Annotated in this window: 55 protein-coding genes (1 of these 55 only partly in view); 32 read left to right on the top strand and 23 right to left on the bottom strand. The window is 62.2% G+C overall.

What is annotated here, in order from left to right; all coding sequences use genetic code 11:
- Positions 1-230: the start of an ABC transporter substrate-binding protein gene (locus PQU95_RS14740; protein WP_272752708.1), read on the bottom strand. 1,495 nt of this gene lie to the left of the window's left edge; the window shows 230 of its 1,725 coding nt (coding positions 1-230); the start codon lies at positions 228-230; the stop codon falls past the left edge of the window.
- Positions 231-374: 144 nt separating this feature from the next.
- Positions 375-1,268 carry a LysR family transcriptional regulator gene (locus tag PQU95_RS14735; protein ID WP_272752706.1) on the bottom strand — a complete coding sequence of 298 codons (894 nt, stop codon included), beginning with the start codon at positions 1,266-1,268 and terminating at the stop codon, positions 375-377.
- A 102-nt stretch (positions 1,269-1,370) separates the two neighbouring features.
- Here PQU95_RS14735 and PQU95_RS14730 point away from each other — a divergent pair, with 102 nt between their 5' ends.
- Positions 1,371-2,144, top strand: coding sequence for a DODA-type extradiol aromatic ring-opening family dioxygenase (locus tag PQU95_RS14730; RefSeq protein ID WP_272752704.1), 774 nt, complete (start codon positions 1,371-1,373; stop codon positions 2,142-2,144).
- Between the two features lie 440 nt (positions 2,145-2,584).
- Positions 2,585-2,956 (top strand): hypothetical protein, encoded by a 372-nt coding sequence (locus tag PQU95_RS14725; RefSeq protein ID WP_272752703.1) that lies wholly within the window; start codon positions 2,585-2,587, stop codon positions 2,954-2,956.
- 274 nt (positions 2,957-3,230) lie between these two features.
- Here PQU95_RS14725 and ettA read toward each other — a convergent pair whose 3' ends face one another.
- The 3 genes from ettA to murJ form a co-directional block, all read right to left on the bottom strand.
- Complete coding sequence (gene ettA, locus PQU95_RS14720) at positions 3,231-4,898, bottom strand: energy-dependent translational throttle protein EttA (RefSeq protein ID WP_147695633.1); 1,668 nt, start codon at positions 4,896-4,898, stop codon at positions 3,231-3,233.
- A gap of 167 nt (positions 4,899-5,065) precedes the next feature.
- Positions 5,066-5,905 carry an NADPH-dependent 7-cyano-7-deazaguanine reductase QueF gene (gene queF / locus PQU95_RS14715; RefSeq protein WP_272752702.1) on the bottom strand — a complete coding sequence of 280 codons (840 nt, stop codon included), beginning with the start codon at positions 5,903-5,905 and terminating at the stop codon, positions 5,066-5,068.
- A gap of 81 nt (positions 5,906-5,986) precedes the next feature.
- Positions 5,987-7,528, bottom strand: a complete 1,542-nt coding sequence (gene murJ / locus PQU95_RS14710; protein WP_272752701.1) for a murein biosynthesis integral membrane protein MurJ — start codon at positions 7,526-7,528, stop codon at positions 5,987-5,989.
- Between the two features lie 130 nt (positions 7,529-7,658).
- On the opposite strand from murJ, the gene rpsT reads away from it, so the two are divergent.
- Entirely contained in the window at positions 7,659-7,925 is a 267-nt protein-coding gene (rpsT, locus tag PQU95_RS14705) for a 30S ribosomal protein S20 (protein WP_272752700.1), read from the top strand.
- A gap of 119 nt (positions 7,926-8,044) precedes the next feature.
- Entirely contained in the window at positions 8,045-9,079 is a 1,035-nt protein-coding gene (locus PQU95_RS14700) for a phospholipase A (protein WP_272752699.1), read from the top strand.
- A gap of 73 nt (positions 9,080-9,152) precedes the next feature.
- Here the strand turns inward: PQU95_RS14700 and PQU95_RS14695 are convergent, their stop codons facing one another.
- From PQU95_RS14695 to fabI, 3 genes are all read right to left on the bottom strand, one after another.
- Complete coding sequence (locus PQU95_RS14695) at positions 9,153-10,319, bottom strand: acetate/propionate family kinase (RefSeq protein WP_272752698.1); 1,167 nt, start codon at positions 10,317-10,319, stop codon at positions 9,153-9,155.
- A 17-nt stretch (positions 10,320-10,336) separates the two neighbouring features.
- Positions 10,337-11,278 (bottom strand): phosphate acetyltransferase, encoded by a 942-nt coding sequence (locus PQU95_RS14690; RefSeq protein ID WP_272752697.1) that lies wholly within the window; start codon positions 11,276-11,278, stop codon positions 10,337-10,339.
- Positions 11,279-11,360: 82 nt separating this feature from the next.
- Complete coding sequence (gene fabI / locus PQU95_RS14685) at positions 11,361-12,137, bottom strand: enoyl-ACP reductase FabI (RefSeq protein WP_272752696.1); 777 nt, start codon at positions 12,135-12,137, stop codon at positions 11,361-11,363.
- Positions 12,138-12,385: 248 nt separating this feature from the next.
- On the opposite strand from fabI, the gene PQU95_RS14680 reads away from it, so the two are divergent.
- From PQU95_RS14680 to PQU95_RS14665, 4 genes are all read left to right on the top strand, one after another.
- Positions 12,386-12,622, top strand: coding sequence for an FmdB family zinc ribbon protein (locus PQU95_RS14680; RefSeq protein ID WP_272752695.1), 237 nt, complete (start codon positions 12,386-12,388; stop codon positions 12,620-12,622).
- A gap of 6 nt (positions 12,623-12,628) precedes the next feature.
- Positions 12,629-13,282, top strand: coding sequence for a DUF502 domain-containing protein (locus PQU95_RS14675; RefSeq protein ID WP_272752694.1), 654 nt, complete (start codon positions 12,629-12,631; stop codon positions 13,280-13,282).
- An 80-nt stretch (positions 13,283-13,362) separates the two neighbouring features.
- Positions 13,363-15,156: an aspartate--tRNA ligase gene (gene aspS / locus PQU95_RS14670; protein ID WP_272752693.1), complete on the top strand. Its 1,794-nt coding sequence runs from the start codon at positions 13,363-13,365 to the stop codon at positions 15,154-15,156.
- A 245-nt stretch (positions 15,157-15,401) separates the two neighbouring features.
- On the top strand, positions 15,402-16,016 hold the full coding sequence (locus PQU95_RS14665) for a peroxiredoxin (RefSeq protein WP_026107811.1): 615 nt from the start codon (positions 15,402-15,404) through the stop codon (positions 16,014-16,016).
- Between the two features lie 459 nt (positions 16,017-16,475).
- On the opposite strand, the gene PQU95_RS14660 is transcribed toward PQU95_RS14665, so the two are convergent.
- Positions 16,476-17,693 (bottom strand): MFS transporter, encoded by a 1,218-nt coding sequence (locus PQU95_RS14660; RefSeq protein WP_272752692.1) that lies wholly within the window; start codon positions 17,691-17,693, stop codon positions 16,476-16,478.
- 143 nt (positions 17,694-17,836) lie between these two features.
- Positions 17,837-18,442, bottom strand: a complete 606-nt coding sequence (locus PQU95_RS14655) for an arylesterase (protein ID WP_272752691.1) — start codon at positions 18,440-18,442, stop codon at positions 17,837-17,839.
- Between PQU95_RS14655 and PQU95_RS14650 the strand changes: the two genes are divergently transcribed.
- From PQU95_RS14650 to PQU95_RS14605, 10 genes are all read left to right on the top strand, one after another.
- Positions 18,441-19,136, top strand: a complete 696-nt coding sequence (locus PQU95_RS14650; protein ID WP_272752690.1) for an ABC transporter ATP-binding protein — start codon at positions 18,441-18,443, stop codon at positions 19,134-19,136. The two genes, PQU95_RS14655 and PQU95_RS14650, sit on opposite strands and share 2 nt — an antisense overlap.
- Positions 19,133-21,610, top strand: coding sequence for an ABC transporter permease (locus PQU95_RS14645; RefSeq protein ID WP_272752689.1), 2,478 nt, complete (start codon positions 19,133-19,135; stop codon positions 21,608-21,610). The genes PQU95_RS14650 and PQU95_RS14645 overlap by 4 nt, the downstream gene beginning before the upstream one ends.
- 9 nt (positions 21,611-21,619) lie before the next feature.
- Positions 21,620-22,174 (top strand): DUF2946 family protein, encoded by a 555-nt coding sequence (locus tag PQU95_RS14640; RefSeq protein WP_272752688.1) that lies wholly within the window; start codon positions 21,620-21,622, stop codon positions 22,172-22,174.
- Positions 22,175-22,235: 61 nt separating this feature from the next.
- Positions 22,236-23,234 (top strand): endolytic transglycosylase MltG, encoded by a 999-nt coding sequence (mltG, locus tag PQU95_RS14635; RefSeq protein WP_272752687.1) that lies wholly within the window; start codon positions 22,236-22,238, stop codon positions 23,232-23,234.
- Complete coding sequence (gene tmk / locus PQU95_RS14630; RefSeq protein ID WP_272752686.1) at positions 23,234-23,857, top strand: dTMP kinase; 624 nt, start codon at positions 23,234-23,236, stop codon at positions 23,855-23,857. Before mltG ends, tmk begins: the two co-directional genes overlap by 1 nt.
- Positions 23,857-24,861, top strand: coding sequence for a DNA polymerase III subunit delta' (gene holB, locus PQU95_RS14625; RefSeq protein ID WP_272752685.1), 1,005 nt, complete (start codon positions 23,857-23,859; stop codon positions 24,859-24,861). The genes tmk and holB overlap by 1 nt, the downstream gene beginning before the upstream one ends.
- Before the next feature lie 25 nt (positions 24,862-24,886).
- Positions 24,887-25,264: a PilZ domain-containing protein gene (locus PQU95_RS14620; protein ID WP_272752684.1), complete on the top strand. Its 378-nt coding sequence runs from the start codon at positions 24,887-24,889 to the stop codon at positions 25,262-25,264.
- Positions 25,265-25,324: 60 nt separating this feature from the next.
- Positions 25,325-26,104 (top strand): TatD family hydrolase, encoded by a 780-nt coding sequence (locus tag PQU95_RS14615; protein ID WP_272752683.1) that lies wholly within the window; start codon positions 25,325-25,327, stop codon positions 26,102-26,104.
- A 9-nt stretch (positions 26,105-26,113) separates the two neighbouring features.
- On the top strand, positions 26,114-26,884 hold the full coding sequence (locus PQU95_RS14610) for an MBL fold metallo-hydrolase (protein ID WP_272752682.1): 771 nt from the start codon (positions 26,114-26,116) through the stop codon (positions 26,882-26,884).
- Positions 26,885-26,926: 42 nt separating this feature from the next.
- On the top strand, positions 26,927-27,304 hold the full coding sequence (locus PQU95_RS14605; protein ID WP_272752681.1) for a hypothetical protein: 378 nt from the start codon (positions 26,927-26,929) through the stop codon (positions 27,302-27,304).
- Between the two features lie 87 nt (positions 27,305-27,391).
- On the opposite strand, the gene PQU95_RS14600 is transcribed toward PQU95_RS14605, so the two are convergent.
- Both PQU95_RS14600 and argP read right to left on the bottom strand, forming a co-directional pair.
- Positions 27,392-27,640 (bottom strand): hypothetical protein, encoded by a 249-nt coding sequence (locus tag PQU95_RS14600; protein ID WP_272752680.1) that lies wholly within the window; start codon positions 27,638-27,640, stop codon positions 27,392-27,394.
- Positions 27,641-27,713: 73 nt separating this feature from the next.
- Positions 27,714-28,613 carry an HTH-type transcriptional regulator ArgP gene (gene argP, locus PQU95_RS14595; protein WP_272752679.1) on the bottom strand — a complete coding sequence of 300 codons (900 nt, stop codon included), beginning with the start codon at positions 28,611-28,613 and terminating at the stop codon, positions 27,714-27,716.
- Between the two features lie 119 nt (positions 28,614-28,732).
- On the opposite strand from argP, the gene PQU95_RS14590 reads away from it, so the two are divergent.
- Entirely contained in the window at positions 28,733-29,341 is a 609-nt protein-coding gene (locus PQU95_RS14590; protein WP_272752677.1) for a LysE/ArgO family amino acid transporter, read from the top strand.
- 106 nt (positions 29,342-29,447) lie between these two features.
- On the opposite strand, the gene PQU95_RS14585 is transcribed toward PQU95_RS14590, so the two are convergent.
- From PQU95_RS14585 to aceB, 8 genes are all read right to left on the bottom strand, one after another.
- Positions 29,448-29,765: a chorismate mutase gene (locus PQU95_RS14585; protein WP_272752676.1), complete on the bottom strand. Its 318-nt coding sequence runs from the start codon at positions 29,763-29,765 to the stop codon at positions 29,448-29,450.
- Positions 29,766-29,833: 68 nt separating this feature from the next.
- The gene (gene trpS / locus PQU95_RS14580) at positions 29,834-30,859 is read right to left on the bottom strand and encodes a tryptophan--tRNA ligase (protein WP_272752675.1); all 1,026 of its coding nucleotides are present in this window, start codon (positions 30,857-30,859) and stop codon (positions 29,834-29,836) included.
- Between the two features lie 300 nt (positions 30,860-31,159).
- Positions 31,160-31,771 carry a glutathione S-transferase gene (locus PQU95_RS14575; RefSeq protein WP_272752673.1) on the bottom strand — a complete coding sequence of 204 codons (612 nt, stop codon included), beginning with the start codon at positions 31,769-31,771 and terminating at the stop codon, positions 31,160-31,162.
- 94 nt (positions 31,772-31,865) lie between these two features.
- A complete protein-coding gene (locus PQU95_RS14570) occupies positions 31,866-32,555 on the bottom strand; it encodes an SIMPL domain-containing protein (RefSeq protein ID WP_272752672.1) in 690 nt (229 codons plus the stop codon).
- Positions 32,556-32,731: 176 nt separating this feature from the next.
- Complete coding sequence (locus PQU95_RS14565; RefSeq protein ID WP_227301424.1) at positions 32,732-33,526, bottom strand: ABC transporter ATP-binding protein; 795 nt, start codon at positions 33,524-33,526, stop codon at positions 32,732-32,734.
- A complete protein-coding gene (locus tag PQU95_RS14560; protein WP_272752670.1) occupies positions 33,526-34,425 on the bottom strand; it encodes an ABC transporter permease in 900 nt (299 codons plus the stop codon). The genes PQU95_RS14565 and PQU95_RS14560 overlap by 1 nt, the downstream gene beginning before the upstream one ends.
- Positions 34,426-34,514: 89 nt before the next feature.
- Positions 34,515-35,483 carry an ABC transporter substrate-binding protein gene (locus PQU95_RS14555; protein ID WP_272752669.1) on the bottom strand — a complete coding sequence of 323 codons (969 nt, stop codon included), beginning with the start codon at positions 35,481-35,483 and terminating at the stop codon, positions 34,515-34,517.
- Between the two features lie 228 nt (positions 35,484-35,711).
- Entirely contained in the window at positions 35,712-37,307 is a 1,596-nt protein-coding gene (gene aceB, locus PQU95_RS14550) for a malate synthase A (protein ID WP_272752668.1), read from the bottom strand.
- A gap of 542 nt (positions 37,308-37,849) precedes the next feature.
- On the opposite strand from aceB, the gene bcaP reads away from it, so the two are divergent.
- Complete coding sequence (bcaP, locus tag PQU95_RS14545) at positions 37,850-39,244, top strand: branched-chain amino acid transporter BcaP (RefSeq protein ID WP_272752667.1); 1,395 nt, start codon at positions 37,850-37,852, stop codon at positions 39,242-39,244.
- A gap of 196 nt (positions 39,245-39,440) precedes the next feature.
- On the opposite strand, the gene aceA is transcribed toward bcaP, so the two are convergent.
- Both aceA and PQU95_RS14535 read right to left on the bottom strand, forming a co-directional pair.
- The gene (gene aceA, locus PQU95_RS14540) at positions 39,441-40,739 is read right to left on the bottom strand and encodes an isocitrate lyase (protein ID WP_272752666.1); all 1,299 of its coding nucleotides are present in this window, start codon (positions 40,737-40,739) and stop codon (positions 39,441-39,443) included.
- Between the two features lie 188 nt (positions 40,740-40,927).
- Complete coding sequence (locus PQU95_RS14535; protein ID WP_272752665.1) at positions 40,928-41,104, bottom strand: hypothetical protein; 177 nt, start codon at positions 41,102-41,104, stop codon at positions 40,928-40,930.
- Between the two features lie 53 nt (positions 41,105-41,157).
- On the opposite strand from PQU95_RS14535, the gene grpE reads away from it, so the two are divergent.
- From grpE to hemB, 6 genes are all read left to right on the top strand, one after another.
- Positions 41,158-41,688: a nucleotide exchange factor GrpE gene (gene grpE, locus PQU95_RS14530; RefSeq protein WP_272752664.1), complete on the top strand. Its 531-nt coding sequence runs from the start codon at positions 41,158-41,160 to the stop codon at positions 41,686-41,688.
- A 126-nt stretch (positions 41,689-41,814) separates the two neighbouring features.
- A complete protein-coding gene (gene dnaK / locus PQU95_RS14525) occupies positions 41,815-43,725 on the top strand; it encodes a molecular chaperone DnaK (protein WP_147682822.1) in 1,911 nt (636 codons plus the stop codon).
- A 98-nt stretch (positions 43,726-43,823) separates the two neighbouring features.
- Complete coding sequence (gene dnaJ / locus PQU95_RS14520) at positions 43,824-44,945, top strand: molecular chaperone DnaJ (protein ID WP_017508095.1); 1,122 nt, start codon at positions 43,824-43,826, stop codon at positions 44,943-44,945.
- Positions 44,946-45,209: 264 nt separating this feature from the next.
- Positions 45,210-46,700 (top strand): alanine/glycine:cation symporter family protein, encoded by a 1,491-nt coding sequence (locus tag PQU95_RS14515; protein ID WP_272752663.1) that lies wholly within the window; start codon positions 45,210-45,212, stop codon positions 46,698-46,700.
- A 69-nt stretch (positions 46,701-46,769) separates the two neighbouring features.
- Complete coding sequence (locus tag PQU95_RS14510) at positions 46,770-46,994, top strand: hypothetical protein (protein ID WP_272752662.1); 225 nt, start codon at positions 46,770-46,772, stop codon at positions 46,992-46,994.
- Positions 46,995-47,119: 125 nt separating this feature from the next.
- Entirely contained in the window at positions 47,120-48,121 is a 1,002-nt protein-coding gene (gene hemB, locus PQU95_RS14505) for a porphobilinogen synthase (protein WP_147682830.1), read from the top strand.
- A 48-nt stretch (positions 48,122-48,169) separates the two neighbouring features.
- Here hemB and PQU95_RS14500 read toward each other — a convergent pair whose 3' ends face one another.
- The gene (locus PQU95_RS14500; protein WP_272752661.1) at positions 48,170-48,358 is read right to left on the bottom strand and encodes a hypothetical protein; all 189 of its coding nucleotides are present in this window, start codon (positions 48,356-48,358) and stop codon (positions 48,170-48,172) included.
- A 176-nt stretch (positions 48,359-48,534) separates the two neighbouring features.
- Between PQU95_RS14500 and PQU95_RS14495 the strand changes: the two genes are divergently transcribed.
- The 6 genes from PQU95_RS14495 to PQU95_RS14470 all read left to right on the top strand — a co-directional run bounded on the left by PQU95_RS14495 (position 48,535) and on the right by PQU95_RS14470 (position 55,512).
- Positions 48,535-49,734 (top strand): glycine C-acetyltransferase, encoded by a 1,200-nt coding sequence (locus PQU95_RS14495; protein ID WP_272752660.1) that lies wholly within the window; start codon positions 48,535-48,537, stop codon positions 49,732-49,734.
- Positions 49,735-49,871: 137 nt separating this feature from the next.
- Positions 49,872-50,897 carry an L-threonine 3-dehydrogenase gene (tdh, locus tag PQU95_RS14490; RefSeq protein WP_272752659.1) on the top strand — a complete coding sequence of 342 codons (1,026 nt, stop codon included), beginning with the start codon at positions 49,872-49,874 and terminating at the stop codon, positions 50,895-50,897.
- 171 nt (positions 50,898-51,068) lie between these two features.
- The gene (gene aroC, locus PQU95_RS14485; RefSeq protein WP_272752658.1) at positions 51,069-52,169 is read left to right on the top strand and encodes a chorismate synthase; all 1,101 of its coding nucleotides are present in this window, start codon (positions 51,069-51,071) and stop codon (positions 52,167-52,169) included.
- Between the two features lie 39 nt (positions 52,170-52,208).
- Positions 52,209-53,621 (top strand): EAL and HDOD domain-containing protein, encoded by a 1,413-nt coding sequence (locus PQU95_RS14480; protein WP_272752657.1) that lies wholly within the window; start codon positions 52,209-52,211, stop codon positions 53,619-53,621.
- Positions 53,622-53,795: 174 nt separating this feature from the next.
- Positions 53,796-54,641: a pirin family protein gene (locus PQU95_RS14475; RefSeq protein ID WP_272752656.1), complete on the top strand. Its 846-nt coding sequence runs from the start codon at positions 53,796-53,798 to the stop codon at positions 54,639-54,641.
- A 10-nt stretch (positions 54,642-54,651) separates the two neighbouring features.
- Complete coding sequence (locus tag PQU95_RS14470) at positions 54,652-55,512, top strand: pirin family protein (RefSeq protein WP_272752655.1); 861 nt, start codon at positions 54,652-54,654, stop codon at positions 55,510-55,512.
- Positions 55,513-55,662: the final 150 nt, after the last annotated feature.

The raw sequence follows: 55,662 nt of genomic DNA, 5'->3' as shown, positions 1-55,662 counted from the left end.
GTGGTATTGGGGATAACCTTGGCCGGGCGCGCCAGGTAGTCATAGGTAACCAGCGGGTCGAACACGTTTTCCAGGATGGCGCCAGAGTAGGTGTCCGACACCTTGGCCGGGTCGAAGCCGGTTTCCGGCACGTTGAATGCTACGCGTAGCACTTTGTTCATGTCGGCCGCCTGGGCACCAGTGGCAGCAAGGGCGGCGATCGTCGCGACGAGAATGCGTTTCTTCATCATTGTTTCTCCTTTTATATCCTGGAATGGCTCTTGCCAGGCAGGCCATGCCATTTTTTTGTAGCTGCAGAGTAAACCACTGTGCAGCCGGATGGAATATCCAGCCATACTGACCTTTGGGCTAGTAGGGCGCGTGTCTGCATCGCTTCACGGTGGCGATTGCAGCATGGTTTGCAGTAGCGACAGGGTAAGTTGCACTTTTTGTGGCAGGTAGCGCCGCGCCGGGTAGACCGCGTACACCTGTGCCGCGAGTGGGCTGACATCCAGTGTAATGCGCTGCAGGCGGCCATCTTGCAGTGCGTCCGCCAGCAGGAACTCAGGTTGATAAGCAATGCCCATACCGGCGATGGCGGCACTGACCAGTACATCACCGTTATTGGCCAGCAAGGGGCCGTTTACCGCCTGCTGGTACAGGGTGTGGCCGTGACCAAACTGCCAGAATTGTTGCGTCTGCTGCAGGCTGTAGCGCAGGCAGGCATGGCTAGCCAGCTCTGCCAGCGTACGCGGCGTACCGTGGCGTGCCAGGTAGGCGGGGGCCGCGCACAGCACCATGGCGATTTCGCCGAGTGGCCGTGCCACCAGCTGGCCTGGCAGCGGCTGTGTGCTGATGCGCAGTGCCAGGTCGAAGCCGGCTTCCACCAGGTCTACCTGCTCGTCGGACAGCATCAGCTCGATGTCCAGCTGCGGGTGGCTGGCGTGCAGCCTGGCCATCCACCCCCCCAGAAAGCGCATGCCAAAAGACAGCGGCGCCGACATGCGCAGTTTGCCGTGTACGCTGACGCTTTGCTGCTGCGCCAGGGCATCGGCTTCTTCCAGCTGCGCCAGGATGGGGCCGATGCGCCGGCTGTAATCCTGGCCCGCTTCGGTTAGCGTCATGCGGCGCGTGGTGCGCTGGATCAGGCGGCAGCCCAGGTGTTTTTCCAGCGCGGCCAACTGTTTGCTGACCATGGCGCCAGACATGTCCAGCCGCTGCGCGGCACCGACAAAGCTGCCGGCCTCCACAATGGCCTGGAAGACCTGTAGTGCGGCGAGTCTGTCCATTGATTGTTTCTTTATGGTAATGAATCAACTTCCTGATTGTAGCTTTATCAATTCATCGCAGTGAATTGTAATGTCACCATGACTGAATCAATGGAGCCTGCCATGAGCCTTCTCGCCCCCCTTTTCATTTCGCACGGTGGCCCGGATGTACTGATCAACGCATCACCAGCCCGCCATATCTGGCAGCAGTACGCGGCCACCCAGCCCCGCCCGCGGGCGATTCTCATCATGTCTGCGCATCATCTGGCGCGCGAGCCGCTGGTGGGCTGGTCGCCACGCTGGCAGGCGGTGCACGATTTTGGCGGTTTCCCGCGTGAGCTATATGCGTTGAACTACCCGGCGGTATCAGACGAGCAGCTCGCCCGGCAAGTACAAGCCAGGTTGGCCGCAGCGGGTGTGGCGGCACACTTGCAGCAGGCGAATGGGCTGGATCATGGTGCCTGGGTACCGCTGCTGATGATGTATCCGCAGGCTGATATCCCGGTGATTACCCTGGCAACCCTGCCGCACCAGGATGCCCGTACACACTATTTGCTGGGCAAAGCCTTGGCCGATCTGGCCGCAGATGGCGTGCAGATTATTGGCTCGGGTAGCGTTACCCACAATCTGTATGCGCTGGGCGCGCCGGATGCGCCGGCACAACCCTGGGCGCAGGCCTTTGCCGACTGGGTAGCGGCCAGGCTGGAGCAGGGCGATAGCGAAGCGCTGCTGTCCTGGCAAACGCAGGCGCCTTTTGCGCGCGAGAATCACCCCTCCGACGAGCACTTGCTGCCTTTGTTCTTTGCTCTGGGGGCTGCGCAGGGCCGGCCTGGGCGTAGCCTGCATCGTGGCATTGAGTATGCCGCAGTCACCATGGATGCCTGGGTGTTTGAGTAGCCCGCCCGACCATCGCCCCTCCAGCCCCGTCAGCGCCCCGGTCGCTGACGGTTTTTTTGCGCCCGGATTAGCGTGCTTGCAATGACATTGATATTGCATTTTGAGTTGAATTTGGAATATCTGGTGTTATCTGTGTCAATTTCCCTTTTTACATCAATCAAAATTACTGCTTGTCAGTGTGGATGTTAATAAATGTTAAGCAGTTGAACTTTTCTGGTGGTCGGTAAGTCAATGATATTCATCAATAAATAGTAGTTCAAAAAATTAAAATGCTTTGTTCGAAACCTTCTTCTATCTACTAATGAAGATAATCACTATAGTGACTACATCGCAAGGACGTACAAACAAGACACAAGGTCTGCTGGAGTATGAATGGTTTGAGTCCTTGTCTTGTTCAGGTGGCACGCCCCACCCATTACACTTTTAAAGGAATGATTACCATGAAAAAACTGACCCTGATCGCTACTGCCATTGCCCTGTTTGCCGGTGTTGCCCAAGCCCAAGACGTTGCCAAGCGAGAATCCGGTGATGCTGCCTACATCGCCAAGCGAGAATCCGGTGATACTGCCTACATCGCCAAGCGAGAATCCGGTGATGCTGCCTACATCGCCAAGCGAGAATCCGGTGATGCTGCCTACATCGCCAAGCGAGAATCCGGTGATGCTGCCTACATCGCCAAGCGAGAATCCGGTGATACTGCCTACATCGCCAAGCGAGAGTCCGGTGATACTGCCTACATCGCCAAGCGAGAATCCGGTGATACTGCCTACATCGCCAAGCGAGAATCCGGTGATGCTGCCTACATCGCCTGAACTCTGGTCTAGCCAAGAAAAAAGCCCGCATCTGCGGTAATGCCAGTCAGCTAAGACTTTCAGCTGTAAATCCAGAAAAAGGGAACATGTTCATCATGTTCCCTTTTTTGCTGTATGCGTTTGCTACAACACGCATTAATTTACACGCCCCCGCGAGTGGTGAAGAACAGAGTACACAAATATCCAACGAAAAATGCCAGTCGGCGTTAACTGACTGGCATTACGCATCTGCGGGCTTTTTTGTTTTGCGGCCAACGTTGGCCGCAAGGTTTGCTTAGCGGATGACCGGCTTGTAGCGAATACGCTTGGGCTTGGCACCTTCTTCGCCCAGGCGGCGTTTCTTGTCGGCTTCATACTCTTGGTAGTTGCCGTCAAAGAACGTCCATTGCGATTCGCCTTCCGCCGCCAGGATATGGGTGGCGATACGGTCCAGGAACCAGCGGTCGTGGCTGATCACGAACACGGTGCCGGCGAACTCCAGCAGGGCGTCTTCCAGTGCGCGCAGGGTTTCCACGTCCAGATCGTTGGACGGTTCATCCAGCAGCAGCACGTTGCCGCCTTTCAGCAGCGTCTTGGCCAGGTGCAGGCGGCCGCGTTCGCCACCGGACAGCATGCCCACTTTTTTCTGCTGGTCGGCGCCCTTGAAATTGAAGCGGCCCAGGTAGGCCCGGCTGGACATCTCGAAGCGGCCAACGTTGATCATGTCCAGGCCGCCGGATACGTCGTCGAACACGGTTTTGTCAGCTTCCAGGCTGTCGCGGTGCTGCTCGACAAAGGCCATCTGCACGGTCTGGCCGATTTTCACGGTGCCGGTATCGGGCTGTTCTTTGCCGGCAATCATCTTGAACAGCGTGGATTTACCCGCGCCGTTGGGGCCGATGATGCCGACGATGGCACCGGCAGGGGCCTTGAAGCTCAGGTTATCGATCAGCAGGCGGTCGCCAAAGCCTTTGCTGACGTTTTCGAACTCGATCACTTCATTACCCAGGCGCTCGGCGACCGGGATGAAGATTTCCTGGGTTTCGTTGCGCTTCTGGTATTCGTGGCTGGACAGCTCTTCGAACTTGGCCAGGCGGGCCTTGGATTTGGCCTGGCGGCCTTTCGGGTTCTGGCGCACCCATTCCAGTTCCTGTTTCATGGCCTTCATGCGGGCGCCTTCCTGCTTGCTTTCCAGCTGCAGGCGGGCTTCCTTCTGCTCCAGCCAGCTGGAGTAGTTGCCCTTCCACGGGATGCCTTCGCCGCGGTCCAGCTCCAGAATCCATTCGGCGGCGTTGTCCAGGAAGTAGCGGTCGTGGGTCACGGCCACCACGGTGCCCGGGAAGCGCACCAGGAACTGCTCCAGCCACTCTACCGATTCGGCGTCCAGGTGGTTGGTCGGTTCGTCCAGCAGCAGCATGTCCGGCTGCGACAGCAGTAGCTTGCACAGCGCTACGCGGCGCTTTTCACCACCGGAGAGCGGGCCGATCTTGGCGTCCCACGGCGGCAGGCGCAGCGCGTCGGCGGCCAGCTCCAGCTGCAGCGCGATGTTGTCACCGGCGCCAGCGGAAATGATGGCTTCCAGGCGGGCTTGTTCTTCGGCCAGGGCGTCAAAGTCGGCGTCCGGCTCGGCGTACGCTGCGTAGACTTCTTCCAGGCGCTTTTGCGCGCCCATCACGTCGCCCATGCCGCTTTCCACTTCTTCGCGCACGGTTTTGTCGGCGTCCAGCTGCGGCTCCTGCGGCAGGTAGCCGATTTTCACGCCGGCCAGGTGCTGTACTTCGCCGTCGTATTCTTTGTCCACATTGGCCATGATGCGCAGCACGGTGGATTTACCGGCACCGTTCAGACCCAGCAGGCCGATTTTGGCGCCGGGGAAGAAGGACAGGGAGATGTCCTTGATGATCTGGCGCTTGGGGGGGACGATCTTGCTCACGCGGAGCATGGACATCACGTATTGAGCCATGGTTTACCTAATTTCAGTATGAAAAGACAGAGCGTCACGGAGGCAAACGCAGCGTACGGCAAGCCGCGAGGCAGGCCACAAGGCCGTGGGCTATGCCGTGTTTTTGTGTGCTGCCGTGGCGAAAAAACAAAACATCAGTGTATCAAATCCGCTTGCGGCCAACCTTGTTACTGGCGTGCGGTGCGGATGTTGGCCGGCGGTACGGCACTGGCATCGTTGGTACGCCACGGGTTGATATCGAGGCCGCCGCGGCGCGTATAGCGTGCGTACACGGTCAGGCTCTGCGGGGCGCAGGCTTGCAACACGTCGGTAAAGATGCGCTCTACGCACTGCTCGTGGAATTCGTTGTGCTGGCGGAAGCCGATCAGGTAGCGCAGCAGGGCTTCGCGGTCGATGCGAGGGCCGGTGTAGCTGATCTGCACGCTGCCCCAGTCCGGCTGGCCGGTAACCAGGCAGTTGGACTTGAGCAGCTGCGAGCATAGGGTTTCGCTGACCACGTTGGCCGCATCGGCGCGTAGCGCCTGCGGGCAGGGCGCGTAGCTGTCTACGTCGATATCCAGCTCGTCGATGCTGCTGCCCGCCAGCTCGCTGATCTGCTCGCGGCCAAACTCGGCGGGCGATAGCAGGCTGACTTCCACCTTGCCGCCGGCGGCATTGCTCAGGTCCATGGTGAGCTGGGCTTGTACCTGCTCCCAGCTGGCGATGCGGGTCTGGTTGTAGCTGTTCAGGTAGAGCTTGAACGATTTGGATTCGATCAGGTTGGGGCTATCGGCCGGGATGCGGAAGGTGGCAATGGCTACCTGCGGCTTGCCGCGCGCATTCAGCCACGACAGCTCGAAGCCGGTCCACAGGTCTACGCCGGCAAAGGGCAGGGCGTTGGCAGCCACGCCGATTTCATCACGCTTTTGCTGGCGGGCAATGGGGAACAGCAGGCTGTTGTCGTACTGGTCCTGGTAGTCTACTTTTTTGCCTAGCGGCGAAAATTCCGGGGTGTAAGTCGGGGTCATGGTGGTTCCTCGTGCTGCGGCGTACCCGGTGGGGCCGCCGCCAGCTTTATTGTAGGCAAGCCGGCAAGGCTTGCCGGGGCATCAGGTGGTACGGCGCATGAACTGGCGCGGGCGTACGCCCATGGCCAGCAAGGTGGCAAAGTAGGCCACGGCACCGGCGGCTACCAGCACGCTCAGCCACATCACGCGCTGCCAGCTATGGCCGTGCCAGTTGATCGGCAGTACCTGCTGTAGCGCCAGCAAGGTGCCCGCCATCACCGCGACGGCCAGCAGCAGCTTCAGCAGGAAGGCCGGCCAGCCGGCGGCGGGCTGGTAGATGGCGTGCTTGCGCAGCTGGTAGTACAGCAGGCCGGCGTTCAGGCAGGCGCCCAGGCCAATAGAGAGCGACAGCCCGGCGTGTTTGAGGGTGCCGATAAACATGAGGTTCATCAGCTGGGTGGCGGCCAGGGTAACCAGGGCAATTTTGACCGGGGTCTTGATGTTCTGCCGCGCATAAAAGCCCGGTGCCAGTACTTTTACCAGAATCAGCCCCAGCAGGCCTACCGAGTAGGCAATCAGCGCCTGCTGCGTCATGGCCGCATCGTGCGCGCTGAACTTGCCGTACATGAACAAGGTGGCGATCAGCGGCTGCGACAGTACCGCCAGGCCTATGGTGGAGGGGATGGCCAGCAGCAGCGACAGGCGCATGCCCCAGTCCAGCAGCTGGCTGAACTCCCCGGCACTGGCTTCGCCACGCGCCGCGTGTTTGGACAGCGACGGCAGCAGGATGGTACCCAGCGCTACGCCCAGCACGCCGGTGGGGAATTCCATCAGGCGGTCGGCGTAATACATCCACGACACGCTGCCGGAGACCAGGAAGGACGCGAAGATGGTGTTGATCACCAGCGAGATCTGCGCAATGGACACGCCGAAAATGGCCGGCCCCATCTGGCGGATGACGCGCCACACCGCCGCATCACGCAGCTTCAGGCGCGGCATGGGCAGCATGTCCAGCTTTTTCAGGTGCGGCAGCTGGTAGGCCAGCTGGGCGATGCCGCCAAAGAATACTGCCCACGCCAGCGTGAGCACTGGCGGGTCGAAGTAGGGCGTCAGCAGCAGTGAACACGCGATGAAAGACACATTCAGCAACGTGGGGGTGAAAGCCGGTACCGAAAAGCGGTTCCAGGTATTGAGCACGCTACTGGCCAGCGACGACAGCGAAATGAACAATATATAAGGGAAGGTGATGCGCAGCAGGTCGCTGGTGAGCGCCACCTTGTCCGGATTACTGGCAAAGCCGGGGGCCGTAAGCCAGATGATCCACGGCGCGGCCAACATGCCCAGCGCGGTGACGATCATCAGCACCACGGTGAGTGTGCCGGTAATATGCGACAGGAATACGCGCGTTTCCGCCTCGCCGCGCTGCTCTTTGAACTCGGCCAGTACCGGCACGAATGCCTGCGAGAAGGCGCCTTCGGCAAAGATGCGGCGCAGCAGGTTGGGTAGCTTGAAGGCCACGAAAAAGGCGTCGGTAGCGAGCCCCGCACCAAATACGCGGGCGATGATGGCGTCGCGGACAAAGCCCAGAACACGCGAAACCATGGTCATGCTGCTGACTTTTGCCAGCGCGTTAAGTAGGTTCATTCTTGGGTAAAATCAGACAGTAAGTTGGAGTATTCAGCACCACAGTTTACGCGGGGGGGATTGTTGTTGCAAAACCAGATGTTAAGGCTTAGAATCGCCGGTTTCAGATTCCGCTCATCAGGAGAAACACATGGCTAACAGCGCACAAGCTCGCAAGCGTGCACGCCAGGCTCTCAAGCAGCGCGCGCACAACGCCAGCCTGCGTACTGCATTCCGCACTGCAGTTAAGAAAGTTATCAAAGCCGTAGAAGCTGGCGATAAAGCCGCTGCTCGGGTTGTATACCAGGCTTCGACCAAGGTAATCGACCGTCTGGCTGACAAAGGCGTGTTCCACAAGAACAAGGCAGCTCGTCACAAGAGCCGTCTGTCCGCACAGATCAAGGCAATGGCTGCCTAATCTGCTGTAATGGCAAAGAATACGCAAGGGCCCCGCATTCGCGGGGCCTTTTGTGTTTCTGGGCTGGCACTTTGCTACCGCCAGGCGGTCTGCTACTTCTTTAAAGGCGTGCCAATCATATGATGCGAAAACTGCTTCCCCTGTTGCTATCGCCCTTGGCCTGGGCCGATAACAGTGCCTCTCTGCAGCAGTGCGCAGCGCTGAGCGAGCCGGCGCCACGGCTGGCCTGTTACGACGCGCTGGCCGCTGCGGCCAACCCTGTAGTGTCTGCGTCTGCCCCGGTGCCGACACCTGCACCCGTGGCAGCCGTACCTGCCGAAACGGTGCTGCTTGGCCGCCATAGCACGCTGGCCAGCCAGTGGGACCTGGACGAAGACAACAAGCTGGGCACCTTTGTGCTGCGCGCGCACAAGCCGACCTATATGCTGCCAGCCTGGTACCAGGCGTCGCCCAATGCCCGCCCGGGCTCGCCCACGCAGGAGCCGGTGACCTTGTTTGGCCAGAAAATGAACAATGTCGAGGTCAAGTACCAGATATCGTTCAAGAGCAAGATGTGGGAAAACGTGCTGGGCACGCCGGCTGACCTGTGGTTTGGCTACACCCAGCAGTCGCACTGGCAGATGTATAACAAAAAACAGTCGTCGCCGTTTCGCGAAACCGATTACGAGCCGGAGCTGATGCTGACGACCCCCTTGCCCAGGCACTTCAGGCTGGGCGACTGGCAGATGCGTCTGGCCGGCGTGGGGATATTGCACCAGTCCAATGGCCAGACCGACCCGTTATCGCGTAGCTGGAACCGTGTGTATGCCATGGCAGGGGCGGAAAACGGGAATTTGTCGCTGACCGGGCGCTGGTGGTACCGCCTGCCGGAAAACAAGCAGGATGACGATAACCCCGACCTGGTGCGCTATATGGGGCACGGTGATGTGCAGGCGGTGTACCGCTGGAACCGCCACACCGTGGGTGCTACCGCACGCTATAACCCGCAAAGCGGCAAGGGCGCGCTGCAGCTGGACTGGACCTTCCCGGTGGCTGGCCGTTTGCGTGGTTATGTGCAGGCCTTTGACGGCTACGGTGAATCGCTACTGGATTACAACCACCACTCGCGCGGCGTCGGCTTTGGCCTGATGATGACCGACTGGCTCAGTAACTGAATACTCGCCACAAAATGACAGCCCCTGCGGCCAACCTGGCCATCAGGGGCTGTGTCGCATGGCGTACCGCGCGCTAAAGCTCGATATCGCCGCACAGCAGAGCCGCCGCTTCGCGCGCCATTTCGCCTTCTTCATCCGTGGCCATCACGTAGGCGTGCAGGCGGCTGGCCGGGCTGGTAATACGGTAGGACTGCGCCAGGTTGGCCGCCAGGTCGGCTTCAAAGCCCAGCCAGGCCAGCTGTTTCAGAATGCGGCTGCGGATTTCCGGCGAGCGCTCGCCAATGCCGGCAGTAAATACGATAGCGTCCAGCCCTTTCATGGCGGTAGCCAGCGACGCCACCTCGCGCGCGGCGCGGTAGCAGAACAGCTCCACCGCCTCGCGTGCCTCATCGGTTTTGGCCTGCAGCAGCTCGCGCATATCGCTGGACAGGCCGCCGGACACGCCGAATAGGCCGCACTGCTTGTACAGCTCTTGCCGTACCGCGGCGATATCCATGCCTGCGTGCTCCATCCAGTACAGCACCACCTCCGGGTCCAGCGTGCCGGGGCGGGTAGACATCATCAGCCCGTCCAGCGCCGAAAAACCCATGCTGGAGGCTATGCTCTGGCCGGCCTGGATGGCACAGGCGCTGGCGCCGCTACCCAGGTGCAGTACGACTACCTTGCCGTCGCCCAGGCCCAGCTCGGGTAGACGACGTGCAATGGCGGCGTAGGACAGGCCGTGAAAGCCGTAGCGGCGCAGGCCCTGCTCGTGCCAGTGGCGGGCAATGCCGAAACGCGTGGCTACCACCGGCTGGCTGCAGTGGAAGGCGGTGTCGAAACAGGCGATCTGGGTCAGGTGCGGGTCGAGCTTGGCAAAAGCGTGCATCACCGACAGGCTCACCGGCTGGTGCAGCGGGGCCAGCGGGATCAGCGCCGACAGGTCGTCTACCACCTCCGGTGTCATCACCACCGGGCTGCGGTAATGTTGGCCGCCATGCACCACGCGATGGGCTACCGCCAGCGGTGTCAGGTCGTGGTCTGCCAGGGTGTTCAGTACCGCGGCCACATTCTCGTCGCGGTTGCCGCTGCCTAGCGGCTGCTGGTAGCGCTTGCCGCTTTTTTCCAGCTCCAGGCAGGCATGGTCGCGGCCAAAGTGGTCCACCATACCGCGCGCCAGCAGCGCCTTGCCGTCGCTGCTGTAGGCGCGGAATTTCAGCGTGGCCGAGCCCGCGTTAATGGCGATCAGTGCTTTGCCCATGCTTTCCCCTTTTTGTTTTATGGCGTGTTTTTCTGGCCTGCCGCGCGCTTGTGGGCGGCGTACAGGTTGGCCACGGCGGCCGAGGCCAGGCGCCCGGCGGCGTCATCGGCGCGGCTGGTCAGCACGATGGGTACGCGAGCGCCCATCACGATGCCGGCGCTGGCGGCTGCAGCCAGATAGGTCAGCTGCTTGGCCAGCATATTGCCGGACTCCAGGTCTGGTACCAGCAGGATGTCCGGCTCGCCCGCCACATCCGACTCGATACCCTTAGTATCTGCTGCCGCGTGCGAAATGGCATTATCAAATGCCAGCGGGCCGTCCAGCACGGCACCTTTGATCTGGCCGCGGTCGGCCATCTTGCACAGCGCGGCGGCGTCCAGCGTAGAGCGGATCTTGGGGTTAATGGTTTCCACCGCCGACAAAATCGCCACTTTAGGGCGGACAATACCCAAGGCATGGCACAGGTCGATGGCGTTCTGGCAGATGTCGCGCTTGGTGGTGAGGTCTGGCTCGATATTGACGGCCGCGTCGGTAATGAACAGGTAGCGCGGGTAGCTTTCTACCTTCATCACGAAGACATGGCTGATGCGGCGGTCGGTGCGGATGCCTTTGGCGCGGTCCAGCACCGCGCTCATGAATTCGTCGGTGTGCAGGCTGCCTTTCATCAGGCTATCGGCAAAGCCTTCGCGCACCAGCTCTACCGCGCGCTCGGCCGCGGCGTGGCTGTGTTCGGCGTCGATGGTTTCAAAACGGCCCAGGTCGATGTCCATGCTGCTGGCCAGCTTGGCCAGTTTGCCGCGCGGGGCAATCAGGATGGGGGTGGCAATGCCGTGTTCGGCGGCCTCCACGGCGCCCAGCAGGGCTTCCGGGCTGCACGGATGGGCCACGGCCATGGGACGGGGGCCGTTGCTCTGGGCTTGTTCGATGATGTCGGTAAAGGCGTGGTCGTCGCGGGTCATGGCTGGGTTCCTTGGGCTATGGGTCGGTGCCGCCATTGCCAATCCCCGGCGTGACAGGCGGCCTGCCACGCCGGGGCAGGGTTTACGCCATGATGTTGAAGCCGCCGTCCACGTAGGTAACCTCGCCGGTCAGGGCGCGGGCAGCATCGGATACCAGGAAGGCGGCGGTCTGGCCGATGTCCTCGATGCTCACCAGGCGGTTTTGCGGCGCGCGCTCGATGGCGTCGTCGATCAGCTTGTCGAAATGGGCAATGCCGCTGGCAGCACGGGTTTTCAGCGGGCCGGGCGAGATGGTGTGTACGCGGATGCCCTTGCTGCCCAGCTCGTGCGCCATGTAGCGGGTGGTGCTTTCCAGTGCGGCTTTCACCGGCCCCATGATGTTGTAGTTTTCTACCACCTTGTCGGCGCCGTAGTAGCTCATGGTCAGCAGGGCGCCACCGTTCACCATCAGCGGCTCGGCCAGGCGCGCCATCTCGACGAAGGAATAGCACGACACGCGCATGGCTTGCAGGAAGCCATCCTTGCTGCAGTCGGTCACACGACCATGCAGGTCGTCCATCGGGCAGAAGGCGATGGAGTGCACCACGAAGTCCAGGCTGCCCCAGCTGTCGCGGATAGCATCGAATACGGTGTCCAGCTGGCCATCTTCCTGTACGTCCAGCGGCAGGATCAGGCTGGCGCCAAGACCTTCTGCCAGCGGGCGCACAAAGCGTTCTGCTTTTTCGTTCAGGTAGGTAATGGCAATGTCGGCGCCCTGGTCGCGCATGACCTTGGCGCAGCCGTAGGCGATGCTGTGCTCGTTGGCCACGCCAACAATCAGGCCGCGTTTGCCGGCGAGCGGCAGGTGGGATGTAGTCATTACAAACTCCGGTTCGGATAACGATGGAAGGTGGCCTGCCCCATGCTGCAGTGCGTATATTGCGCTGCCATGAATCCGATTTTTGTATTGGCGTATCAGTCGGATATAATCACCCGTTTGTGCGGGTTCAGGCTTGCCGTTGTGTGCATCTGGCCCCATTATCATGAGCCTGTTTATTGCGATGCGGTTTGATGCACTGCAATATTTACCTGATTATGTCATCGTAGTTGCGGTTGGAGTGGTAAAACATGCCGATTTATGAATACCGTTGTGAAGCCTGTGGTGCACAAAAGGAACATCTGCAAAAAATGAGCGATGACCCTATTGCCCAATGCCCGGCCTGTGGCAGCAGCCAGTACAGCAAGCAGCTGTCTGCGGCGGGTTTCCAGCTTAAGGGCAATGGCTGGTATGTCACCGATTTCAAAAATGGCAGCGGCCCGTCCTGTGGTGGCGGCGGCGGTTGCGGCAGCGGCGGTTGCGCCTGAGGCCCTATGAAACATATCAAGATGACCCTGCGCGGCTACCTGGCTGCCGGTTTGCTGATCTGGCTGCCGGTGGCGGTAACGCTATGGGTGCTGAACCTGATCATCGGTACGCTGGATCAGACCATCAACCTGCTGCCACGCATGTGGCGCCCGGAAAGCCTGTTCGGCTTTGATATTCCGGGGCTGGGTGTGGTGCTGGCTTTTGCCATTCTGCTGGGTACCGGTTTTATGGCGGCCAACGTGCTGGGCCAGAAGCTGCTGGACCTGTGGAACCTGATTCTCACCCGTACCCCGGTGGTCAGCACCATCTACAACAGCGTCAAACAAGTGTCAGACACGCTGCTGTCCGACTCTGGCCAGGCGTTTCGCAAGGCGCTGCTGGTCCGCTTCCCGCATCAGGACGCCTGGACGGTAGCGTTCCAGACCGGCACGCCGGCCGGCCAGGTGAAACAACAGCTGGGCGAAGAGGATTTTGTCAGCGTATACGTGCCGACAACGCCGAACCCCACCTCGGGCTACTTCATCATCGTGCACAAGCGCGACACGCGTGAACTCGAGATGAGCGTGGATGAAGCCCTGAAATACGTGATTTCCATGGGCGTGGTTGCCCCGCCTGCGCCCGCCGACGTGCGCAAACAGGAAAGCGACGAACGAAATTGACAGGGTTGGCCGCATGCGGCCAACCCGGCTTCGCTCCCTGTCTGGAAATCCATCAACGAATTCAACACAAAGGCATTGCAATGCGTACCGATTATTGCGGACTTATCGACAAGAAATTTCTCGGCCAGACCGTTACCGTAAAAGGCTGGGCCCATCGTCGCCGTGACCACGGCGGTGTGATCTTCATCGACCTGCGTGACCGTGAAGGTCTGGTGCAGGTGGTGATCGATCCGGACACCCCGGAAGCGTTCAAGACCGCCGATAGCGCGCGTAACGAATTTGTGCTGTCCATTACCGGTATCGTGCGCGAGCGCCCGGCCGGCACCGCCAACAGCAAAATGATCTCCGGCGAGATCGAAATCCTGGCCAAGGACATCGAGATCCTGAACACCGCGGCCACCCCGCCGTTCCAGATCGACGACGAAAACCTGTCCGAGAACGTGCGTCTGACCAACCGTGTCATCGACCTGCGTCGCCCGGCCATGCAGAAAAACCTGCGCCTGCGCTACCGCGTGGCCATGGGTGTGCGTAACCACCTGGACAAGCAGGGCTTCATCGACATCGAAACCCCGATGCTGACCCGCTCCACCCCGGAAGGCGCCCGCGACTACCTGGTACCGTCCCGCGTGCATCCGGGCGAATTCTTCGCGCTGCCGCAATCGCCACAGCTGTTTAAACAGCTGCTGATGGTGGCCGGCTTCGACCGCTACTACCAGATCACCAAGTGCTTCCGTGACGAAGACCTGCGTGCCGACCGCCAGCCGGAATTCACCCAGATCGATATCGAGACTTCGTTCCTGAACGAAGACCAGATCATGGATATCACCGAAAACATGGCGCAGGAAATCTTCCGCGACGTGATGAACGTGGAGCTGGGCAAGTTCCCGCGCATGACTTACGGCGACGCCATGTTCTACTACGGCTCCGACAAGCCGGACCTGCGCGTCAGCCTGAAATTCACCGAACTGACCGACGTGATGAAGTCGGAAGAGTTCAAGGTATTCCGCGGCGCGGCCGACATGGCCAATGGCCGCGTGGTAGCCCTGCGCGTACCGAACGGCGCCACCCTGTCGCGTAAAGAGATCGACGACTACACCCAGTTCGTCGGCATCTACGGCGCCAAGGGCCTGGCCTACATCAAGGTCAACGATGTGACCAAGCTGAACGAAGAAGGCCTGCAATCGCCTATCGTGAAGTTCCTGTCCGCTGCCGGCCTGCAAGCCATCATCGAGCGTACCGGTGCCCAGAACGGCGACATCATCTTCTTTGGCGCTGATAAAGCCAAAGTGGTGAACGAAGCCATCGGCGCGCTGCGTATCAAGATCGGTCACGAGCGTGGCGAGAAAGACGGCTACTTCGTGCGCGAATGGCGCCCGCTGTGGGTGGTAGACTTCCCGATGTTCGAGCACGACGAAGACGCCGACCGCTGGACCGCTTGCCACCACCCGTTCACCAGCCCGAAACCAGGCCACGAAGACCTGATGGACACCGATCCGGGCGCTTGCCTGGCCCGTGCCTACGACATGGTGCTGAATGGTTGGGAAATCGGTGGCGGCTCGGTGCGTATCCACCGCGCCGATGTACAGGAAAAAGTGTTTGCCGCGCTGAAGATCAGCCCGGAAGAGCAGCAGAACAAGTTCGGCTTCCTGCTGGACAACCTGAAGTTCGGTGCGCCGCCGCACGGTGGCCTGGCCTTCGGTCTGGACCGTCTGGTGACCCTGATGGCCGGCGCCGAGTCCATCCGCGACGTCATCGCCTTCCCGAAAACCCAGCGTGCGCAGTGTCTGCTGACTAACGCGCCGAACGCGGTAGACGAGAAGCAGCTGCGCGAACTGAACCTGCGCCTGCGCCAGAAAGCCGAGCCTGCCGCCTAAGGTTGGCCGCACACTGTCTGCGCACCGCAACGGGCCCCTGGATGGGGCCCGTTTTTTATGCGCCACGGGCTTGATAAAGGGTCACGCTGGCGTCATTTAACTGCAGTAGCGTAGCGGTGATTGCCATCTGCTATGGCTGGAATTGGCAATTTCAATTTGAGCCTGGCCAAGGCCTGCTTTATAACCGCCGCAGCAGCCGGGCAAACCGGCCTTATCACGATAAATGTTTTCCCAAGGAGATCTTCATGGCCGTACTCGTAGGCAAACAAGCCCCGTTTTTTGCTGGTGAAAAAACCTTCTCCGCCGTACTGGGCGATGGTCAGATCGTAGACAACTACTCCTTCCAGGAAGCTACCGCCGGCAAATACGCCGTGGTGTTCTTCTACCCGCTGGACTTCACCTTCGTGTGCCCGTCCGAACTGATCGCTTTTGACCACCGTCTGGCCGAATTCAAGGCCCGCAACGTAGAAGTGATCGGCGTGTCCATCGACAGCCAGTTCAGCCACGCCGCATGGCGCAACACTCCGGTAGAAAAAGGCGGTATCGGCCAAGTGGGTTACACCCTGGTTGCCGATATCCAGCACGAACTGTGCAAAGCCTTCGACGTAGAAGCTGACGGCGGCGTGGCCTTCCGTGGCTCCTTCCTGATCGACAAAGCCGGTGTAGTACAACACCAGGTCGTGAACAACCTGCCGCTGGGCCGCAACGTGGACGAAATGATCCGCATGGTTGACGCCCTGCAGTTCACCGAAGAGCACGGCGAAGTGTGCCCGGCTGGCTGGAACAAAGGCAAAAAAGGCATGACCGCCAGCGCCGAAGGCGTAGCGTCCTACCTGGCTGAAAACGCCAAAGACCTGTAATCCCGACCGCCAGCTGTAAGGTTGGCCGCAGGATGCCAAAAGCCCCGCGCAAGCGGTAGTGCCAGTCAGTTAACGCTGACTGGCGTTTTTTTTTGACTAATGGGTTGCTGCGTTCAGGGGTGCTTTTGTGTCCGCGATGCGGACGATGTTTACATGCCGGTTCCGCCCGGCAGACGGGAAAGGGGGCGGATTGCCGCCCCCTTTTCATTCCCCCGCAACCCGGGGCTGCTCGAAACCCCGGTCAAAATGGCACGCCCCAGGCGCCGCCGAACTCGCCCCTCTCTAACGGCTCGGGGCTCAAACAAATCGGCGTCTTAAAACCTGGGGCGCACCATTTTGACCGGCTCGCGCCAACGGGATGGGGCGCTTCACTCACACCCTCCCACTTGATGGCCAAGCCTATTCGTTTAACGAATTGGCATTACGCGCAAGCGGGGCTTTTGTGTTTCCAGGCGTCGGTCAGCGCGCCAGCAGGCGCTGCAGTGGCCGGTGCTGGATCAGCACGGTAAGGATGGCGATGGCGGCGCAGGCCCACCACAGCAAGGCGCCGCCGTACTGGCCGTAAAACCAGGTGCCGGCAGCGGGTGCGTACAGCGTGCGCCCGCCCCAGCCGGCGCTGTAGATGCCCAGGTAGCGGCCGCGCTGGCGGCCTTCCGAGCACTGCATCGCCACGGTGGACCAGGTGGGCGACAGCAATACTTCGCCCAGCGTCAGCACCACCATGGCCAGGATCGGCCACACGATGTGGGTGCCCAAGTTCAGCAGCAGGTAGCTGCCGCCCAGTAGCAGCACCGCTGCGTGCGAACAGCGCACAATGCCCCAGATGTGGATGCGCCGCGCCACCCACACCTGCAGGCCCACCACCATCAGGCCGTTGAGGGTGAACAGATAGCCGATCCATTGCGGGCCCAGCTGGTAGTGCTCGCGCAGATACAAGCCCATGGTGCCGTACATCTGGTCGAATACCGCCACGATCAGCAGCAAGCCCAGCATGAAACGCAAAAAGTCGGCATCGCGCCACGGCGAAGCCTGGCCTTCATCGGCCTGCCGGCTGGTGATGTGCAGCGGGGCCGCACCGCCCAGGCGGCGATAGGCGGCCCACACCCACAGCCCGGCCAGCAGGCTGGCGCAGCCCTGCGCCACAAATACCCAGTGGTAGCCGTAGGCCGCCAGCAGGCCGCCGGTAATGCCGGCCAGCGACGTGCCCAGGTTGAACGACATGCGGTACAGCCCCTGCGCGGTGGGGCGCTGCGCCGGCGAGCACGGCTCCAGCACCAGCCGCATATTGCAGGGGCGGAAGCTGCCGTCGGCCAGGCCGCATATCACCAGCAGCGGCACATAGGCCCACACCGGCAGCGACAGCGCCAGGCTCAGGGTGAGTACGCCGCTGGCCAGCAGCAGCGCAGTGGCCAGATGGCGGCTGTCGAAGCGGTCAGTGAGCACGCCGCCCAGGTAGGAGCCGGCAAACATGCCCAGGCCATAACAGCTCATCAGCAGGCCGATCTGGGTGTAGGGCAGCTGGTAGCGTTCCAGAAAGAACAGCGGCAGGAACAGCTTGGCAATGCCGCCCATGGTGTTGATCAGGGTGGCGGCGATCTGGATGTAGACAGAAGCGGGCAAGCCGCGAAAGGGGGAAAGCAGTTTGCGCCCGAGGTTAGGGGCGATGGCGGCCAACATGACAGTTTCCTTGTGGGAGGGGAGGTGTGCCGGCACGAAAGCCGGGTGGACAGTAGCGCCCACCCCAGCGTAACCACAATGTCATGAAGCTGGCAAAGCTTGGCCGCAAACGCAGCGTTCCGGCCAGAAAACAGTTGCCCGTGTCAGGTCTTGGGCAGTAAAGGCAACAGCGTTGGCAGCACGTTGTCCAGCATTTTCCCCTGGGCGCTGGCCGCCGGGTGGATGCCGTCGGGCTGGAATTTGCCCAGGTCGCGCTCGAAGCCTTTTACCAGCAGCGGTACCAGCGCGGCCTTGCGCGCGGCCGCCACGTCGCGGAACACTGCCTGGAACTTGTTGCCGTACTCCGGGCCATAGTTCGGTGGCAGCGCCATGCCCACCAGCAGCACGCGGGTTTTTTGCGACTGCGCCAGGCGCACCATCTGGTTCAGGTTATCCTGCATAGCCGGTAGCGGCAGGCCGCGCAGGCCGTCGTTGCCGCCCAGCTCCAGCACCAGCACATCCGGTTTGTGTTGCTGCAGCATGGCAGGCAGGCGCGACAGGCCGCCGGCGGTGGTTTCCCCGCTCAGGCTGGCGTTGACTACCTGGTGTTTTGCCCCCAGTTTCTTTTGCAGCAAGCTTACCCAGCCTTGCGCCGGGTTCAGCCCGTAGGCGGCAGAAATACTGTCGCCGAACACCACAATCTTGCCGGCCTGAGCCAGCGGTGCGGCCAACAGGCAGGCCAACAACACACAGCGCTTGATCATCAACATGACATCCTCTTCGGTAAACAGCGCGATTCTGCGCGCCCAGGCCGTTACCCGGCAAGTGAACTACCACGGCCAGCAGCTGGCCATCCTGCACGACGCCAGCTTGGACGTGGCCGCTGGTGAAAGCGTGGCCATTGTCGGTGCCAGCGGCAGCGGCAAATCCACCCTGCTGGCGATTCTGGCAGGCCTGGACGCGGCGAGTTCCGGCGAGGTGTGGCTGGCCGGCCAGCCGCTGTCCGGCCTGGACGAAGACGGCCGCGCGCTGCTGCGCCGCGAACAGGTGGGCTTCGTGTTCCAGAACTTCCAGCTGATGCCGCAGTTTACCGCGCTGGAAAACGTGATGCTGCCGCTGGAGCTGGCCGGCCGCGCCGACGCCCGCCCTGCGGCCGCCGCCATGCTGCAGCGCGTGGGCCTGGGCCACCGGCTGGATCATTACCCGCGCCACCTGTCCGGCGGCGAGCAGCAACGCGTGGCGCTGGCGCGCGCCTTTGTGCTGCGCCCGGCGCTGCTGTTTGCCGACGAGCCCACCGGCAACCTGGACCCGGCCACTGGCCAGCAGATCATCGAGCTGCTGTTCGAGCTGAACGCCGAAGCCGGCACCGCGCTGGTACTGGTGACGCACGACACGACCTTGGCCGCACGCTGCGCTGCCGTCTACCGCCTCACCGCCGGCGTGCTGGCACGGGGTGAGGCATGAGGCGCTTATCGTGGCTGATGGGCTGGCGCCTGCTGCGGCGCGAGCTGAAATCCGGCGAGCTCACCGTGCTGGCGCTGGCCTTGCTGGTGGCGGTAGCGGCGATGAGTAGCGTGGCGTTTTTTGCCGACCGTATCGACAGTGCGCTCACCCAGCAGGCCAGCCAGCTGCTGGCGGCCGACCTGGTGGTGAACAGCCGCGCACCGGCTGACCCCGCCTGGCAGCAGCGCGCGCAGGCGCAGGGGCTGCGCCAAGTGCCTACGGCTACCTTTCCATCGATGGTATTTGCCCGCGAGCAAGCGGTGCTGGCCAACCTGAAAGCGGTGGCCAGCGGCTACCCGCTGCGCGGCGAGGTGCAGATCCGTACCCGTCAGGGCGTGAAGCAGGGCGTGTACAGCCCGGCGCCGGGCGAGCTGTGGGCCGACGCACGCCTGCTGCAAAAGATGGGCCTGCAGCTGGGCGACAGCGTGCGCCTGGGTAGCCGCAGCTTTGTGTTGGCCGCCAAAGTGCTGCGCGAGCCGGACGGCGCGGTAGATGTGTTCAATTTCATCCCCCGCGTGCTGCTGAACCACGCCGACCTGGCCGCCACCGGCCTGGTGCAGGACGGCAGCCGCATCCGCTACCGCCTGCTGCTGGCCGGTGACGCGGCGCAGGTCAAAAGCTACCGCGACTGGCTGGCGCCGCAGCTGAAGCCCGGCACGCGGCTGGAAGACATCGAAGAAGCCCGCCCCGAAGTGCGCAGCGCGCTGGAGCGGGCGCGGCGCTTTCTCGGCCTGACCGCCATCCTGTCGGTGACGCTGTCGGCCGCGGCGGTGGCGCTGGCGGTGCGCCGCTACCTGGCGCGGCACTGGCAGAGCGTGGCGGTGCTGCGTGCGCTGGGGCAGACCGCGCCCGAGGTGGCCACGGTGTGGGGCAGCCTGTTCCTGTGGCTGGGCCTGCTGGCCGGCGTGCTGGGCGCGCTGGCCGGTTACGGTGTGCAGGCGCTGCTGGTGTATCTGGCCAGGCAATGGCTGGGCGACGGCTTGCCGCCGCCGGGCTGGCTGGCGTGGCTCACCGGGCCGCTGTCGGCGCTGATCCTGCTGGCCGGCTTTGCCTTGCCCCCGCTACTGGCGCTGCGCCGCGTGCCGGCCATGGCGGTACTGCGCGCCGACGTGCCGGCCGGCAGCCGTTCGCTGCTGGCGCCGCTACTGGCGCTGGTGGCCTTGCTGGGCCTCACCGCCTGGCAGATTGGCGACGGCCCGCTGGCGCTGTGGCTGCTATCCGGCCTGGGTGGCTTTCTGGCTGCCGTGGGCTTGCTGGCGTGGGGCATTGTGGTGCTGCTGCGCCGCGTGCCGCTATCCGGTGCGGTGGGCTGGCGCCACGGTGCGGCCAACCTGGCGCGCCGGCCGTGGCTGGCGGTGATCCAGATCGCCGCCTTGTCGGTAAGCCTGCTGGCGCTGCTGACGCTGACCGTGGTGCGCGACGACCTGATTGGCGCCTGGCAGCGTTCGCTGCCGCCGGATGCACCCGATAGCTTCCTGATCAACCTGCAGCCGCCGCAGCGCGCCGAGCTGGTGCAGGCTTTTGCCAAGGTTGGCCGCAGCGCGCCCGAAGCGCTGCCGATGACCCGGGCGCGGCTCACCGAGATTAACGGCAAGCCGGTCAAAGCCGCCGATTACACCGACGAGCGCGCGCAGCGGCTAGTGGAGCGCGAGTTCAACCTGTCGTGGCGCGATGCGGCCAACCCGCGCAACCAGATCGTGTCTGGCCAATGGTGGCAGCCGGGCAGCAAAACGCCGCAGTTTTCGCTGGAAGAAGGCCTGGCAGAAACCTTGCGCCTGAAGCAGGGCGACACGCTGACCTTCGACATCGCCGGCACACGCTGGCAAGCGCCGGTAACCAGCCTGCGCAAGGTGGCGTGGGACAGCTTCCAGCCCAACTTTTTCGTGATTGCGCCATCCGGCTGGATGGGCGACCAGGCCGCCAGCTATATCGCCAGTTACCGCGCGCCGGACGCCGGCTTCAATAACCGGCTGGTGGCGGCGCTGCCCAATGTCACGGTGGTGGACATCAGCGCCATCGTGCGCGAGGTACGCGCCGTCATCGACCGCCTGGCGCTGGCCATCGAAGCCATGTTCGCGTTAACGTTGGCCGCAGGGGTACTGGTGCTGTGGGCGGCGATGGCGGCTACCCGCGACGAGCGCCTGTACGACGTGGCGCTGCTGCGCGCGCTGGGTGCCTCGCGCCGCCAGGTACGCAGCGTGCTGCTGGCCGAGCTGGCGTGGCTGGGCGGTGTGGCCGGGCTGATGGCCGGTGGCGGCGCCATGGTGCTGGGCGCGCTGGTGGCCGTGCAGCTGTTCAACCTGCCGCTGGCGCTGAACCTGTGGCTGCTACCGCTGGGCATGCTGGCCGGCGGCAGCGTGGTGGCGCTGGCGGCGTGGCCGCTGCTGCGCCGCGTGACGCACACACCGCCCAGCGAAGTGCTGCGCGCAAACTAGGAAAGCGATATGGATGCACTGGTACTGGCGGCCATGGATAAATGGCCGAATGTGCCGGCCGTATACGGCTGGCTGCGGCTGGATGCCCGCGGGCAATGGTGGCTGCGCGACAGCCTGCTGAAACAAGCGGCGATGGTGGATTTCTTCCGCCGCAACTACGCCCGCGACGGCGAAGGCCGCTACTACGTGCAGAACGGGCCGCAAAAAGTGTATGTGGCGCACGAGGCCGCGCCCTATGTTGCCTGCCGCCACGCCGATGCCTGGGCGCTGATGCCGGACATGGCAGCCGACCGCGCCCGCATGGCGTGGCTGGACGAAGAAGGCCGCCTGTTCGTGGAGCTGGGCGGCGAGCTGGCCATTGTGGACGACCGCGACCTGCTGGCGCTGTGCGAGCTGATCTGCCGCCCCGATGGCCGCCAGCCCGGCGATGCCGACTGGCAAGCCTGGGAGCAGGGCGCGCTGTCGCTACAGCTGATGTTGCCCGAGGGCAGCATACCGTTGCGCCGCAGTGTGTTTGCCGAGCTGGAAGCGGCTTACCATCTGGTTCGGGTGCCACAGCCCTGATGGCTGCATGGTATGATCTGGCGGTTTTGGCAGATGCCAGCTGATAGCCTGTTTCCTACCGATGATACGACCTGCCCTTAGGCTGTTTTCCCTGTTGGCCGCACTGTTCGCGCTGTGGCTGGCCTGGGTGATTGTGGTGCCCGTCACCCCCGACCGCCAGCCCTACACCGTGACCGTTGGCCTTAACCGCACCATGAGCCAGCTGGCGCGCACGCTGGAAGACGACGGCGCGGTGCGTAACCGCTACGTGATGGTGGCGCTGTCGCGCGTGATGGGCGTGGATCGCAAGCTCAAGCCCGGCCTGTACCAGTTTGGTGGCGCCACCGCCATGTGGCAGTACCTGAACCGCTTTGCCGATGGCCACCCGGACCAGTCCAGCGTCACCATCATCGAAGGCTGGCGCTTTGCCCAGTTCCGTAATGCGCTGCGCAAGGAAGACGACCTGCGCCAGGATACGGCCGGCTGGAGCGACAGCCGCCTGCTGGCCGAGCTGGGTGTGGCTGGGGACAGCGCCGAAGGCCTGTTCTTCCCCAGCACCTATTTCTACACCCCCGGCAGCAGCGACCTGGACGTGTACCGTCGCGCCTACCAGAGCATGCAGCAGCAGCTGCAAACGGTGTGGGAAGCCCGCGTGGCCGACCTGCCGTACACCACGCCGTACGAGCTGCTGACTATGGCCAGCCTGATCGAGAAAGAAACCGCGCACGAGGCCGACCGCCCCATGGTGGCCAGCGTGTTTGTGAACCGCCTGAAGATCGGCATGCGTCTGCAAACCGACCCGTCCGTGATCTACGGCATGGGCGCACGCTACAACGGCAATATCGCCAAGGCCGACCTGCGCCGCGATACGCCGTACAACACCTATACCCGCGCCGGCCTCACGCCGACGCCCATCGCCCTGCCAGGCCGCGCCGCGCTGGACGCCGCGGCCAACCCTGCCCAGAGCCGCGCGCTGTACTTCGTGGCCAAAGGCGATAGCAGCGGCACCTCACAGTTTTCCGAGACGCTGGACGAGCACAATGCCGCCGTCCGCGACTACATCCTGAAGAAAGGCAAGTAATGTCCAAGGCGCGCTTCATTACGCTGGAAGGCCTGGATGGTGCCGGCAAGAGCACCCATCTGGCCTTCATCCGCCGCTACCTGGAACAAGCCGGTATCGATACCGTATTCACCCGCGAGCCAGGCGGCACGCCGCTGGGCGAAAAACTGCGCGAAATCCTGCTGGATATCGACACCGAAGCCACGCTGGATACCGAAACCCTGCTGATGTTTGCCAGCCGCCAGGAGCTGGTGTCGTCGCTGATCCGCCCCAGCCTGGCCGCCGGCCGCTGGGTAGTGAGCGACCGCTTTACCGACGCCACCTTCGCCTACCAGGGCGGCGGCCGTGGCGTACCGGCCGAGCGCATTGCCATCCTGGAGCAGTGGGTACAGCAAGGCCTGCAGCCCGACCTTACCATCCTGCTGGACGTGCCGCTGGAAGTGTCGCAAGCGCGCCTGTCGCAAAGCCGGCTGCCGGACCGTTTCGAGCGCGAGCGCGAAGACTTCCACCAGCGCGTGCGCCAGATGTACCTGGCCCGCGCCCAGGCCAACCCGGGCCGCTTTGTGGTGATCGACGCGCGTGGCGACATCGACGCCATCCAGCAACAGATCGCCGCTGCGCTGGCGCGCCTGCAGGAGGCCTGATGCACTACCCGTGGCAGCACGATGACTGGCAAAGGTTGGCCGCAGAGTTTGCCCGCCTGCCCAACGCCTGGCTGTTTACCGGCCCGGCCGGCATCGGCAAGAGCGAGTTTGCCCATCAGGTGGCGCAGGCCTTGCTGTGCGAGGCGCCAGGTGCCGGCCACCACGCCTGTGGCCAGTGCCAGGCCTGCCACTGGTTTGCCGCCGGCAACCACCCGGATTACCGCCATCTGGCCCCGGCGCAAGACGAAGAAGACGACGACGGCAAGGAAGGCAAGGCCAGCAAGCGCAAGCTGCCGGTGATCAAGATCGACGGCGTGCGCGCCGTTATCGAGTTTGCCCACCTCAGCTCGCACCGTGGCGGCCGCCGCGTGGTGGTGGTGGAACCCGCCGAAAGCCTGAACCCGGCGGCGGCCAACGCCTTGCTGAAAGTGCTGGAAGAGCCGCCGGCCGACGTGGTGTTTTTGCTGGTAAGCGGCGCGCCGCAGCGCCTGCTGCCCACCATCAAGAGCCGCTGCCGCCAGTTCCCGCTGACCGCGCCCCAGCCTGCCGTGGCGCTGGCCTGGCTGCAGCAGCAGGGCGTGGACGGTGCCGAGGCCGAGCTGGCGTTTCACGGTGGCATGCCGATATTCGAACACGATGCCGAGCTGGCCACCTTGCGCCGCGACTTTGTGCAGGCGCTGACGCAGCCGGCGCTGGCCAGCCTGCTGGCGGCGGTAGAAAAGCTGGACCGCCACAAGCTGCCGCTGGCGCTGCCACTGCAATGGCTGGGAAAATGGCTGCACGACCTGGCCAGTTTGAAACTGGCCGGCAGCCTTCGCTATTATCCAGCCATGCACGACGCGCAGCAGCGCCTGCTGCCGCGGCTGGACATACACAAGTTGATGGCCTGCCAGCGCGAGCTCAATGCGCTGGTGCCGTTCGGCCAGCACACGCTGGTAACGCGGCTGCAGCTGGAAGCCCTGCTGATGCACTACATCAAGGCCTTCAGTAACAAGGCCGCCTGACCCAACCCTCACCGGATACCTGCATATGGATAACGCAGCCAACAAGCAAGACAAGCACGACGCCGGCCGCCCGGGCGTGTTATCGCTGTCCATCAAGGAGCGTAGCGCCCTGTACGCCGCCTATATGCCGTTTCTGCGCAACGGCGGCATCTTTGTGCCCACCGCCCGCGACTACAACCTGGGGGATGAGGTATTCCTGCTGCTGACCCTGCTGGACGACCCGCAAAAGGTGGCAGTGCAGGGCAAGGTGGCGTGGATTACCCCGCCCGGCGCCAACAACAACCGCAACCAGGGGGTAGGTATCGAGTTTGCCACCGGCGACGCCGGCAAGCAGGCGCGCGACCGCATCGAAACCCTGCTGGGTGGTGCGCTGAACTCCACCCGCCCCACCCACACCATGTAATACCGGGCCGCCTGCGCCGCGCTGTGCGGCCAACGCAGGCGGCCACTAGATTGGAACACCATGCTGGTTGATTCACACTGTCACATCAATTTTCCCGACCTGGCGGCGCGCATGCCCGAGGTGCTGGCCAATATGGCCGCCCACGGCGTGGGCCATGCCATGGTGATCGGCGTGAGCCGCCCCAAATACCCGGAGGTGATCGGCCTGGCCGAAGCGCACGCCAACCTGTTTGCCACCGTGGGCATCCACCCGGATGACCCGGACGCCGAAGAGTTCAGCGAAGACGAGCTGGTAGCGCACGCGGCCCACCCCAAAGTGGTCGGCATCGGCGAAACCGGCCTCGATTACCACTGGTGCGAGGGCGACCTGGCCTGGCAGCACGAACGCTTTGCCACCCACATCCGCGCCGCACGCCGTGTGAACCTGCCGCTGGTGGTGCACACCCGCAGCTCGGCGGAAGACACCGTGCGCATGATGCGCGAACACGGCGCCGATGCCGTGGGCGGCGTGATGCACTGCTTTACCGAAACCTGGGACATCGCCCGTGCCGCGCTGGACCTGGGCTTTTATATTTCGCTGTCCGGCATCGTCACCTTCAAGAACGCCGCCATTGTGAAAGAGGTGGCGCAAAAAGTGCCGCTGGAGCGCCTGCTGGTGGAAACCGACTCGCCCTACCTGGCGCCGGTGCCGTACCGCGGCAAGACCAACGAGCCCGCTTACGTGAAGCACGTGGCCGAGCACATTGCCGAGCTGCGCGGCCTGCGTTTCGAGCAGGTGGCCGAGGCCACTACCGATAATTACTTCCGCCTGTTTGCCAAGGCGCAGCGCAACGGCGCATAAGGGGGCAGCATGACGCAGCTGACGTGGACAGTGCTGGGCTGCGGCTCCAGCGGCGGTGCGCCCGCCATCGGCTGCAGCTGCCCCACGTGTACGTCTGCCGACCCGCGCAACACCCGCACCCGCTGCAGCGCCTACGTGCGTATCGGCGACACCGGCGTGCTGATCGACACCGGGCCGGACCTGCGCCAGCAGGCGCTGCGCGAAGGCATTACCCGTGTGGATGCCGTGCTGTACACCCACCCGCACGCCGACCACCTGAACGGCATCGACGACCTGCGCGCCTTCTGCTACGTGAAAAAGGGGCCGATTACGCTGTACGGCAACGACTTTACGCTGGACAACATCAGTCGCCGTTTCGACTACGCGCTGGCGCCGCCGTCGCCGGTGTGGGACAAACCCGTGCTGCGCACCGAGCGTGTGCACGCGCCATTCGAGCTGGCCGGCGTTACCATCACGCCGATACCGCTGCAGCATGGCCCCAGCTGGCCGTGTCTGGGCTGGCGCATCGGCAACACCGCGTGGCTCACCGACCTGTCCACCATCCCCGACAGCAGCCTGCCGCTGCTGCAGGGGCTGGATACGCTGTTTCTGGACTGCCTGCGGCCGGAACCCTACCCGTCGCACCTGCACGTGGCCGCCGCGCTTGACTGGGCGCAAAGCTTGGCCGCAAAACAGACCTGGCTTATCCACATGACGCACCAGCTGGAATACCATGCGCTGCAAGCGCAGTGCCCGCCTGGCGTCAGCGTGGCCTGGGACGGCCTGCAGCTAGCCGGCTAGCGCCGCTACGGCGGCCAACCTTAACCCGAACCGAAAGCAAAAATGGAAATCCTGATCATTCTGGCCGCGTCTGTTGCCGGCTTGCTGTTTGCCGGCAGCGTTGCCGTGTTCTATCTGGGCTGCCTGGGCGTCACCATGGCTGCGCTCAATAATGGCCGCATTGTGTGGGGCAGCCTCACCTTCTTCATCCCGCCGCTGTCGTTGCTGTTTGCGCTGAAAAACCGCCAGCTGGTGGGCTGGGCCTACGGCTTCATTACAAAAGGCGGCGCCATGACCGCGCTGCTGCTGGGTCTGGGCTGGGCGTCGGTGCACCTGATGCCGATGCCACAGCACAACACCGGCCAGCTGATGGAGCGCTTGCTGCCGAAACCGGCCGACCAGGCCAGCGCCCCGGCGCAGGCCGGCCCGGTACAGCAGTAGGCTGTTGTACCGCGTTCAATACGCAAAAAGCCGCCCGCAAAAACGGGCGGCTTTTTCCTTGCCGTAGGTGCGCGTGGTGGCGGCTAACTATTTGGCCCGGCAAGCCGGCACCGCGTCGTTGCCTTGCAGTGCGCGCAGCTGCCGCCAGCTGACGCGCGGGCAGGCTTTCGGTTTCCTGGCCGGCTGGCACCAGCTGCTATGGCTGCCATGGTTTTGTTCGGCCAGGCATTGCTTGAAGTCGGGCACCGACAGGTAAGCGGGTGGCAGCACGGCGTAAACGGGCAGGGCGATGGTGGCCAGGGTGGCGGCGAGGGCGAGGTGGCGTAGCGGGGGCATGGTGGGCTTTCAAGTCTGGATAGCTGGATGGTAGCAGCATGGCATACGCTGGCGCGAGCGGGGTTGGCCGCACTCATGCCAAGGTTGGCCGCAACACCGCCCGCGCCGCTTCCACCAGTACGTCGCTCAGGCGCGCCAGGCGGGGCGATTGCACCTGCCAGTGGTGCCAGTACAGCGCCACGTCTACCGGCTTGTCGGGCTGCAGCGGCAGCAGGGTGCCGGCCAGGCCGCAGGCGGCCAACTGTACGTCGGGCAGCATGCCCCAGCCCAGCCCCAGTTTTACCGCCTGCAGATAGGGGTCGGAGGCGGGCAGGAAGTGGCAGGGGTAGCTGTCGTCCGGCAGGCCGAAGTGCTGCAGCAGCCAGTCGGCTTGTAGCCGGTCTTTGTGGTTGTAGATCATCACCGGCGCCCGGCGCAGTGCGTCGCGGCTGACGCCGCTGCCAAACCAGCGGGCGTGGTAGTCGGCACTGGCCAGCGCCTGGTAGCGCATCACGCCCAGCGGGCTGGCGCTGCAGCCGCGCATGGCTTGCGGCTCGGTGGAGATGCAGCCCAGCGCCATGCCGGCTTGCAGCAGGGTGTAGGTGTGGTCCTGGTCGTCCACGATCACGTCCAGCAGCACGCGCTCGCGGATCAGGAACGGCGTCAGCGCCGGCAGGAACCAGCTGGCCACGCTGTCGGCGTTTACCGCCAGCGATACGCTGAGCATGGCGCTGTCGTCGCCGGCAAAGGTGGCGGCCAGGTCGGCTTCCAGCAACGCGGCGCGTTGCAGGTGCTGGCGCAGCAGCTGGCCTTCACGGGTGGCGCGGCACGGGCGGCTGCGCACCAGCAGCGGCTTGCCCAGCACTTCTTCCAGCGCGCGGATGCGCTGCGAGATGGCCGACGGCGTCAGGTGCAGGTCTTGTGCGGCTTGCTCGAAGCTGCCGCTGTCCAGCGCGGCCAGAAAGGCTTCGCTGTGTTTGGGGTCGAGTTTCATGGCAGGTATGGCGGTATAAGTGAAGCCGGATTAATGATAGCCAAGATAATTTAATCTTGCTGTTCTGACTGGCAGAGCTGCCCGATACTGGCGGCCAACCTGACACCACGGAGAGCACCATGCTGACAGCCAGCTATTTCAAGGGCCTGGGCCTGGGCGCCAGCCTGATCATGGCCATCGGTTCGCAAAACGCGCACGTACTGAAAATGGGCCTGTTGCGCCAGCACATCGGCCCCACGGTGCTGGTGTGCATGCTGTGCGATGCAGTGCTGATTGTGGCCGGCGTGGCCGGCATGGGCAGCCTGATCCAGCACAGCCCGCTGCTGCTGGAGGCGGCGCGCTGGGGCGGGGCGGCGTTCCTGTTCTGGTACGGGCTGCGGGCGTGGCGTGCGGTGCTGGCCAACGACAGTTTGCAGATTGCCGCCGGGGCTAGCGCGATATCGCTGAAGGTGGCGTTGATGACGGTATTGGCGCTGACACTGCTGAACCCGCACGTGTACCTGGATACCGTGGTGGTGCTGGGCAGTATCGGCGGGCAGGAGGCGGGCGACGGCAAGCTGTGGTTCGCGCTGGGGGCGTGCACGGCGTCGGTACTGTGGTTTACCGCGCTGGGTTATGGTGCGCGGCTGCTGGCGCCGCTGTTTGCGCGGCCGCTATCGTGGCGGGTGCTGGACGGCGTGGTGGGCACGGTGATGTGGACGCTGGCCGGCGCGCTGGCGCTGTCCTGATGCGCACGGCAGGTATGAAAAAAGGCGGCACCGTGTGGGTGTCGCCTTTTTTGTTTGGGTGCGGTGGTGTGCCACCGCACCGTGGAAAAACCGGAGCCGCCATCGTTCATGCGCGCGCCTCCTCCGTGCCGACCAGACGCAGCCGTTCTTCGCGCTCGCTTTCGATGAAGTGGGCGATCATGGTGCGGTAGATCTTGGCGGTAAGGGCGGCGTCGGCGCCCAGCTCGCCGGCCAGCCGGGTGACGCGGCGCATCACCTGGTCGACACGCTTGCCGTCTTCCACTTCGGCGTCGCTGTGTTTGAAGGCGGCGGCTTGCTGCACGTACAGGCCGCGGTGGGCGATCATGCTGACGATGGCGCGGTCCAGGCTATCGATCTGGGTACGGACTTCGTCCAGGTTGCGGCATTGGTAAACCCATTCCATTTTCTGCTCCTTGTGGCGGTAGTGTGGTGCTGGCTGCGGCCAACCTTGACGTTGGCCGCACACGCTGTTCAGTAGTAATTCAGGCCCATGGCGGCCTTGACCTCGGCCAGCGTTTGCGCGGCGACGGCGCGGGCTTTCTGGGTGCCTTCTTTCAGCATGGCCAGCACGGCACCTGGGTCTTGCGCGTAGTGCTGGCGGCGGGCACGGATCGGTGCCAGCAGCGCTTGCAGGATGTCTTCCAGCTCGCGCTTGATCACGGCGTCGCCCAGGCCGCCGCGCTGGTAATGCGCTTTCAGTTCGGCCACATGGTTGGTGTCGGGGTGGAATACGTCCAGGTAGGTGAACACCACATTGCCGTCTACCTGGCCGGGGTCGGCCACGCGCAGGTGCTTGGGGTCGGTGTACATCATTTTTACCGCCTGGCTGATGTCGTCGGCGCTGGCGCCCAGTGTCAGCGCATTGCCCAGCGATTTGGACATCTTGGCCTTGCCGTCCACACCCGGCAGGCGGGCGCCGGCGTCAGGTACCACGGCGCGGGCTTCTACCAGCACCGGCTCGGCTACGCTGCCATTGAAGCGGCGCACGATCTCGTTGGTCTGCTCGATCATCGGGATCTGGTCGGCGCCTACCGGCACGATGGTGGCCTTGAACGCGGTGATGTCGGCGGCCTGGGCGGCGGGGTAGGTCAGGAAGCCGGCCGGGATGTCGCGCTCGTAACCGCGCAGCTTGATCTCGTCCTTGATGGTGGGGTTGCGTTCCAGCCGCGACACGGTCACCAGGTTCAGGTAGTACGACGCCAGCTCGGTGAGCTCCGGCACCAGGCTCTGGATGAAGATGGTGCTCTTGGCCGGGTCGATGCCCACGGCCAGGTAGTCCAGCGCCACTTCCAGCACGTTTTCACGCACCTTCAGGTAGTTGCCCATATTGTCGGTCAGCGCCTGGGCGTCGGCCAGCAGCAGGAACTGCGGGCAGCGCTCTTGCAGGATGACGCGGTTGCGCAGCGAGCCCACGTAGTGGCCAAGGTGCAGCGGGCCGGTGGTGCGGTCACCGGTAAGGATGATGTCTTGCGAGGAAACTGTGTCCAGTAAGCTCATGCCGATCTCCGTGATATCGGGGAGGCCGACTGGGCGCTGGGGAGGGTGCTGCTGGAAGTGATAAACCCGGGCGCCTTGTCAGCTGCTCCCGGGTTTGCTTTACGTACGCAACCGCGGTGCCGCCGTTAGAGGCGCCACCAGGAAAAAAACACGAATGCGGATGCGGGTTTGGTATTCATGGGCTTTATAAAAACACGGTAGTCAGCCCGGCGTCAAGCGCCGTTGTGTTGTCGTGTTGCGGGGCAGCATCGATAAACAAAACGCCGCGACAGGCGCGGCGTTGAGTGGGGCAGTACCTGCTTAGCCTGCCGGTGGCACGGTATCGGCAAAACTGGGCAGGGTGGCTAGCTTGTCGGCCAGGCGCACCAGGTTGGGGTAGCTGTCGCGCCACGCCAGCTGCGGAAAGCGGAAGTCCAGATAGCCCAGCATGCAGCCGGTGGCGATATCGGCCAGGCTGTAGCCCTCGCCGTTGCACCAGTTGCGCTCGCCCAGCATGGCTGCCAGTGCGGCCAGGCCACGGGTGACCTTGCCGTGCTGGCGGTCTACCCATTCCTGGCTTTGCTGTGCCGGTGGGCGGCGGCTTTCCACCACGATATTGGCGGCAGCGTCGCAAATGCCGTCTGCCAGCGCTTCGAAACGTCGTGTTTCGATGAGCTGGCGCTTGTCCTGCGGTAGCAGGCGCGATACCGGCGAGATGGTGTCCAGGTATTCCACGATCACGCGAGAATCGTACAGGCTGCTGCCGTCGTCCATCAGCAATACCGGTACTTTTCCCAGCGGATTGAAGTCGGCCACGGTGGACGTGCTTTCCCACGGAATATCCAGCTGCAGCGGACAGTCGATCTTTTTCTCTGCCAGGACAATGCGCACCTTACGGGCGTAGGGGCTGGTTAGCGAGGCGATCAGTTTCATGGGTAGCCATCAAAAGGGTAAGTGGAATGAGTGCGTTATAGCGCATAGCCTAGGCAGCAACATAGCACAATATTTATGCATACTGTGTAAAGTGTTATCGAATTTCCACTTTACCATTAATGTTTAGTTGAATCATGCTCTGGCCCGGCTGAAAGTTTACCGGTGCGACATCGGCTGCCGGTGCGGCAGCCATTTCGGCTTTGGCGCGCATCATCATCGGGTAGTTCGGCTGAGCGCTGCCGATACTCAGCTCGGTGACTTGCTGCTGGTGTTTGCCTAGTGCTTTACCGGCGGCAGCGGCCTGGGCCTGCAGGGCGGCAATGGCTTGCGGGATCAGCTGCGCTTCGGCCTGGCTGCGGCTGCGGTCGGAAACACTAAACTGCACGCCTTCCAGCGCCATGTATTTTTGCAGGCGGGCGATCAGCTCGGCAGTGTCGGCAAATTCGTTGCTGCGCAGTTTTACCTCGGCACGCGCTTGCCAGCCGATGATCTTGCCATTCTTGTCGTAGTCTGGCCAGGTGTTGTAGCTGCCGCTGCTGAAGGTGACTTTGCGGTAGGCTTCGGCGTCCTGGCGCGCGCGGTTCAGCGCCTTGTTGATGCGGTCGGCCAGCTGGCCGGCCTGCGGCTGGCGGTCTTGCACGTACAGGCTGGCGTTGATTTCGTCGTTGGCCAGCTCCTGGCTGGCGTTGGCGGACAGGTTCAGTACGGTGACGCCAGCATCGGCGGCCATGGCAGCCGCGGGCAGGGTGCACAACAGGGTCAGGGCGGGGAGAGTCAGGCGCATGGCGGGTTTCCTTTTCAAAAACCATCAGACTGTGCGGCAGGCTGCCGGTTCTCTACCCTAACGCATTCTGCTGTCCGGCGGGCATGAAATAGCGCGGATAGTGTCATTGCATGCGCGGGCTGCCGGTAAAACCAACCCGGCCACCGGTACCGGGTTGGTCTGGTGCCAACGGCTGATCAGCCTAGCAGCAGCGCATCGTCGTCGATGGCTTCGCCACGGGTTTTTTCGAACATGGCCAGCAGGTCGGTGACCTGCATGCGGCCGCGCTCCTCGCCGGCGACGTCCAGCACTACGCGGCCTTGGTGCAGCATCACGGTGCGGTGGCCGTGGTCCAGCGCCTGGCGCATCGAGTGCGTCACCATCAGCGCGGTGAGCTGGTTCTCGTGCACGATGCGGTCGGTCAGCTCCAGCACGAAGGCGGCAGTTTTCGGGTCCAGCGCGGCGGTGTGCTCGTCCAGCAGCAGGATGCGCGAGGGTTGCAGGCTGGCCATCAGCAGGCTCACCGCCTGACGTTGGCCGCCAGACAACAGGCCCATGCGGTCCGGCAGGCGGTTTTCCAGCCCCAGCTTCAGGGTGGCCAGCTTGTCGCGGAACAGCTCGCGCAGGCCACGGTTCAGCGCCGGGCCAAAGCCGCGCTTGCGGCCGCGGTAATAGGCCAGCGCCATGTTTTCTTCGATGCTGAGGTTTTCGCAGGTGCCGGCCATCGGGTCCTGGAACACGCGCGCTACCAGAGCGGCACGCTGCCAGCCCGGTGTGCGGGTAACGTCTTTGCCATCGATGTGCAGGCTGCCGCTGTCCACGATCACGTCACCGGCCAGTGCGTTCAGGAAGGTGGATTTGCCGGCGCCGTTGCTGCCGATCACGGTGACAAACTGGCCGCTGTCGATTTGCAGCGACAAGCCGCGCAGCACCGGGTTTTCGATCGGTGTGCCGGGGTTGAAGGTTTTGAACAGGTTATCGGCGCGCAGCATCAGCGGGTTCCTCCGGGTTTGCGGGCCAGCTTGGCCTTCAGCTTGGGCAGCACCAGGGCAAAGCCCACCAGCAGTGCGGTGATCAGGTTGAGGTCTTGCGCCTGCAGGCCGATGAAGTCGGCGTTCAGCGCCAGCGCGATCAGCAGGCGGTACAGCAAGGCGCCCAGTACGGTGGCCAGCGTGATGACCCACAGCGTGCGCGACGGCAGCAGCGTTTCGCCGATGATGACCGCGGCCAGGCCCACCACAATGGTGCCCACGCCCATCGACACGTCCGCGCCGCCCTGGGTTTGCACGTACAGCGCACCGGCTAGCGCGATCAGCGCGTTGGACAGCGCCATGCCGGCCAGCACCATGCGTTCGGTAGCAATGCCCTGTGCGCGCGCCATGCGGGCGTTGGCGCCGGTGGCGCGCATGGCCAGGCCGGCCTGCGAGGCAAAGAACACGTCCAGCCCCAGCTTGGCGACCACGATCAGTGCGGCCAACATAGCGGGTTGTACCTGCCAGGCAATGTCGAAGTTCTCGCCGATGAAGGGGCTGAAAATGGTAGGGCTGCCGATCAGCGGCATATTGGGTGCACCCATGATGCGCAGGTTGATCGAGTACAGCGCGATCATTACCAGAATGGACGCCAGTAGCTGCAGGATGCCCAGGCGTACATTGAGCCAGGCAGTCAGCCAGCCAGAGGCGGCGCCGGCCAGCGCGGCCACGCCGCAGGCCAGCCACGGGTCGTGGCCACCGGCAATCAGTGTGGCGGCCACGGCGCCGCCCAGCGGGAAGCTGCCGTCGGCCGTGAGGTCGGGGAAGTCGAGGATGCGGAAGGAAATCAGCACGCCCAGCGCCACCAGGGCGAAGATCAGGCCGATTTCCATGGCACCCATGAAGGCGATCAGGGTCATGATGCGGGTCTTTCAATAGCAACGCGCAGCTCGTGGCTGCGCGGTGGGGTGACAGGTTGGCCGCAAGGTGTGCGGCCAACCTGACGGCTTTACTTCACGGTATCGCTGGCTTCTTTCAGCAACGCCGGGCTCAGGGTGACACCCTGCTTCTGGGCGGCAGCCGGGTTCAGCGTCAGCGACAGTTTCTCGCCCACCTGCGGGGCGATGGCGCCGGCTTTTTCGCCTTTCAGGATGCGCACCACCAGCTTGCCGGTCTGGCGGCCGATGTCGTAGTAGTTCTGGCCCAGGGCGGCGATGGCGCCGCGTTTAACCGAGTCGGTATCGGACGCTACCAGCGGCAGCTTGCCTTGCTGGGCCACGGCGGCCAGCGACTCGTAGGTGGACACCACGTTGTTGTCGGTGCTGGTGTACAGCACGTCCACTTTGCCGATCAGGTTCTTGGCCGCCGGTGCCACGTCTACGGTGCGCGGCGCCGGGGCTTCTACCAGGCTCATGCCGCGCTTGGCCAGCTCGGTTTTCAGCTCTTTGGCCACCACTACCGAGTTCACTTCACCCGGGCTGTACACCATGCCCACGCGCTTGGCGCCCGGCTTGATCTTGGCGATCAGGTCCAGCTGCGGTGCCAGCGCCAGCTTGTCGGACACGCCGGTGACGTTGGTTTTGGATGGCTGCCAGCTGGGTACCAGTTTGGCGGCAACCGGGTCGGTCACGGCGGTAAACACCACCGGAATGCTGCGGGTAGCGGCCACGGCAGCCTGGGCGCTAGGGGTGGCGATGGCCACGATCACGTCCGGGGTGTCACCGACGAATTTTTTGGCAATCTGCGCGGCGGTAGCCGGGTTGCCCTGTGCGCTCTGGTATTGGTACTTGATTTGCTTGCCCGGCTCGAAGCCGGCGGCTTTCAGTTCGTCCTCGATGCCCTTGCGCGCGGCGTCCAGTGCCGGGTGGTCCACGATGGCGGTAACGGCTACCGACTTTTGCTCGGCGGCGTGGGCAAACAGGGGCAGGCTGGCAGCCAGTGCTGCAGCCAGGAGGGTACGGCGGGCAATTGTGCTCATCTTGCGGGCTCCGGGGCGTGACAGGGTGTCGTTTAATGCGATATTTGCGCAATGATATGGCAAAGCGACCGGTCTTTCAGATTGTGCAAAGCAATAATATTCCAAATATTGTATTCAAAAAGTGGAATGTGCCAATGTGGTGCGTGCGAAAAATGAATGCGGCCAACAAGGTTGGCCGCTGGGGGTGAATGCTGGCGAATTATGTAGTGACCTTATTTCATGTTGCACTTAGTCCAGATACTCGGCTCCGGGCAGGGTGAAGAAATCGATAAACTCTTCGCTACTCACCAGCAGGTCGAACAGGAGGGTGGCATCGTCAAAATGGCGGCTCCAGCGGCTGCCGTACTCGGCGTGCAGCCGGTTGATTTCGTCTGCCGCCAGGCTGCGTACCAAGGCCAGGCTGATCTTGCGGCCATCGTCCAGGTAGCCTTTAGGGCTGTGCACCCATTGCCATAGCTGCGCGCGGGCGATCTCGGCGGTGGAGGCCTCTTCCAGCTGCTGGTGAATCAGCACGCAGCCGCGCCCGCTCATCCAGGCCCCCAGATACTGGATGCCAGCGCTGATATTGCTGCGGATGCCTTGCTCGGTAATGGGGGTTTCCGGCTGGAAGTTCAGCAGGTCTGCTGCGCTGATGTGTACGTCGTCGCGTTGCCGCCCCAACTGGTTGGCCGCATCGCCCAGCACGCTGCGAAAGGCGTCCAGCGCCAGCGGTACCAGTGCCGGGTGCGCGACCCAGCTGCCGTCGTAGCCGTCGCGCGCTTCGCGCTGTTTTTCCTGGTAGATCGCCGCCATGGCCTGGTCGTTGGCCGCCGGATCGTGCTTGTTGGGGGCCAGTGACGACATGCCGCCTATGGCCGGTGCGCCGCGCTGGTGGCAGGTTTTGACCAGTTGCAGCGCGTAGGAGCGCATGAACGGTACGGTCATGGTGATGCGCTCGCGGTCGGCCAGGCAGAAATCGCGGCTGTGGCTGAAGGTACGTATGCAGCTGAACAGATAATCCCAGCGCCCGGCATTCAGGCCGGCGCTGTGCTCGCGCAGGGCGTACAGGATTTCGTGCATCTCGAATGCCGCCAGGATGTGTTCGATCATCACGGTAGCGCGGATGGTGCCGGTAGGCAGGCCCAGGGCAGCCTGTGCCGCCACAAACACGTCATTCCACAGCGCCGCTTCGTGGTGGTTTTCCAGCTTGGGCAAGTAGTAGTAAATGCCTTTGCCGGCGGCGTGCAGGGCGCTGGCGTGGTGGAAAAAGCTCAGGCCAAAGTCGAACAGGGCGGCGCTGACGGCCTGGCCATCCACGCGCAGGTGTTTTTCGGCCAGGTGCCAGCCGCGTGGCCGCAGCATGAGGGTGGCGGATGCCTGGTTCAGCTGGTAATGCTTGCCTTCCGGGCTGTGGTAGCTCAGGGTGCCGCGCCAGGCATCGCTCACGTTCTGGTGGCCGCTCACGATATTGTCCCAGCCAGGGCTGGTCGCGTCTTCGAAATCGGCCATAAAGCAGCTGGCGCCGGCATTCATGGCATTGATCATGGCGCGGCGCTCTACCGGGCCGGTGATTTCTACGCGGCGGTCCTGCAGCTCGGCGGGCAGCGGCGCGATTTGCCAGTCGCCCTCGCGGATGGCGCGTGTCTCGGGCAGAAAGTCGGGCAGGTGGCCTGCGTCCAGCTGGGCCTGGCGCTGCTGGCGCTGTAGCAACAGGCTACGCCGTCGGGCATCGAACTGCCGGTGCAGGCTGGCAATAAAGTCCAGCGCGGCGGTACCGAACAGCGCTTCATGAGCCGGTTTGACCGGGGCCAGTATCTCTACGCCTTGCGGCAGTTGCAACGCCATGCACTCTCTCCGTATTGATATTGTTATGGCCGCTTGGTATGCGGGCTCTACATTTTTTGCCAGTGTACCGCCAAGTTATGTCAGGAAACAGGCGTAAAAACCCATAACATTTTTTACTTTAATAGTGATAAATGGCATGGGTTGGCGTAGGGCTGCCAAGTCTTTTCTGCCATTTATATTGCATTGTCCTGATTTGTGGCGGGGCTTGCCAGCACTCGGGCCTACTTATTGAAACAAAATAGCCGAGCCTGTCCCAAGAGACAGGGTTGTGCTGTATCCACCCGTTATCCGGGTGAAATCCTGCCTGTCTCGCGCAAGGCTTGGCATGGATTTTGTGTCTTGCTGTGTATTGGAGTCTGTATCCAATGTGACGTACTCCCCGGGCTGCTTGAAAAAGCTCAGAACCCTGCGGCATAGTCGCGCCCTTGCGCGCTGGCCTGAACGCAGGCAGGGGCGATGTTCACTACAACAACACTGACAAAGCCGGCGGTTTACGCGCCCCACGAGGGCGCGTTTTCATTGAGCCGGGCAGGGACAAGAGAATGAGTTTGTTACGCAAGAAAGACGTCCATCAGATGATGGCCGCATCGCAGGGCGCGGGGGTGCTGCGCAAGGAGCTGTCCGCTTTCGACCTGACCATGCTGGGTATTGGTGCCATTATCGGTACCGGTATTTTCGTGCTGACCGGTACGGGCGCGACAGTAGCCGGCCCCGGGCTGGTGCTGTCTTTCATTATTGGTGCTATCGCCTGTGGCTTTGCCGCGCTGTGCTACGCGGAGTTTGCCGCCATGCTGCCGGTGTCCGGCTCTACCTATACCTATGCGTACGCCACGTTGGGCGAGCTGGTGGCATGGATTATTGGCTGGGACTTGATGCTGGAGTATCTGCTGGCGTCTTCGGCGGTATCGGTGGGCTGGTCCGGTTACTTCCAGAGCCTGCTGGCGGGCTTTGGTGTGCATCTGCCTGACGCGTTGACTGCGGCGGCAGGCGCACGCCCAGGCGTGGATACCATCTTCAATCTGCCGGCTTTTGTGATTGCCATGCTGGTGACTGCGTTGCTGGCGTTTGGTATCAAAGAATCCAAACGGGTGAACAACGTGGTCGTGCTGATCAAGGTGGCGGTGGTGCTGGTGTTCATCGCGGTGGCCGTGTGGCATGTGAAACCGGCCAACTGGAGCCCGGCGCTGCCCTACGGCATGGATGGCGTATTCCATGGCGCGGCGATCGTGTTTTTCAGTTTTCTGGGTTTTGATGCGGTAACGTGTGCCGCCGAAGAGGTGAAGAACCCGGACAAGGACATTCCACGTGGCGTGCTGTGGTCGCTGGGTATCTGCTCGCTGCTGTACGTAGTGGTATCGGCCATCATGACCGGTATCGTGCCTTACATGCAGTTCAAGGGTATTGACCACCCGGTATCGCTGGCGTTGCAAGTGGCCAAGCTGGACTGGTTCGCCGGCTTTGTCGACCTGGGCGCTATCCTGGGTATGCTGACGGTGATTCTGGTGATGACCTACGGCCAGACCCGTATCCTGTTTGCCATGTCGCGCGACGGCTTGCTGCCGAAAATCTTCAGCGATGTACACCCGAAGTACGGCACCCCTTACAAGGCGACCTGGCTGATTGGTAGCATCATCGCGCTGATCGCCGGCTTCGTACCACTGGGTACGCTGGCCGAGCTGGTGAATATCGGCACGCTGGCGGCGTTCTCGCTGATTGCTGCGGCCATCATTGTGCTGCGCAAGCGCGAGCCGAACCTGCCGCGCAAATTCCATTGCCCCGGCGTGCCTTACGTGCCGGCACTGGCTATCGTGTTTTGTGTCTTCCTGATGGGCCAGCTGTCCTGGCTGACCTGGGTGTGCTTTGCGGTATGGCTGCTGATTGGCCTGGTGGTGTACTTCGGCTACTCGCGCCAGCGTTCGCTGCTGCACAAGGCTTGATGTATCGGCACGCGCTGTAAGCTGCTTAGACAAAACCCCCGTCTGCGAACGGGGGTTTTGTCTGGCTTGCGCCGGCGCCGGTTTGCTGTGGCCGATGGCGATAGTTGGCCGCAGGGCTGAAAAGAAAACCCCCGTCGCAGGACGGGGGTTTTTGACGCAGACGGCGGGGTCGAGTCGCCGTTTTATGTCGTAAAGCTTAGTGGAACTGCTCTTCTTCGGTAGAGCCGGTCAGCGCGGTAACCGAGGACTTGCCACCCTGGATCACGGTGGTGATGTCGTCGAAGTAACCGGTGCCCACTTCCTGCTGGTGCGATACGAAGGTGTAGCCGCGGTCGCGTGCAGCGAATTCCGGCTCCTGCACCTTCTCCACGTAGGCGGACATGCCGCGTGCCACGTAGTCTTGTGCCAGGTCGAACATGTTGTACCACATGTTGTGGATACCAGCCAGGGTGATGAACTGGTACTTGTAGCCCATGGCACCCAGCTCGCGCTGGAACTTGGCGATGGTGGCATCGTCCAGGTTTTTCTTCCAGTTGAAGGAAGGCGAGCAGTTGTAGGCCAGCATCTTGCCCGGGTGTTTGGCGTGCACGGCTTCGGCGAAGCGGCGGGCGAATTCCAGATCCGGGGTGCCGGTTTCGCACCATACCAGGTCAGCGTACTCGGCGTAGGCTACAGCGCGGCTGATAGCTTGCTCCAGACCTTTCTTGGTCTTGTAGAAGCCTTCGGCAGTGCGTTCGCCGGTCAGGAACGGCTTGTCGTTTTCGTCGTAGTCGCTGGTCAGCAGGTCGGCAGCTTCCGCGTCGGTACGGGCGATCACCAGGGTAGGTACGCCGTAGACGTCGGCAGCCATACGGGCGGCGATCAGTTTCTGTACGGCTTCCTGGGTCGGTACCAGTACTTTGCCGCCCATGTGGCCGCATTTTTTCACGGAAGCCAGCTGGTCTTCAAAGTGTACGCCGGAAGCGCCAGCACGGATCATGGCTTTCATCAGTTCGTAGGCGTTCAGTACGCCACCGAAACCGGCTTCGGCATCGGCTACGATCGGGGCGTAGTAGTCTACATAACCGGCATCGCCTTGTTCCAGGCCTTTGGAATGCTGGATTTCGTCAGCGCGGGTGAAAGCGTTGTTGATGCGCTCAACCACTTTCGGTACCGAGTCAACCGGGTACAGCGACTGGTCCGGATACATGGCAGCGTATTCGTTGTTGTCGGCGGCAACTTGCCAGCCGGACAGGTAGATCGCCTTGATGCCGGCTTTGACTTGTTGCATGGCCTGGCCGCCGGTCAGTGCGCCCAGACAGTTGATGTACGGCTCGTTGTTCACCAGATTCCACAGCTTCTCGGCGCCGGCACGGGCAATGGTGTGCTCGACTTGCAGCGAGCCGCGCAGACGCTCTACATCAGCAGCGGTGTAACCGCGTTTGATGCCTTTCCAGCGCGGATTGGTATCCCAGTCGTGTTGAATGGCGGCGATGCGTTGTTCGCGAGTAGTCATGGTAAACCCTTCACTTTGATAGTTTCGTTTTGCCGGTAAGCCGGCACTCCCAGTTTCTCTTTGATGCGGGCCGGTGTTCCGGCCTTTCTGCGTCTTGCCGCCACCGGATTTAGGGGTGGCTGTGGCTGCCGGAAACCGCCCCGGGTAAGGGGCTGGCGGGCCGTGCAGTAGCGCTGTTGTGAAAACATTTAAGCATAAAAAAAACGGAAAGTGTGCAGTGCAGCAAAAAAAAATCCTTTGTTTTCAATTGGTAACAATCGTGCACGCAAACGAACCGATTCGAACGCTTGTTTTGGTGCGCTTGCGAAAAGAATGGCAAACAAGCGCACATGCAAAAGCCTGTTTCCGGGGGCTTGAAATTCCATACGATGCCCCTATCTGCAAAAGGTCTTTTTGACTTCAGCCAAATGGAAGCGTCATGCAGGAAAATCAGAATATCCAAGCAGAAGAAGTGCTTGATCAGGGCCAGACCCCGAATGAAAACGCGGCGGATACCGCAGAAACCCGCGTCGCTGCACTGGAAGCCGAAGTTGCAGAACTGAAAGAACAGTATCTGCGTGCCCGGGCCGAAACCGAAAACGTTCGCCGCCGTGCTGCCGATGATGTCGTGAACGCCCAGAAGTTTGCCGCGCAGAAGTTCGCCTCCGAACTGCTGGCGGTAAAAGACAGCCTGGAAATGGCACTTTTGGATCAGTCCGGCCAGTTTGAAACACTCAAGTTCGGCGTAGACCTGACCCTGAAGCAGCTGAGCGCCGCTTTCGAGAAAGGCCAGATCACCGAGATCAGCCCGCTGGGTGAAAAGCTGGACCCGCACAAACACCAGGCCATCAGCACCGAAGAATCGGAAGCCGAGGCCAATACCGTGGTGCGCGTGATGCAAAAAGGCTACCTGATTGCCGACCGCGTACTGCGCCCGGCCATGGTAGTGGTGGCCAAGCCCAAAGCCTGAAGGCCAGCGTGGTTTGAGTCCCTCTTGAAATTGTGGCGATAGCCAATATCTGACAGAACAACAGGCCGCTGCGGCCAACACTGCGGCGGTTTAAGAGACAAAGTTTGACGAAAGGAATAGCCAGTCATGGGCAAAATTATCGGTATTGACCTGGGTACAACCAACTCCTGCGTGGCCGTAATCGAAGGCGGCAACCCGAAAGTAATCGAGAACGCCGAAGGCGCACGTACCACCCCTTCCATCATTGCGTACATGGAAGACGGCGAGATCCTGGTAGGTGCACCGGCCAAGCGTCAGGCCGTGACCAACCCTAAAAACACCCTGTACGCGGTGAAGCGCCTGATTGGCCATCGTTTTGAAGACAAAGAAGTACAAAAAGACATCGACATGATGCCTTTCGAGATCATGCGCGCCAAAAACGGCGATGCCTGGGTGAAAGTACGCGACCAGGAACTGGCCCCGCCGCAGATCTCCGCAGAAGTACTGCGCAAGATGAAAAAAGCCGCCGAAGACTACCTGGGCGAAGAAGTGACCGAAGCCGTGATTACCGTACCGGCTTACTTCAACGACAGCCAGCGTCAGGCCACCAAAGATGCAGGCCGTATTGCCGGCCTGGACGTCAAGCGCATCATCAACGAACCGACTGCTGCCGCCCTGGCTTTTGGCCTGGCCAAGCAAGAAGGTGACCGCAAAATCGCCGTATACGATCTGGGCGGTGGTACCTTCGATATCTCCATCATTGAAATCGCCGACGTAGACGGCGAGCACCAGTTCGAAGTGCTGGCCACCAACGGTGACACCTTCCTGGGCGGCGAAGACTTCGACCAGCGCGTGATCGACTACATCGTTACCGAGTTCAAGAAAGAGCAGGGCGTTGACCTGAAGAACGACGTAATGGCCCTGCAGCGCCTGAAAGAAGCCGCTGAAAAAGCCAAGATCGAATTGTCGTCCGCCACCCAGACCGAAGTGAACCTGCCGTACATCACCATGGACGCTACCGGCCCGAAACACCTGGCGATGAAAATCACCCGCGCCAAGTTCGAAAGCCTGGTAGACGACCTGGTACAGCGCTCCATCGAGCCGTGCAAGGTAGCGCTGAAAGACGCGGGCGTATCGCTGGCTGACATCACCGACGTGATTCTGGTGGGTGGTCAGACCCGTATGCCGAAAGTACAGGAAGCCGTAAAAGCCTTCTTCGGCAAAGAGCCACGCCGTGACGTGAACCCGGACGAAGCCGTCGCCGTAGGCGCCGCCATCCAGGGTTCCGTACTGTCGGGCGACCGCAAAGACGTACTGCTGCTGGACGTGACCCCGCTGTCGCTGGGTATCGAAACCATGGGCGGCATCCTGACCAAGCTGATCCAGAAGAACACCACCATCCCGACCAAAGCGTCGCAAGTGTTCTCCACCGCAGCCGACAACCAGACCGCGGTAACCATCCACGTGCTGCAAGGCGAGCGTGAAAAAGCTGCGGCCAACAAGTCGCTGGGCCAGTTCAACCTGGGTGATATCCCGCCGGCACCGCGTGGCGTACCGCAGATCGAAGTGGAATTCAACATCGACGCCAACGGCATCCTGCACGTGTCTGCCAAAGACAAGGCAACCGGCAAGCAAGCCAACATCACCATCCAGGCTTCGTCCGGCCTGTCCGAAGACGAAATCCAGCAAATGGTGCGTGACGCCGAGCTGAACGCCGAAGAAGACAAGAAACTGTCCGAACTGGTACAAGCCCGCAACCAGGGTGAAGGCCTGATCCACAGCGTGAAAAAATCGCTGACCGAGTACGGCGACAAGATCTCTGCTGACGAAAAAGCCGCGATCGAAGCCGCGCTGAAAGAAGCCGAAGAAGTGATCGGTGGCGACGACAAGGAAGCCATCGACGCCAAGGTTCAGGCGCTGATGACTGCCTCGCACAAACTGGCCGAGCACATGTACGCCGACAAAGGTGCCGAAGGCGCTACTGCCGAGCCACAGGCTGACGGCAAGAAAGACGACGGCAACGTGGTTGACGCCGAATTCGAAGAAGTGAAGAAGTAAGCTTCTGCGATAACGGCAAGGCACAGGCCCTTTCGGGGGCGCTGTGCCTTTTCCATGATATGCGGCCAACCCTGATGGTTGGCGCGAGGTGAGACAGCATGGCGAAAAAGGATTTCTACGAGGTACTGGGCGTCAATCGCGATGCGTCGGACGACGACATCAAGAAGGCCTATCGCAAGCTGGCGATGAAGTACCACCCGGACCGTAACCCGGACAGCAAGGAAGCAGAAGACAAGTTCAAGGAAGGCAAGGAAGCCTACGAGATCCTGTCCGACCCGCAAAAGCGCGCCGCCTACGACCAGTACGGCCACGCCGGCGTGGACCCGCAAGCCGGTATGGGCGGCGGTGGCCAAGGCTTTGGCGGCTTTGATTTCGGCGATATTTTCAGCGATATCTTTGGTGGCGGCGGTGGTGGCCGTGGCGGGCGCAGCAATGTGTACCGCGGCTCCGACCTGCGTTACAACATGGAGATCACGCTGGAAGAAGCCGCGCGCGGTTGCGAAAAGCAGATCCGCATCCCGTCGCATGAAAGCTGCGACGTATGCCACGGCAGCGGCGCCAAACCAGGCACCCAACCCAAGACCTGCACCACCTGTGGTGGTCATGGTCAGGTACGCATGAGCCAGGGCTTCTTCTCCATCCAGCAAACTTGCCCTACCTGCCACGGCAGCGGCAAGCAGATTACCGACCCGTGCCACAAGTGCCACGGCGCCGGCCAGGTGAAAACGCACAAGACGCTGAACGTGAAGATTCCGGCCGGTGTGGATGAGGGCGACCGTATCCGCCTGTCTGGCGAGGGTGAGCCAGGCCAGAACGGCGGCCCGTCCGGCGACCTGTTCGTGGTGGTACACGTCAAGAAGCACAGCGTGTTCGAACGCGACGGCAAAGACCTGCATTGCGAAATGCCGATCAGCTTTACCGTGGCGGCCTTGGGTGGCGAGGTGGAAATCCCGACACTGGACGGCATGGTGAAAGTGAAGATTGCCGCCGAAACGCAAAGCGGCCGTGTTTACCGCGTGCGTGGCAAGGGTGTGAAATCGGTGCGTGGCGCCGATGTGGGCGACCTGATGTGCCACGTGGTGGTAGAAACGCCGGTAAACCTGACCGAGCGCCAGCGCGAGCTGCTGCGCGAGTTCGAGGCCATCAGCCAGGGCGATGTGGCTACCCACACCCCGCGCGCCAAGTCCTTTGTGGACAAACTGAAGGATTTCTTCGGTTAAGCTTATCGAAATATTGTTGTAGACAAGACGCACTGCGAGGGTTTTCCCGCGGTGCGTTTTTTTATTTTCCGGCAATCATCGTGCGCATGGCGGCGATTGTCTGACAAATAATGGTTAATGTATCCACGCGTCTAGCTCTATAGGTTTTGTTTCAGTATGGTTGCGGCTTCGCAAAGCGGGCGATCACGACCTGCGCGATGCGGTAGCCCCGACCAGGCTGCCGGCTTTGTGGGAAAGCAAATACCTGACATCAAAGGAGCAAACATGCAGGCGTTAGTCGATTTTCTGAATGGCTGGATCTGGAGCAAAGGCCTGATTTTTCTTTGCCTCGGCGTTGGCCTGTACTTCTCTATCCGTAGCCGTTTCGCGCAAGTACGCCATTTTGGCGAAATGATCCGCCTGATGTTTGACGGCAAAAGCGATAGTAGCGGCGTGTCGTCGTTCCAGGCCCTGGCCATGACCCTGGCTGGCCGTGTGGGTACGGGTAACATCGCCGGCGTGGCCACTGCCATCACCTTTGGCGGCCCCGGCGCTGTGTTCTGGATGTGGATGGTCGCCTTCCTGGGCGCCAGCTCGGCCTTTGTCGAATCCACCCTCGGCCAGATCTACAAAGAAAAAATCAACGGCGAGTACCGTGGCGGCCCGGCTTTCTACATTGAAAAAGGCCTGGGCATGAAGCCGTTTGCCATCGTGTTTGCGATTGCAACCATCTTTGCCTGCGGCGTGCTGCTGCCGGGTACCCAGTCCAACTCCATCGGTGCTGGCCTGCAAAACGCGCTGGGCATCGACCCTAACGTGACCGCTGCACTGCTGGCCGTGATGCTGGGCTTCATTATCTTTGGCGGTGTGAAGCGTATTGCTTCCTTTGCCGAGATCGTGGTGCCGTTCATGGCGCTGGGCTACATTATTGTGGCTTGCGTGATCGTGGCGCTGCACATCGACCAGCTGCCGCACGTACTGAGCCTGATCATCAAGAGTGCCTTTGGCCTGGACGCCGGTTTTGGCGCCATCCTGGGTATGGCGATCCAGTGGGGCGTGAAACGCGGCGTGTACTCCAACGAAGCCGGCCAGGGTACCGGCCCGCACGCATCGTCTGCCGCTGCGGTATCGCACCCGGCCAAGCAAGGCCTGGTGCAGGCGTTCTCGGTCTACATCGATACCCTGTTCGTGTGCTCGGCTACCGCCTTCATGCTGCTGATTACCGGCCAGTACAACGTACAGGGCCCGGATGGCAAGGCGCTGTATACCGGTATTGCTGGTGTGGTCGCCGGCCCGGGCTACACCCAGACCGCCATGGAAAACATCATGCCGGGCTTTGGTTCCATCTTTGTGGCTGTGGCATTGTTCTTCTTTGCCTTCACCACCATCATTGCTTACTACTACATCGCCGAAACCAATATCGCCTACCTGAGCCGCAAGGTAAACCGCCCTTGGATGACCCTGGTGCTGAAGATCGGCATCATGGCTACCGTGGTATACGGCACCGTGAAAACGGCCGACCTGGCCTGGGGCCTGGGCGATATCGGTGTGGGCATGATGGCGTGGATGAACATCGCCGCCATCCTGCTGCTGCAGAAGCCGGCCTTTATTGCGCTGCGCGATTACGAAGCACAAAAAGCGCAGGGCCTGGACCCGGTGTTCCACCCGGAAAAACTGGGTATCAAGAACGCCGACTACTGGACCAGCCACCAGTCGGAAGACAACCTGGATGCCGAGCGCAAGCATGGCGGCCAACCGGTATACGACAAGGTCTGATATCCTTCGACTTACCAATCAAACTTGACACGCCGGGGCTACCCCGGCGTTTTTCATTGCGGGAACACCATGAATCTGCTGCACGAAACCTGGTTCTGGGTACTGATCATCGTGGCACCGGTGGGCACCGTTATCGCCACGCTGGCGCGCATGTCGAAAAAAAGTGGCGACGGCAAGCTGCCGCCTGGCGTCATCCCCGGTACTTACGCCCCGTCCAGTAAGGATGGCAGCGCCTATCGCCGCCCTGGCGACACCGCCCCCTGCGCAGACGACACGCCCCCCGAACAGCGCTAGGCGCAGGGTTGGCCGCAATGCGGCCAACTTGTGCTGCCGCAAATCGTATTGAACTAGTGCTGTCTGTGCGGTCTGAGCTTTGCTATCTTCATGCCCGTCCTGATACCTCTTGCCGAAAGAACTTCATGTTTGCCAACCGTTACTTTCCTGCTACCCGCCTGCGCCGCATGCGCCGTGATGATTTCTCCCGCCGCCTGATGCGTGAAAATGTGCTGACTACCAACGACCTGATCTACCCGGTATTCGTGCTGGAAGGCGAAGGCCGTGAGGAAGAAGTGGCCTCCATGCCCGGCGTCAAGCGCCAGAGCCTGGACAAACTGCTGGACACGGCCGCCGAAGCCGTCGCGCTGGGTATTCCGATGCTGTCCATTTTTCCGGTGATCGAAACCGGCAAGGACAACTCCGGCGAAGAGGCCTACAACCCGGATGGCCTGGTCCCTACCGTGGTGCGTGCGCTGAAAGCCCGCTTTCCGCAGCTGGGCATCATGACCGACCTGGCGCTGGACCCGTACACCGTACACGGCCAGGATGGCTTGCTGGACGATAGCGGCTACGTGCTGAACGACGAAACCACCGAAATCCTGGTACAACAGGCGCTATGCCACGCTGCCGCCGGTGCCGACGTGCTGGGGCCATCCGACATGATGGACGGCCGTATCGGTGCCATCCGCAGCGCACTGGAAGACGAAGGCTTTATCCACACCAAGATTCTGGCTTACAGCGCCAAGTATGCGTCGGCCTTCTATGGCCCGTTCCGCGACGCGGTAGGCTCGGCGGCCAACCTGGGCAGTGCCGACAAGTACACCTATCAGATGGACCCGGCCAACCTGGACGAAGCGCTGTACGAAGTGGCAATGGATCTGGAAGAAGGCGCCGACATGGTGATGATCAAGCCGGGCATGCCTTACCTGGACGTGATCCGCCGCATCAAGGACACCTTCAAGGTACCCACCTACGCCTATCAGGTGTCCGGCGAGTACGCCATGCTGAAGGCGGCGGTGCAAAACGGCTGGCTGAATGAAGAAAAGTGCATGATGGAAAGCCTGCTGGCGTTCAAACGCGCTGGTGCCGACGGCATCCTGACCTATTATGCGCTGGACGCGGCACGTGTCATTCGCCGCGGCTAAGCCTACACCCTGATCTGCCTGCAATGCGGCCAACCCTGGCCGCATTTTTTATGGCTGGCGTGCCGGCTTGGCTACAAACATCACGCACTGGCGGCCGGTCGCTTCCTGTACATCCAGTAGTGGCGCGCGTTTGCTCTTGATCTGCATGGCACGGCAGCCGTAGGGAAAGCGCGCATCGTGGGTAATGTAGTAGTGCTGGCAGTGGCGGCACTGCGGGGTGGTGGCGGGCTGGCTCACGGTGGAACGGGCAGGGTAGTCAGGGGCTGGCTATTGTCGCACGGCACGGTAACACTCACCCCCGCAAAATCGCGCGAAACTGTCCCTGATAATGTGGCGGGCAGGGGTCTAGAATGGTGACAGAAACATTGCCGCCGTGCCGCAGTTCGGCACCTGCCACACCACAGGGATAGCCCATGAACCATACCTACCTCGCCCATTTGCAAGCCACGCTGGCGCACATCCGTGCTGACGGTTTTGAAAAACCGGAGCGCGTGATTGCCACCCCGCAACGCGCCGGCATCACCCTGAGCGGTGGCCGTGATGTGCTGAACTTCTGCGCCAACAACTACCTGGGCCTGGCCGACGACGCCCGCCTGATTGCTGCGGCCAAGCAGGGCCTGGACGACTACGGTTACGGCTGTGCCTCGGTACGTTTCATCTGCGGTACCCAGCAGGTGCACAAAGACCTGGAAGCAGCGATTTCCGGCTTTCTGGGCACCGACGACACCATTCTGTACTCCAGCTGCTTCGACGCTAATGGCGGCGTATTCGAAACCCTGCTCACCGAAGAAGACGCGGTGATCTCGGACGAGCTGAACCACGCCTCCATCATTGATGGCGTGCGTCTGTGCAAGGCCAAGCGCTTCCGTTACAAGAATAACGATATGGCCGACCTGGAAGCCCAGCTGCAAGCTGCCGACGCCGCGGGCGCGCGCTTCAAGCTGGTGGTGACCGACGGCGTGTTCTCCATGGACGGCATCATCGCCGACCTGAAAACCCTGTGCGACGTGGCCGAGCGCTACGGTGCCATCGTGATGGTGGACGACTCGCACGCGGTAGGTTTTATCGGTGACAGCGGTGCCGGTACGCCCGAGCTGTGCGGCGTGGCCGACCGTGTGGATATCTACACCGGCACGCTGGGCAAGGCGCTGGGCGGGGCATCGGGCGGTTATGTGTCGGCCCGCCAGCCCATCGTAGACCTGCTGCGCCAGCGCTCGCGCCCTTATCTGTTCTCCAATACCCTGGCGCCGGCCATTACCGCCGCCAGCCTGAAAGTGCTGCAGATTCTGCAAACAGAAGAAGGCGGCACGCTGCGCGCCAACCTCAAACGTAATGCCGATTACTTCCGCACCGCCATGAGCGAAGCCGGCTTTACCCTGGTGCCGGGCCAGCACCCCATCATTCCGGTGATGCTGGGCGATGCCAAACTGGCGGGCGATATGGCCGCGGCCCTGCTGGACGAAGGCGTGTTTGTCACCGGTTTTTCCTACCCGGTAGTGCCCAAAGGCAAGGCGCGCATCCGCACGCAGATGTCCGCCGGCCACACGCTGGAGCAGGTGCAGCACACCGTGGCCGCCTTCATCAAGGTTGGCCGCAAACTGGGCGTGATTTGACCAAATGATTCTTTGCCACGAAAGACACGAAAACACACCGGCCTCTGCCTTGCTGCTATGCCAGTGCGCTGCGGCTGGCGGGCCAGCTTGTCCGTGTTGTTCCGTATGCTTCCGTGGCAAAACACAGGAGTAATTGCATGAAAGCACTAGCCAAACTGCAGGCCGCACCCGGCCTGAGCATGACCGATGTACCCATGCCGGAAGTGGGCCATAACGACCTGCTGATCAAGATCACCAAAACCGCCATCTGTGGCACCGATATCCATATCTGGAACTGGGACGACTGGGCGCAAAAGACCATCCCGGTGCCGATGCACGTAGGCCACGAGTACGTGGGCGTGGTGGCCGGCATGGGCTCGGAAGTGCAGGGCTTTACCCTTGGCCAGCGCGTGTCCGGCGAAGGCCACATTACCTGCGGCTACTGCCGTAACTGCCGCGCCGGCCGCCGCCACCTGTGCCGCAATACCACCGGTGTGGGCGTGAACCGCGAAGGCGCGTTTGCCGAATACCTGGTGATTCCGGCGTTCAACGCCTTCCCGATTCCGGATGACATTTCCGACGACCTGGCCTCCATCTTCGACCCGTTCGGCAACGCCGTGCACACCGCACTGAGCTTCAACCTGGTGGGCGAGGACGTACTGATTACCGGCGCGGGCCCGATTGGCATCATGGCGGTGGCTATCGCCAAGCATGTGGGCGCCCGCCATGTGGTGATTACCGATGTGAACGACTACCGCCTGGACCTGGCGCGCCAGATGGGCGCTACCCGCGCCGTGAACGTTGGCCGCGAAGACCTGAAAGCCGTGATGCAGGAGCTGCACATGACCGAAGGCTTCGATGTGGGCCTGGAAATGTCCGGCAACCCCCACGCCTTCCGCCAGATGCTGGACGTGATGAACCACGGCGGCAAAGTTGCCTTGCTGGGTATCCCGCCGGCTAACACTGCCATCGACTGGAACCAGGTCATCTTCAAGGGCCTGGAGATCAAGGGCATCTACGGCCGCGAGATGTTCGAAACCTGGTACAAGATGGTGGCGCTGATCCAGTCCGGGCTGGATATCACCCCGATTGTGACCCACCATTTCAAGGTGGACGACTTCGAGGCCGGCTTTGCCGCCATGCTGTCCGGCCAGAGTGGCAAGGTGATTCTGGACTGGCAGTAAGCTCGGGCACGATACCTCGTGCATGGCTTATCGAACCCGGCTGCGGCCGGGTTTTGTTTTATCGGTATGCTGCGGCCAACCTTCTGCCCGCCTGCGGCAGGGTGGGCGCTCGAACGCCTGCCAGCCATGCTAGAATCGCGTGAGATCACACAAGAATTCAGGGATAAAGCGATGTCTGGCAATAGCATGGGTTTGCTGTTTACTGTTACCTCTTTTGGCGAGAGCCACGGCCCGGGAATCGGCTGCATTGTGGATGGCTGCCCGCCGGGGCTGGCCCTGACCGAAGCGGATATCCAGCTGGAGCTGGACCGCCGCAAACCGGGTACCAGCCGCCACGTTACCCAGCGCCGCGAGCCGGACGCCGTCGAGATCCTGTCCGGCGTGTACGAGGGCAAAACCACCGGCACACCCATCGCCTTGCTGATCCGCAATACCGACCAGCGCAGCAAGGACTACGGCAATATCGCCGACACCTTCCGCCCAGGTCACGCCGACTACACCTACTGGCATAAGTACGGCATCCGCGACCCGCGTGGTGGTGGCCGCTCCTCCGCCCGCGAAACCGCCGTGCGCGTGGCCGCTGGCGCCATTGCCAAGAAGTGGCTGAAAGAGCAGTTCGGCATTGTCATCCGCGGCCACATGACGCAGATCGGCGACGTCGTCATCCCGTTCAAAAACTGGGATCTGGTCGATACCAACCCGTTCTTTGCCGCCGACGACAGCGTGGTGCCGCAGCTGGAAGCGTATATGGACAGCATCCGCAAGAGCCTGGACTCGGTGGGCGCGCGCCTGCGCGTGGTGGCCGATAACGTGCCGGTAGGCTGGGGCGAGCCGGTCTACGACCGCCTCGATGCCGATATCGCCTACGCCATGATGAATATCAACGCCGTGAAAGGCGTAGAAATCGGCGCCGGTTTTGGCTGCGTGACCCAGCGCGGCAGCGAGCACGGCGACGAGCTCACCCCCGAAGGCTTCGCCAGCAACCACGCCGGTGGCATTCTGGGCGGTATCTCCACCGGCCAGCAGATCGACGTTTCCATGGCCATCAAGCCGACCTCGTCCATTGCCCAGCCGCGGCGCAGCATCAACAAGGCCGGCGAAGCCATTACGGTAGAAACCCATGGCCGCCACGACCCGTGCGTGGGCATTCGCGCTACCCCTATTGCCGAGGCTATGCTGGCACTGGTGCTGATCGACCATGCGCTGCGTCACCGTGCGCAATGCGGCGACGTGCGGGTAAACACCCCGCGCATCCCCGGCAGCATCGGCTAAATTGACATTAACCTATCGCACCATGATGGACGCCTGACCATGTTCAAGAACCTGTTTGACAAGCTGTCCCGCAAAGAAGACACACCGCAGGCGGCCAACGAGCCCGGCGCGGTGCCAGGGGCAAGCAAGGCGGCACCGGCCAGCCCGGCTGCGGCTGGCCCGGCGCCGGTGCTGCCGCATACCCTGGGCTTTGTCACGCACCAGCCGCTGCACGATATGCAGCTGCGCGTGGTGGCTTACGAGTTCATGGTGCGTGATGCGGTGAAGCGCCGCGAATCCAGTGCCAGCCAGTGGTCGCAGTACGACAGGCTGATGATCAGTACGCTCATCAATATGGACGTGTTCCGCCTGCTGGCCTTCCGTCGTGCGCTGGTGCATATTTCCACCATTTCGCTGGGCGATCCGGCGCTGGAAGGCTTTCCCGCCGAGCGCGTGATTTTTGTGCTGAACCCGGCCATGGATGAGCCGGTAACGGCTGACACCATCAGCAAGATTGACGCACATCGTGCGGCCGGCCGCCGTTTTGCCATCGAGCCTGCGCTGTTTGGCCATGGCGTGCTGCCACCACCGTTGCAGGACGACATGCTGTCGCGCATGGATATGCTGATCATGGACTTTGCCGCCCCCGCCGACGAAGTGCTGGCGCCCTTCATGGACCAGCTGCCTGGCAAATACCCGGCGGCGCGCTGGTACGCACGCAATATCGGCTCGGCGGAAGAGTTTGACGTGTGCGTGAAAACGCCGGGTGCGGCCAAGCGTTTTGCGTTGTACCAGGGCAGCTTCCTCACCAACTTCCACCCGGTGCCCAACGCCAAGGCCGATGCCAGCCAGATGCGGGTGCTGGAAATCATGCGCCTGTTGCGCGCCGGTGCCGAAAGCCGCGAGATCGACGCCCAGTTCAAGCTGGACTCGGTGCTGCTGTTCAAGCTGCTGCGCTTTATCAACTCGCCGATGAATGGCTTGTCGCGCAAGGTCATGACCATCGAAGAGTCGCTGATGCTGCTGGGGCGCGAGTCGTTGTTCAAGTGGCTGACCATGCTGCTGTTTACCTCGCGCAAGAGCGAGGATGGCCGCTCGCTGGCACTGCTGGAGCGCTCGCTGTTCCGCGCCCGCTTCATGGAAGCACTGGGGCAAAAGGGCGGTAACCACAAGCTGGAGTGCGAGCACCTGTTCCTCACCGGCATGTTCTCGCTGCTGGATTCGCTGATGCAGGTCGAGCTCAACGAAGCCTTATCGCCGCTGGAGCTGCCACCTACCGTGATTGATGCACTGCTCAACCAGCACGGCCTGTTTGCCCCGTACCTGGCACTGGCAATCTCGGCCGAGCAAGACAACCACGAGCGCATGACCACGCTGGCGCGCATGCTGAAACTGGATGCCGAAGATGTAAACCGCATCCACCTGGACGCCATGGTCTGGGCGCAGGAAATCCTGGGGCAAAACGCAGACTGAGTCTGCCGCGCCAGCCTGTGCAGCAAACACCGCCATGTGCGGTGTTTTTTCATGTTGGCCGCAGGTGGCGCGCTTGCTCGGAATATTTGAAAGGTCTCGGCAGTTTTTTAATCTTTTATCAGCATGGCCATGTTTGTATATTGTCGCTATCAGCAATCAAGCAAGGAGTGAGTGATGAGCAAGGTATTCCAATCCCGTCAGGTAGAGCGTTTGGTGCAGGGTAGCGATACGTCCGATGGTGCGGGTGTCAAGCTCAAGCGTGTGCTCACGCAAGACCTCCAGCGCCGGCTGGACCCGTTCCTGATGCTGGACGAGTTCCGCTCTGATAACCCGGGCGACTACATTGCCGGCTTCCCGCCGCACCCGCATCGCGGCTTCGAAACCGTTACCTATATGCTGGCTGGCCGCATGCGTCACCGTGATAGCGGCGGTAATGAAGGTCTGCTCGGGCCAGGTGGCGTGCAATGGATGACAGCCGGGCGCGGGGTGATCCATTCCGAAATGCCGGAGCAGGAAGAAGGCCTGATGCACGGCTTTCAGCTGTGGATCAACCTGCCTGGGGCCCGCAAGATGATTCCTGCCGCCTACCAGGACATTCCCGCGGCCAACATTCCGCTGCTGCAGCTCGAGAACGATATTACCGTCAAGGTCATCGCCGGCCACTACGGCCAGCAAGCCGGTAGCATCCAGCAGCCCGATACCCAGCCGCTGTATCTGGATGTCGGCCTGCCGCCCGGGCAGCAGCTGGATGTCGCCATCGAGCCGGGCCACAACGCTTTTATCTATGTCTACCAAGGCAAGCTGGATGTCGTTGGCCGCACGGTAAGTACCGGCCATATGGCCATTCTGTCGGCACAGGGGGAGGGCGTATCGCTGGCTACCGCCGAGGGCGCGCGCGTGCTGGTGCTATCCGGCCAGCCGCTGAATGAAAGCATCGCCCAGTATGGCCCCTTCGTGATGAACACCCGCGCCGAGCTGGAGCAGGCCTTTGCCGACTACCAGCAAGGCCGCCTGGCCTGAGGAGCACACCATGTCCGACATCGTTCGCCGTATCCAGCCCGTCAGCAAAGACATCGGCTTCATCGTACGCCGCTTGTTGCCCGTGATGGGTACCCGCAGCATCGGCCCCTTCGTGTTTCTGGATCACATGGGGTCGGCGCGGTTTGCCGCCGAAGGCACGGCTGGCGATGTACGCCCGCATCCGCATATTGGTCTGGCCACGGTGACCTACCTGCGTCAGGGCGAGATGATGCATCGCGACAGCCTGGGTACCGAGCAGCGCATCACCCCGGGTGACATCAATCTGATGGTAGCCGGGCGCGGTATCGTGCACTCCGAGCGTGTACCCGCAGACATACGCCAGGCCGGTCAAGCGATAGAAGGCCTGCAGATGTGGCTGGCACTGCCGCAAGCCGATGAAGCCTGCGAGCCGGCATTCCATCACTACGCGGCCAGCACACTGCCCACTTGGCAAGAAGGTGGCGCCAGTTTGCAGCTGCTGATAGGCAATGCGGCCAACCATCAGTCGCCTGTGCGCACTTTTGCCCCCACGCTGTATTTATCCTGGCAGCTGGCCGCCGGCGCCAGCCTCACCCTGCCGGCACATGTGGTAGAGCGCGGCCTGTACCTGTTTGATGGCAGCGTGCAGATAGGGAATGAAACCATCCAGGCTGGCGAGCTGATTGTGCTGGGCGAACAGGCCAGCCAGATCAGCACCTCGGCAGGTGCTAGTGGCGTACTGTTTGGTGGCGCGCCGCTGGACGGCCCGCGTTACCTGGACTGGAACTTCGTGGCCAGCGACCGAAACAGGCTGCAGCAGGCACGTGATGATTGGGCTAATGGCCGTTTTGCCATGGTAAACGGTGAAAACGAGTTTATTCCGCTGCCCTGATGCACCGTGTTATATAAAGCCGTGTACCAAGTTGGCCGCCTGCGGCCAACTTTTTTGCTTTTCGTAGCCGTTGCAAATCAACACCTTAAGCAAATACTTGCAGTTTATTGCGAGGTAAGTGTTGACGCCCTTTGTCTGTCTGGGTATAGT

The sequence above is a fragment of the Vogesella aquatica genome (assembly GCF_028548455.1).
In the GTDB taxonomy this organism is placed as follows: domain Bacteria; phylum Pseudomonadota; class Gammaproteobacteria; order Burkholderiales; family Chromobacteriaceae; genus Vogesella; species Vogesella aquatica.
This window is presented reverse-complemented; position numbering and strand designations above follow the sequence as displayed.

Excerpts from the sequence above, each read along its gene's own strand:
- PQU95_RS14665 (WP_026107811.1), top strand. The coding sequence starts at position 15,402 with ATGGCCGTACTCGTAGGCAAACAAGCCCCGTTTTTTGCTGGTGAAAAA.
- aroC (WP_272752658.1), top strand. The coding sequence starts at position 51,069 with ATGTCTGGCAATAGCATGGGTTTGCTGTTTACTGTTACCTCTTTTGGC.
- PQU95_RS14475 (WP_272752656.1), top strand. The coding sequence starts at position 53,796 with ATGAGCAAGGTATTCCAATCCCGTCAGGTAGAGCGTTTGGTGCAGGGT.
- queF (WP_272752702.1), bottom strand. The coding sequence starts at position 5,905 with ATGACCCCGACTTACACCCCGGAATTTTCGCCGCTAGGCAAAAAAGTA.
- PQU95_RS14560 (WP_272752670.1), bottom strand. The coding sequence starts at position 34,425 with ATGACCCTGATCGCCTTCATGGGTGCCATGGAAATCGGCCTGATCTTC.
- PQU95_RS14610 (WP_272752682.1), top strand. The coding sequence starts at position 26,114 with ATGACGCAGCTGACGTGGACAGTGCTGGGCTGCGGCTCCAGCGGCGGT.
- argP (WP_272752679.1), bottom strand. The coding sequence starts at position 28,613 with ATGAAACTCGACCCCAAACACAGCGAAGCCTTTCTGGCCGCGCTGGAC.
- holB (WP_272752685.1), top strand. The coding sequence starts at position 23,857 with ATGCACTACCCGTGGCAGCACGATGACTGGCAAAGGTTGGCCGCAGAG.
- mltG (WP_272752687.1), top strand. The coding sequence starts at position 22,236 with ATGATACGACCTGCCCTTAGGCTGTTTTCCCTGTTGGCCGCACTGTTC.
- bcaP (WP_272752667.1), top strand. The coding sequence starts at position 37,850 with ATGAGTTTGTTACGCAAGAAAGACGTCCATCAGATGATGGCCGCATCG.
- PQU95_RS14735 (WP_272752706.1), bottom strand. The coding sequence starts at position 1,268 with ATGGACAGACTCGCCGCACTACAGGTCTTCCAGGCCATTGTGGAGGCC.
- aceA (WP_272752666.1), bottom strand. The coding sequence starts at position 40,739 with ATGACTACTCGCGAACAACGCATCGCCGCCATTCAACACGACTGGGAT.
- PQU95_RS14675 (WP_272752694.1), top strand. The coding sequence starts at position 12,629 with ATGAAACATATCAAGATGACCCTGCGCGGCTACCTGGCTGCCGGTTTG.
- dnaJ (WP_017508095.1), top strand. The coding sequence starts at position 43,824 with ATGGCGAAAAAGGATTTCTACGAGGTACTGGGCGTCAATCGCGATGCG.
- dnaK (WP_147682822.1), top strand. The coding sequence starts at position 41,815 with ATGGGCAAAATTATCGGTATTGACCTGGGTACAACCAACTCCTGCGTG.
- PQU95_RS14620 (WP_272752684.1), top strand. The coding sequence starts at position 24,887 with ATGGATAACGCAGCCAACAAGCAAGACAAGCACGACGCCGGCCGCCCG.
- tmk (WP_272752686.1), top strand. The coding sequence starts at position 23,234 with ATGTCCAAGGCGCGCTTCATTACGCTGGAAGGCCTGGATGGTGCCGGC.
- PQU95_RS14645 (WP_272752689.1), top strand. The coding sequence starts at position 19,133 with ATGAGGCGCTTATCGTGGCTGATGGGCTGGCGCCTGCTGCGGCGCGAG.
- ettA (WP_147695633.1), bottom strand. The coding sequence starts at position 4,898 with ATGGCTCAATACGTGATGTCCATGCTCCGCGTGAGCAAGATCGTCCCC.
- PQU95_RS14565 (WP_227301424.1), bottom strand. The coding sequence starts at position 33,526 with ATGCTGCGCGCCGATAACCTGTTCAAAACCTTCAACCCCGGCACACCG.
- PQU95_RS14480 (WP_272752657.1), top strand. The coding sequence starts at position 52,209 with ATGTTCAAGAACCTGTTTGACAAGCTGTCCCGCAAAGAAGACACACCG.
- PQU95_RS14515 (WP_272752663.1), top strand. The coding sequence starts at position 45,210 with ATGCAGGCGTTAGTCGATTTTCTGAATGGCTGGATCTGGAGCAAAGGC.
- PQU95_RS14535 (WP_272752665.1), bottom strand. The coding sequence starts at position 41,104 with ATGGAATTTCAAGCCCCCGGAAACAGGCTTTTGCATGTGCGCTTGTTT.
- PQU95_RS14680 (WP_272752695.1), top strand. The coding sequence starts at position 12,386 with ATGCCGATTTATGAATACCGTTGTGAAGCCTGTGGTGCACAAAAGGAA.
- PQU95_RS14615 (WP_272752683.1), top strand. The coding sequence starts at position 25,325 with ATGCTGGTTGATTCACACTGTCACATCAATTTTCCCGACCTGGCGGCG.
- hemB (WP_147682830.1), top strand. The coding sequence starts at position 47,120 with ATGTTTGCCAACCGTTACTTTCCTGCTACCCGCCTGCGCCGCATGCGC.
- PQU95_RS14570 (WP_272752672.1), bottom strand. The coding sequence starts at position 32,555 with ATGCGCCTGACTCTCCCCGCCCTGACCCTGTTGTGCACCCTGCCCGCG.
- PQU95_RS14725 (WP_272752703.1), top strand. The coding sequence starts at position 2,585 with ATGAAAAAACTGACCCTGATCGCTACTGCCATTGCCCTGTTTGCCGGT.
- PQU95_RS14495 (WP_272752660.1), top strand. The coding sequence starts at position 48,535 with ATGAACCATACCTACCTCGCCCATTTGCAAGCCACGCTGGCGCACATC.
- PQU95_RS14605 (WP_272752681.1), top strand. The coding sequence starts at position 26,927 with ATGGAAATCCTGATCATTCTGGCCGCGTCTGTTGCCGGCTTGCTGTTT.
- PQU95_RS14600 (WP_272752680.1), bottom strand. The coding sequence starts at position 27,640 with ATGCCCCCGCTACGCCACCTCGCCCTCGCCGCCACCCTGGCCACCATC.
- PQU95_RS14655 (WP_272752691.1), bottom strand. The coding sequence starts at position 18,442 with ATGTTGATGATCAAGCGCTGTGTGTTGTTGGCCTGCCTGTTGGCCGCA.
- PQU95_RS14590 (WP_272752677.1), top strand. The coding sequence starts at position 28,733 with ATGCTGACAGCCAGCTATTTCAAGGGCCTGGGCCTGGGCGCCAGCCTG.
- PQU95_RS14470 (WP_272752655.1), top strand. The coding sequence starts at position 54,652 with ATGTCCGACATCGTTCGCCGTATCCAGCCCGTCAGCAAAGACATCGGC.
- aspS (WP_272752693.1), top strand. The coding sequence starts at position 13,363 with ATGCGTACCGATTATTGCGGACTTATCGACAAGAAATTTCTCGGCCAG.
- PQU95_RS14555 (WP_272752669.1), bottom strand. The coding sequence starts at position 35,483 with ATGAGCACAATTGCCCGCCGTACCCTCCTGGCTGCAGCACTGGCTGCC.
- PQU95_RS14660 (WP_272752692.1), bottom strand. The coding sequence starts at position 17,693 with ATGTTGGCCGCCATCGCCCCTAACCTCGGGCGCAAACTGCTTTCCCCC.
- grpE (WP_272752664.1), top strand. The coding sequence starts at position 41,158 with ATGCAGGAAAATCAGAATATCCAAGCAGAAGAAGTGCTTGATCAGGGC.
- PQU95_RS14690 (WP_272752697.1), bottom strand. The coding sequence starts at position 11,278 with ATGACCCGCGACGACCACGCCTTTACCGACATCATCGAACAAGCCCAG.
- aceB (WP_272752668.1), bottom strand. The coding sequence starts at position 37,307 with ATGGCGTTGCAACTGCCGCAAGGCGTAGAGATACTGGCCCCGGTCAAA.
- PQU95_RS14695 (WP_272752698.1), bottom strand. The coding sequence starts at position 10,319 with ATGGGCAAAGCACTGATCGCCATTAACGCGGGCTCGGCCACGCTGAAA.
- PQU95_RS14510 (WP_272752662.1), top strand. The coding sequence starts at position 46,770 with ATGAATCTGCTGCACGAAACCTGGTTCTGGGTACTGATCATCGTGGCA.
- fabI (WP_272752696.1), bottom strand. The coding sequence starts at position 12,137 with ATGACTACATCCCACCTGCCGCTCGCCGGCAAACGCGGCCTGATTGTT.
- tdh (WP_272752659.1), top strand. The coding sequence starts at position 49,872 with ATGAAAGCACTAGCCAAACTGCAGGCCGCACCCGGCCTGAGCATGACC.
- PQU95_RS14700 (WP_272752699.1), top strand. The coding sequence starts at position 8,045 with ATGATGCGAAAACTGCTTCCCCTGTTGCTATCGCCCTTGGCCTGGGCC.
- PQU95_RS14640 (WP_272752688.1), top strand. The coding sequence starts at position 21,620 with ATGGATGCACTGGTACTGGCGGCCATGGATAAATGGCCGAATGTGCCG.
- PQU95_RS14585 (WP_272752676.1), bottom strand. The coding sequence starts at position 29,765 with ATGGAATGGGTTTACCAATGCCGCAACCTGGACGAAGTCCGTACCCAG.
- PQU95_RS14730 (WP_272752704.1), top strand. The coding sequence starts at position 1,371 with ATGAGCCTTCTCGCCCCCCTTTTCATTTCGCACGGTGGCCCGGATGTA.
- trpS (WP_272752675.1), bottom strand. The coding sequence starts at position 30,859 with ATGAGCTTACTGGACACAGTTTCCTCGCAAGACATCATCCTTACCGGT.
- PQU95_RS14575 (WP_272752673.1), bottom strand. The coding sequence starts at position 31,771 with ATGAAACTGATCGCCTCGCTAACCAGCCCCTACGCCCGTAAGGTGCGC.
- PQU95_RS14650 (WP_272752690.1), top strand. The coding sequence starts at position 18,441 with ATGACATCCTCTTCGGTAAACAGCGCGATTCTGCGCGCCCAGGCCGTT.
- rpsT (WP_272752700.1), top strand. The coding sequence starts at position 7,659 with ATGGCTAACAGCGCACAAGCTCGCAAGCGTGCACGCCAGGCTCTCAAG.
- murJ (WP_272752701.1), bottom strand. The coding sequence starts at position 7,528 with ATGAACCTACTTAACGCGCTGGCAAAAGTCAGCAGCATGACCATGGTT.